Source organism: Myxococcus xanthus, assembly GCF_013116825.1.
Taxonomy (GTDB): Bacteria; Myxococcota; Myxococcia; order Myxococcales; family Myxococcaceae; genus Myxococcus; species Myxococcus xanthus_B.
The window spans coordinates 1-42,185 of sequence record NZ_JABFNS010000084.1 but is presented as its reverse complement, the minus strand read 5'-3'; the positions used below and the strand labels follow the sequence as shown (position 1 = coordinate 42,185).

Below are 42,185 nucleotides of genomic sequence, written 5' to 3'. Positions count from 1 at the left end.
CCCGCGCCCCCTCCCTGGCCCCCGGCGCGAGCGGCGCCGTTGGCCAGTCGACGTTTGGAAGAGACTTCCGTGGGGCTGGCTGTAAAAACGACCGATTACCGCCCTTATTCATGGGCCGGCTTGGATGCAAACCCCTGGATTCACTTGGAAACGATGGTGCCACCCCTTGGCACGTGGGTCGCAAAGGGCAACCCCCCGTAGCGTCATCGCGATCCCCCAACCAGATCTCTTTTTCCCCGAGAGACACCATGCAGGCTTCCAACTCCTTCACCTCCCCTGATTCGCTCTCCACCTACCTGTCGGAGATCAACCAGTACCCGCTGCTCACCCAGCCGCAGGAGCAGGAGCTGTCGAAGCGCTTCCGCGCGGGGGACCTGGCCGCGGGCCACCAGTTGGTGACGGCGAACCTCCGCTTCGTGGTGAAGGTGGCCTACGAGTACCGCTCCTACGGCCTGAAGATGTCGGACCTCATCCAGGAGGCGAACATCGGCCTGATGAAGGCCGTGCAGAAGTTCGACCCGGACAAGGGCATCCGCCTCATCTCCTACGCCGTCTGGTGGATTCGCGCGTACATCCAGAACTGCATCCTGAAGAACTGGAGCCTGGTGAAGTTGGGCACCACGCAGGCGCAGCGCCGCCTCTTCTTCAGCCTGGCCCGCACGCGCCGCGAGTTGGAGAAGATGGGCGCCGGCGACGCGAACGTGGTCAACGCCGAGGAGATTGCGCGCAAGCTGAACGTGAAGGCCTCCGAGGTGCGCGAGATGGAGCAGCGCATGGGCGGGCGGGACTTGTCCCTGGACGCGCCCATGGGCGAGGACGGCGACGCCACGCACCTGGACTTCGTGGAGTCCGAGTCCGTCTCCGCGGTGGACGAGGTCGCCGACCGGCAGCAGGCCAACCTCACCCGCGAGCTCGTGCAGCGCGCCCTGCGCCGCCTGGACCCGCGCGAGCGCTTCATCATCGAGCAGCGCGTCATGGGTGACGCGGAGATGACGCTCAGCGAGCTGGGCGAGCACTTCGGCTTCTCCCGCGAGCGCGCCCGTCAGCTGGAGATTCGGGCGAAGGACAAGCTCAAGCTCGCGCTGGCCACGCTGATGGCCGAGGCCGGCGTCGACGAGAGCACGCTCAACGCCTGAGCCTCACGCCTTCCAGGGGAAGACGACGGCGCTCCAGCCCGGCCCGGCTGGAGCGCCGCCTCCCCGCACCGGCTCGACAGGCGCGGGCTCACCCCACCCGCTCGAAGCGAATGTCGGCGTGCTGGACATCCGCGGCGGCGAAGGCGAGCAGCCGCCCGCCCTCGTCGGTCAGCGCGGCGCGGTCCTCACGCGACAGCCGCGCGAAGGGCGTGATGCACAAGGTCGCGGCGCCGCGCGCACGTTCAATGCGCCAGGTTCCTCGAACGAAGCCATCCACGAGGAGGGTGGCGCGCACGATGCCGTTGATGGTGAAGACGCGCTTGCGGGCGGCATCGGAGATGATGCGCGTGCGGTCCGCGTGGGCCAGCAGCACGCTGTCGAATTCGGACAGGAAGCGGACGGGCGCGGGCGTGTCCGGGTCGGGCCTCCGGGCATCCGGGATGTCGAACAGCTCGACGCCGTGCTCGTCACGATAGGCGCGCAGTCCGGGCCTCAACCGCTCCAGGACAGCGCCCATGCGGGGCAGGCCCGACCAGGCCTGCAGGTCCTTGGCGCTCGCGGGGCCAAACGCGGCGAGGTAGCGCATCACCAGCGCGTCTGGCGGCGCGGCGGGCTTGAAGCGCTGGCCGAGCCAGGACTCGGCGGTGGCGTACACCATCCGCTCGCCATGGCCCCACGTTCCACAGGGTGGCACCACAACGAGCGGCTCCAGGCTCGAGAAACCCAGGCTCAGGGCGCTCGCATCATGGCCGGGCCACTTCTCCTGGAGCCGCTGGCCCAGCTCGCCCCGGGGACTGGGACGTGCCTCCAGCAGCGCCCGTCCCTCCGCCACCAGCGCCTGGACCTCTACACCCGCCAGTTGCTTGCCATGGGAGGAGTGCTTCAGCCCCCTGTCCAGCGCGGGTTGCAGCACGGGACGCAGCGCGAGGCAGTCACGCGCGGTCACCAGGTGCAACGTCCCGCGCATCATCCCGGCGCGCACCACCTGGCGCTCCGTCATGAGCCGGGTCAGCGCCTCTTGCTGGAAGCCGTCCAGCCGCGTCCACAATGCGCCGTAGGGAGGATGGGTGGCCTGGGCTTGAAGCCCCACCAGATGCTCCAGCGCCTCCATCACGCCCGCCCGGGAGCGCTGCAACAGCCACTGACGCTGGAGCAGTGCCCGGTTGAGGGCCCGCTGCCCCAGGACCTGGGCTGGCAGCCTCCGCCGCCGCGAGGAGGCACGGACAGGCGGCGCGCTTCCTGGTTCCTTCATGGGTGAAGGCACGGGACTCAGCCCCCCTCCCCTCCGCGCCTTGCTGGAGCGTCCACGTTTGACACCCGCGGGGACGAGCATCGGCAACAACATCAAGAAGGGAATCATGTCGGGTGGCACCTGGGGTGGGATGCGAACGCCCCTGGGTCGGGAGAACCCAAGGGGCTTCGTGGACGCCATCCTGCGACCCGTCCCTGACAGTCCTATGTCAGGAATGTACAACCCGCCGGGCCCGGGCTCAGCGCCGCGACATGCCGTGGAGCGCCATCACGAGGTGCTCGAAGGTGCGCCCGGGCAGCAGGCGTTTCGACACCAGGCCGACGCGCTGCGACAGGCGACCCACGGAGTAGCGCACGTCCACGCGCTGCCGCTCCACCAGGGCCAGGAGCTTCCGGGCGACCTGCTCGGGAGGAACGCCCGCGCCTTCTCCTGACTCCACCAGGTTCATGACGCGCTCGAAGGCCTCCTGATAGGCGGACCCGGGACCGGACTGCCGGGCGCGCTGCCGGTACTCGCGCACGCGCGTGAGGACATCCCCAGGCTGCAGCAGCGTGGCCTCGATGCCGAAGGCGGCGACTTCCTGCCGGAGGCTCTCCGTCATTCCTTCCAGGGCGAACTTGCTGGCGCTGTAGAGCCCCTGGAAGGGAAGCCCGGCGGCGCCGCCCATGGAGCTGATGTTGACGATGAGGCCCGACCGCTGCGCGCGCATCGTGGGGAGCACCGCCCGGCAGACGCGCAGCACGCCGAAGAAGTTGGTGTCCATCTGCCGCAGGGCCTCTTCGACGGACACGTCCTCCACGGCGCCGGCCATCACGAAGCCCGCGCAGTTCACCACCACGTCGAGCCGGCCCTCCGCCGCGAGCACCGACGCCACCGCGCGCTGAACGGAATCCTCATCCGTGACGTCCAACACGGCCATCCGGTGGTGGGCACCATCCGCGCGGGGATGGCGGCTGGTACCATGAACGGCGTGGCCATGTGCCCCCAGGAGCTCCGCGCAGGCCTGACCGATGCCAGAGGATGCGCCAGTGATGAGGACCACCTTGCGTCGCGACTTGCTCATGCGTGTTCCTGCCCAGGCTCGTGACGAGCATCAACGTGGGAGCGCATAGTGAACCTCATCGAGCCCTGTGTCCTGGCGGGCGCGGTCATGGGCACCCTCACCGGCGCCGTCCTGGGATTTCCCCATGGCCTGCTGTGGGGGCTGGGCGGCATGGCGACAGGCTTTGTCGGCGGCGTGCTCGTGCTGCCCTTCGTCATCCTCTTCCTCGTCATGGCCGGAATGGCGCTGTTCTTCTGGCCGCGCCACCTGCTCAGGCGGCTCCGGAGCACGCGGCCCGGGGCGGATGACGCGCCGCGAGGACACGGCGAACACTGAGGCGTCTGTCTTTACGTCTCGCCGAGTCCTCGCTTAAGAGGCCGGCTCATATGATTTCCACAGGCAGTGTGCATTTCCGCCGTCGAGGTTCCTCCAATGTCATGGGCTTCCCATCGCCGCGCGTGAAGTCGCTCCTGGCGTTGATGCTCCTGTGCCTGGCCCCCGTCACCTGGGGCTGTGGTGGGTCGGAGCCGTCGCCCTCCCCCAGACCCGATGCGGGCACCCAGCGGCCGGACGCGGGGGCACCGACGAACGACGCGGGCACGGATGCCGGGACGGAGGACCCCGACGCGGGAGCGCCGCCTCCGGGCTTCACGCTCCAAACCGCGTCCGAAGTGACGCTCCGGTTCATCCCGGAGGCAAGCGCGGGGCTGAACGTCACCATCACCCGCGAGCCCACGTTCACCGATGCCGTGCACCTCTCCATCGAGGGGCTTCCCGAGCATGTGCACGTGACCACCGCCGTCATCCCCGACACGGAGTCCGAAGCCACGCTCTCGCTCGCCGCCCAGGAGTTCGCTCGCTACGGCAGTGTGCCCGTGACGCTGGTCGCGAGCGGCGGAGGGGCTCGCGTCGAGCATCCCCTCAACCTCGTCATCCGGCCCGGCCCGGCGGCGCTGGATTCATCGTTCGGCGGCAATGGCGTGGCGATGCCCGCCTTCGGCCACCCGGAGGTGCGCATCCATGCCCTGGCGTCGCAGCCGGACGGCAAGTGGATCCTGGCGGGCGCCACGGGCTCCACCGGCCTGCGCGACGTCCTGGTGGCGCGTCTGCTCCCGGACGGGACGTTGGACCCCGCCTTTGGCACCCAGGGCACCGTCACCCTGGACGTCTGTGGCGGCGATGACTACGTGGACGCCGTCACCGTGCTGTCCGACGGGCGAATCCTCGTCGCGGGGGGCGCCATCGCGGGTCCTGGGAGCTGCTCGGGGAGGCAGTACCAGAGCCTGCTCTTCGCCCGGTACACCTCGGCGGGCGACCTGGACACCTCCTTTGGCGACACGGGGGTGCGTACCTTCCAGATGTCCGCGGGCAACGCCGCGCTGCATGCCGTCACGGTGGATTCGAGGGGGCGCATCGTCGGTGCCGGCACCGTGCAGCACGATGACCTGGACTTCGTCATCATGCGCCTGACGCCCACGGGCGCCGCCGATACGACCTTCAGCTCGGATGGACTGGCCTGGGATGACCTGGGCCAGGACGAGGACGGCCTGGCCGTTGTCACCCTGGCCGACGACCGCATCGTGGTGGCGGGAACCACGAACGCCAGCCGCAACCACATGGCCTTGCGTCGCTACAACGTGAACGGCACGCCCGACTCGAGCTTCACGTACCGAAGCGCGTCGGATTGGCCTCGCCTCACCCCCCGGACCCTGCATCTGCTGGACGGGGGCAAGTTGCTGGTGGGCGGCAGCGCGCGGTGGAATGCGGGCACCGACTCCCCCAACAGCGGCGCGGTGACACGGGTCCATGCCAGCGGCAGCCCTGATACGAGCTTCGGCTGGGATGGCGATAGCGTCACCCACTTGTCCGCGCCAGGAACCCAGCAGGAGCGGCTGGTGGGCACAGGCATCCTGAATGACGGCGAACTGGTCCTGGCGGTGGCCAGCACCATCAATGGCGCCACGGATGGCATTGGACGCATCCACCTGTCCGCGGACGGGAAGACCGCCCTGCGAGCCCATCGCACCAACCTGCCGGGGACCGAGGCCGCGCTCACCGCCGCGTTCCATTCCGATGGCTCGATGTGCGTGGCGGGCCTCCGCGCCGACGAAGGCGCGTCCACCACGGCGCCCTTCGCGGCACGCTTCTGGCCCCACCGCTGAGCGGACCGCCAGGGGTCCCGAGCCCATTACGCTGGAGAATGGCGTCCACCTCCTCGCGGGTGGACGCCGCATGCGACACCTCCGGACCTCACTCTTGTCGCGCGCCCTTCCTGGCGCTGGCGCTGCCGCGCTCGGGCTTGCGGAGCTCCCGCTCCAGGGCATCCAACCGGTCATTCCAGAAGCGTTCGTAGAAACGCAGCCAGTCGGCCGCTCCGGCCAGCGGCGCCGGCGCGAGGCTGCACCGGTGCGTGCGCCCCTCCACCGACCTGTTCACCAACCCCGCGCGCTCCAGCGTCTTGACGTGCTTGGAAGCGCCCGCGAAGGACATGCTGAACGGCGCCGCCAGTTCGCCAATGCTCCTCGGTCCCGAGGACAGGCTGCGCAGCATCTCCCGCCGCGTCGGGTCGGAGAGCGCGTGGAAGACCGCGTCGAGCTGCTCGGAACGCTGCTGAACCATGGGGGTGACCATAACGACCTCCGCCCTAAATTAAACCACCCAGTTAAACAACATGCCAGAGGGGTGGGCAGGCGGGCAGCAGAAGGCGCTCGCGGACTACCCGCGCTTCGCGCGACGGCCGCGTCCCCGGGACCAGGCCAGAAGCACCAGCGGAATCAGGCCGGGGTTTCCGCCCCCTGCCGCCGCGCACCCGCCCTGCGCTGTTGCGTCCCGCGACACGGAGCAGGGCAGCCACAGCCGGCACGCGGAGCCCGCCTTCACACACGGATGCTCCCCCTGCGCGCCGGTGCAGGCAGGCCCGAAGTGGCCCGCCTCGAGCCCCGCCACCGCGCAACTCCGGGAGCCGTCCGCCCGCGCGACACACGCCATGCCCACGGGGCAGTCCGCATGCGCACGGCACCACTGCGCGCAGGCGTCCACGTCCGGGTCCACCGGCGTCCGGGCGGGCGCGCCTCGTGAGGCGTCCTCGATGGCGACCTGGATGAAGTCCGCGTGTACGTCGACGCGGCTGTTCGTCCCCGTGGTGCAGGTGCCGTCACCAAACGACGTCACACCGACCAGGCGCTCGAGGCCGTCCTGTTCGATGAACACCGGGCCACCGCTGTCCCCGCCGCACGACATCGCTGGCGCCGCTTCGATGGAGAAGGCGTCCGCTTCAACCGACGTGATTCGGGACAGGCCGCCGCGGCGCAGGCCCGAGCCGCCCTCCCCGTCCACGCCAAAGCCCACCACCCGCGCCAGCCGCCCCATGCCATCAGCGGGAAACGCCCGCCCCGCCCAGGCCAGCGGAGCGACCGGCGCCTCGCTGGCGAGAATCAACACGCCCAAATCACTCACGCCCGGGCGCCACGCGGGATGGAGCCGGCCCTCCACCACGCGGATGCGCTGCGCGGCGGAGGCACGGGCTGTCTCCGCGGCGAACACCACCGAGAACACCCGCGGAGCATCCGCGTTCTCCACGCAGTGCGCCGCCGTCAGCACCACCCGAGGCGCCACCAGCGTGCCCGTGCAGAGCACGCGAGCCGCCTCGTCAGGCTCCCCGCAGAAGGGCGAGACGGGGACGATGGCCGCCACCGCGGGGAAGCCCGGCTCGGGCGCGCCGCCCACCACGGCCCGCCGCGCCGGGGTGAGCATCTCCGGGGAGCCAGGGACGACAGAAGGACCGCACGCCCCCGCCGCCAGCAGGAGTCCCACGGCGGCGGACGTGACGTCACTCGCTGTCGAAGTCGCCCTGCGGAACGTCCGTGGCGGCGCCCGCGGCGTCCCAGTACTTCCACTCACCCGTCTTCTCCCCCTTCTCGTACTGGCCCTGCGCGGCCAGCGCGCCACCGGGGTGCCACTCCGAATAAGCGCCCTGCGAGCGATGCCCCGCCAGCGTCCCTTCCGCCCACTTCGAGCCGTCCGAGCGCCAGGCGGTCCACTTCACCGGGCCGGCGCCGGGTGAATGGAGCTCCTCGCGGTTCTTGTGGCCCTCCTCGTAGTAGAGGGTCCACAGGCCCTGCTTGAGCCCGGCACGATAGTCACCCTCGAACTGCTTCACGCCGTCCTCGAAGTAGCTGACCCAGCGGCCCTCCATCTTCCCGTCGACGTAGGTGCCCTCCGCCTTCAGCGCCCCGGTGGCGTGCCACTCCGCCCAACGGCCGTGCTTCTTCCCGTCGGGCCGGGCACACCACTGGAGGACCCCATCGGGCGGCGCGCGGCCCTGGAGCCGTGCGCCATCGGGACAAGGCCCGGAAGCCCCGTTGCAGCCCAGCGCCATCCCCGCGACGAGCACCCGCGCCGCACCTGTCAGCACGCGGTTCTTCAACTGCACGAACCCACGCCGCTGCAGCTGCAGTTGTTGCGCGCGAACGAGTAGTCATCCGACGCCGCCGCGAAGCTGCCCAGGCCGTAGTCGTGCTTGGCGCAGTCCTGCGTGTAGGCCGTGCTGCCCACGCAACGCGGCAGGCTGGTGACGCCGCAACCCTGCCCGCAGCGCCCCTTGCAGCCGTTGCCCGAGCCGCCGGTGCAGCCGCAGCCCATGCCCGCCGTGCGGTAGTAGCCGGAGCCGATGTACTGCCGTCCGCAGGAGCAGGAGATGTGCGTCCAGCCGCGCTCGGACACGTACTCGTACGCCGTGAGGACCTCGCCCACGGGGACGATCTGCATGAAGCTCGTCTGGCGCTCGGCGGCGTCCTCGACGCGGGTGCGGCCCTCTTCGGGGAGCGCGCGGGCAAGCCCCTCCATCAGCGACGCGAGCAGGTGCGAATGGGCCGCGTCGAGCGGGCTGCCTGACGGCATGAACTGGCCTACGCCCTGATTGAAGTCGATGTGGAACCCGACGACGGGGTCGCCAAAGTCGTACGTCACCTCGACGACGTTGGCCTGCGTCTCCACCGCGAGCATCCGCACCACGGCGCCCCCGGCGCCATACGTGGCCTCCAGCGTCGTCGCGTCGTGCTGGAGGACCTTGAAGCCCTCCTGCTCGATGGGCTGTTCACGCGGCGCGCCGGAACAGCCCACCACGACCGCCAGCGACACGGCACAGAGCAGCAGCCTTTTCATGTTTATCTCGATTCCAATGGCGTAAAAATTCTCAGCACCCGAGAATCTAGAAACATGCGCACATGGGCGTCAACGCGCTTACCCTGAAATCAATACCATCCCGGCTTAGGCTCGGCACCCCGGCGACGGACGCCGGTCTCAGGAGAGTCCCATGCCCCAGAACCGCGCAGCCCTGATGTGCATTGCCGCCCTGCTGATGGCCGGCTGTGGTGGTGCCATGGACGAAGCCACGGCGGAGCCTTCCACGACGGCGTCCACGTCCCAGGGGCTCTACCCGGAGTACGACCCGGACATCCACTGCCTGGTCTCGTCCCAGTACGTGTCCTGCGGCAGCGGTCCGACGATGTACGCCTACTACAGCCCGGACTGGGGCTACTACATCAACCGCGACGTCTGCGGCCGCAACGGGCCGGTCATCTGTCCGCTGTACTGATTCACAGGACGGGCATCCATCCCTGGCGCGGGCGGTGCTATCAAGCACCGCACCATGCCTGAAACGCCCCCTTCCCTGTTCGATGCGGTGCCCGCGGAGATGGACTTTCCTTCCGACGAGCGCCGCATCCAGGCCTTCTGGAAGGACCGCCGCATCTTCGAGCGCTCGCTCGAAACGCGTGAGGATGCCCCCAGCTTCGTCTTCTACGAGGGCCCGCCGACCGCCAACGGCCTGCCGCACAACGGCCACGTCCTCACGCGCGTCATCAAGGACCTGTTCCCCCGCTACAAGACGATGACGGGCCACTACGTCCCCCGCAAGGCCGGCTGGGACACCCACGGCCTGCCCGTGGAGGTGGAGGTCGAGAAGGAGCTGCGCATCCACGGCAAGGCGGAGATTGAACGCTACGGCGTGGAGCCCTTCACCGAGCGCTGCATCGAATCCGTCTTCCGCTACACCTCCGAGTGGGAGCGGCTCACCGAGCGCATCGGCTTCTGGGTGGACCTGAATCAGGCCTACGTCACCTACCACCGGCCGTTCGTGGAGAGCGTGTGGTGGGCGCTGGCGGAGCTGCACCGCAAGGGCCTGCTGTACCAGGGCCACAAGGTGGTGTGGTGGTGGCCGCAGGGCGGCACCGCGCTGAGCGCCGCGGAGGTGGGCCTGGGCTACAAGACGGTGGACGACCCGAGCGTCTACGTCGCCTTCCCGCTGCGCGACACGCCGGACACCGCCCTGGTGGTGTGGACGACGACGCCCTGGACGCTGCCGTCCAACATGTACGCGGCCGTCAACCCGGGCGTGGACTACGTCACCGTGGACGCGGGAGAGCGCAAGCTCATCGTCGCCGCGGCGCTGCGCGAGGCGCTGGCGAAGAAGCTCAAGATGGACCTGCCGGTGCTCGCCACGCAGAAGGGCAGCGACCTGGTGGGCCAGCGCTACCAGCCGCCCTTCGACCTCTACCACCAGCGCGCGGGCGACACGCGGCTGCCGCTGAAGGACGGCGGTGAGGACGTGCAGGCCTGGCGCGTGCTGGGCGCGGACTTCGTGACGCTCGACAGCGGCACGGGCATCGTCCACATCGCCCCGGCTTTTGGCGAGGACGACTACGAGGCCTTCCGCAAGGACAAGGCCCGCTTCGCCCAGCCGGAAGCGCTGGAGCTGTTCTGCGCGGTGAAGCCGGACGGCACCTTCTCCGACGACGTGCCGCTCGTCGCGGGGCGCTTCGTGAAGGAGGCGGACAAGGACATCCAGCGCCACCTGAAGGAGCGCGGGCTGGTCCTCTTCACGGAGCAGTACAAGCACGAGTACCCCTTCTGCTGGCGCGCTGACGACGACCCGCTCATCCAGTTCGCCCGGCCCGCCTGGTACATCCGCACCACGTCCGTGAAGGACGAGGCCATTGCCAACAACCGCGCCGTCAACTGGGTGCCCGAGCACATCAAGGAAGGCCGCTTCGGCGACTTCCTGGCCAACAACGTGGACTGGGCCCTGTCGCGCGAGCGCTACTGGGGCACGCCGCTGCCGCTCTGGGTGCACTCGGAGACGGGTGAGGTGGAGGCCATCCCCTCGCTCCAGGCGCTGCGTGAGAAGCCGGGCAACAACGTGGCCGCGGTGGAGGCGGAGCTGAACGCCTTCCTCGCGGGCAAGCCCCACGAGGCCAACGCCAGGCACCTCATCGTCCACAAGCCGTGGATCGACAAGGTGACGTTCGAGAAGCCCGGCACCCCGGGGCGCTTCCAGCGCGTGCCCGAGGTCGTCGACGTGTGGTTCGACTCCGGCTGCATGCCCTTCGCGCAGTGGGGCTTCCCGCACGCGCCGGGCTCGCGGGAGATCTTCAACCGCGCCTTCCCCGCGGACTTCATCTCCGAGGCCATCGACCAGACGCGTGGCTGGTTCTACTCGCTGCTGATGGTGAGCACGCTCCTCTTCGACGAGGAGACGCAGGCGCGCATGGGCCTGTCACCCCAGCGCGGCTGGCCGCAGCCGTACAAGAGCTGCATCGTGCTGGGCCACGTCTCCGACAAGGAGGGCCGCAAGGAGTCCAAGTCCAAGGGCAACTACACGCCGCCGGAGATCATCCTGGACGAGGTGCGCATGGACTTCGCCGTCCTCACGGCCGCGGAGGCCGGCGTTCCGGGTGAGCCGGGCGTGGCGCTCATCGCTCGCGAGGACCTGGAGGGCTTGGACATCCAGGAGGGCGCCAAGGTGCAGCTCTTCCGGCCAGACCGTCCGGACGCGGTCATCACCGCGACGGTGAAGGCACACAAGAAGCTCAAGCGCCGCGTGCTGCTGCTGGCGCCCGCTGACCTGCAGACGCTGGACGTGGCGCCCTCCGCGCGAGGCGCCAGCGTCATGCCGGTGGAGGTGCCCCGGTTGGCGCCCTCCGAGCGCGTGGTGCTGAAGGACCCCGCCGCCAAGGCGCCGGGCGCGGACGCGTTCCGCTGGTTCTTCTACGCGGCGAGCCCCACCTGGTCGAACACGCGGCACTCGCTGAGCAACGTGCGGCTGTTGCAGAAGGACTTCCAGGTCAAGCTGCGCAACGTCTACTCGTTCTTCACCATCTACGCGAACATCGACGGCTTCAACCCCGCGGCCGGCAACACGGACGCATCCGACTCGCCGTGGGAAGCCATCCGCCGCAGCCAGGGCTGGCGCGAGGTGAAGGCGCGGCCGGTGCTGGACCGCTGGATTCTGTCCGAGGTCCACCTCACCCTGCGCGACGTCACCCGCGCGCTGGACACCTACCAGGTCTACGACGCGGCCCAGCGGATGGTGGCGCTGGTGGACGCGCTGTCCAACTGGTACCTGCGCCGCAGCCGCTCGCGCTTCTGGGCGCCGGGCTTCGAACAGGACAAGCAGGACGCGTACTTCACGCTCTACGAGGCGCTCACCACCATTGCCTCGCTGTCCGCGCCCTTCATCCCCTTCTTCGCCGACGAGATGTGGGGCAACCTGGTGCGCAAGCCCTGGCCCACCACGCAGCCGGAGAGCGTCCACCTGGCGCGCTTCCCCTCCGTGGATGCGTCCCTCATCGACGAGGGGCTCGCGGCGGAGATGGGCGCTGTGCGGGATTTGGTCTCCCTGGGCCTCAAGGTGCGCACGGACAACCGCCTCAAGGTGCGCCAGCCGCTGTCGCGCGCGGACGTCATCCTGGCGCGCAAGGAGCTGACGGACCGCGTGGCGGCGTACCGCGACCTCATCGCGGACGAGCTGAACGTCCACGAGGTGCGCTTCGTGGAGCCGGGCAGCCCGGAGGCGGACGTGGTGCGCTTCCGCGTCCGGCCCAACCTGCGCGCGGTGGGCGGACGGCTGGGCCCCAAGCTGGCCCCGGTGCGCAAGGCCTTCGACACGGGTGACGGCGCCGCGCTGCACCGCGAGCTGCTCCAGACGGGCCGCGTGGCCATGACGGTGGCTGGCGAGGACCTGGTCTTCACCGCCGAGGAGCTGGAGACGCTGGTGGAGGCCAACCCTGGCTACGCCGCCGCGGGCATGGGCGTGGGCGTGGTGGTGCTCCACACCGAGCTGACCGAGTCCCTGGTGGATGAGGGCCTGGTGCGCGAGCTGCTCGCCCGCGTGCAGGGCGCGCGCAAGGACATGGAGCTGGGCTACACCGACCGCATCCAGCTCTGGGTGGACGGCGACGCGCGCGTGAAGCGCGTGACGGACGAAGCGCGGGAGCTGATCGCACGGGAGACGCTGGCCTCCAGCATCCTCGTGGGCCCCGAGGGACTCACCGGCAAGGAAGAAGAAGTCAGCATCAACGGCCTGCCCGCGCGCATCCGCGTGGAACGGGCCTGAGCCGCGAAAAAACACGGGCTGCCTCATCCCCGCGATGAGGCAGCCCGCAAGTCACGGCACCCCGGCGCTGCCCTTCCCACGTGAAAAAGAGCCGCGCCAGCCTTCACTCAGCTCGCGGTGAAGGTTGTGTCGTTCCGGTACAGCAACGTCTGGGACCCGTTGGACGTGTAGACGCGCGTGTCCACGCGGTACGTCCCGGCCGGCCGCGAGGTGGGAATCACCAACGTCGGCGTGAAGTAGACTTCGCCGCGATAGACGCCATGGATGGGCTGTGCATCCGCGCTCACCGCCATCAACACCGTGGCGATGGCACGGAACAGCTTTCCCGCTGCCCGCTTCATGACGTCACTCCCCGGCCTCAAGCATTTCCAGAATTTCAGTTTTTACTCGGCTACTAGACATAGGGCTGGCTGTCAATCCAGCCCCAGCCCCCTCTCCGCTACGACGCCCGGCCGCATGACTCCAGGGCCAGGCACCGGCCCGGCATGCCAATGCGTCAACTTGACGCACACCCCACTGCCATCGCCGGGATATGACGTGCGGGTGTCCACCGCGCCGCCCCACACCGAGGCGCCGTCACCTGACGTCCTGCCCTCGCCCACGCGCTCCGCCTTCCAACGCGCCACCGGGGACATGGCGGCGCGGTTGTCCTCCAGCGACATCGCGCTCGGGTGGCTGGTCCGCCTGCGCTGGCACGCCGTCGCCGGACAAGCGCTGACAGTGGGCGTCGCCGTCCGAGTGCTGGAGCTGGAGCTGCCCGTGGCGCCCCTGCTGGCCCTGGTGGCCACGACGGCGGTGTCCAACCTGCTCCTCACGCTCTGGCTCCGCCGCGAGCCCGAGGTCCGTCCCGGCCTGCTGGGCGCCGTGCTCGCGTTCGACACCGCGTTGCTGACGGGGCTGCTCGCGCTGTCCGGTGGCCCGGCCAACCCGTTCTCCATGCTGTATCTCGTCCATGTGACGCTGGCGGCCATCGTGCTGGGCCCCCGCTGGACGGCGCTCATCGCGATGCTGTCGGTGCTGGGCTCGACCAGCCTCTTCGCCTGCCACGTCCCACTGCCCGACACGGTGAACCCGCCGGACAGCCACGGCCTGGACTCGCTCCACGTCGTGGGCATGTGGGTCGCCTTCACGCTGACGGCGCTCATCATCGGCTTCGTCGTCGCCCGCGTGGCCGCCGCGCTGAGAGACCGGCATGCCGCGCTGGCGCGCACGCAGCGGCTGGCGGCGCGCGCGGAGAAGCTGGCGTCGCTGTCCACGCTGGCGGCCGGCGCGGCACACGAGCTGGGCACGCCGCTGGGCACCATCGCCATCGCGGCCAACGAACTGGACGCGCTCATCCTGGAGGCGCCCCAGGAAGCGCTGGAGGACGCCCGCCTCATCCGGGACGAGGTGGAGCGCTGCCGGGACATCCTTGAGCGCATGAGCGCCCGCGCGGGCCAGACGCTGGGCGAGGTCCCCGAACGGACGACGCCGAGCGACGTGCTCGCCCGCCTCCGGGAACAACTGAGCACCGCCGACCAGGCGCGCCTCCAACTCGAGCCCGGCCCGGACGTGCCCTTCTGGTGCCCCGTGCGAGGACTGGTGCAGGTCCTGACGAACCTGGTGCGCAACGGGCTGCATGCCAGCGAGGCCACCGGAGCGAACGTCGTGGTGTCCGCGCACCGCGAGGAGGACCGCCTGCGCTTCATCGTGGAGGACCGGGGCACCGGCATCCCGCGCGCGCTGTTGCCCCGGCTGGGCGAGCCCTTCTTCACCACCAAGCCCGCGGGCCAGGGCATGGGGCTGGGCCTGTTCCTCACCCAGACGTACGCCGAGCTGTGTGGAGGCCGCCTGGAGCTCGACTCCGAGGAGGGACAGGGGACGCGCGTGACGCTGGAGCTGCCCTTGAGGAAGGAGTCGTCCGATGCCCCCCGGTGAAGCCCCCGCCACGGTGCTCGTCACCGACGACGACGAGCGATTCCGAGAGCGGCTGGTGCGCGCCTTCGCGCGGCACGGCTTCCAGGCCCACGGCGCGGCCAGCACGCAAGCGGCGCGCGAGGCCGCGCGGGCGTTGCGTCCGGGTTACGCCGTCGTCGACCTCCGCCTGCCCGACGGTTCCGGCCTGGAGTTGGTGCGCGAGCTGAAGGCCCTGGACGCGAGCACCACCATCGTGGTGCTGACGGGCTACGGCAGCATCGCCACGGCGGTGGAGGCCGTCCGGCGAGGCGCCACGCACTACCTGGCCAAGCCCGCGGACGTGGACGACATCCTGCTGGCCTTCGCCGGCGCCACCCTCCCCTCCGGGCAGGATGCCGCGCTCACCCACGAGGTGCCCTCCCTGGCGCGCGCGGAATGGGAGCACATCCAGCGCGTGCTCGCCGACTGTGGGGGCAACATCTCCCAGGCCGCCCGGCTGCTGCGCATCCAGCGGCGGAGCCTGCAACGCAAGCTGTCCAAGTACCCCGTCCCCAAGTGAGACCCGGGGTGCGTCAGCAAGACGCACGAAACGCGGCGCCCGAGCCGTTAGGGTGGAAGGTGTCAGGAGGCCCGATGTCCCCGCCACGCGCGAGTGCCCTGCTGCTCACCCTCATCGTGTCCACTGGAGGCTGCACCAAGACGCCCGCCGAGGAGGGCTCGAAGGAGGCCGACGGCGGCATCCCGTGCCAGACGCTCCAGCACCTGGCCTGCACGGGACTCTACGGCGAGGGCGGCGCCGGGTGGGCGACCCGGGCGATTCCCCCCGAGGTGCGCCCCTACGAGCCCGGCCTCCAGCTCTGGAGCGACGGCCTGGACAAGACGCGCTTCATCTACCTGCCGCCCGGCACGAAGGTGGACACGTCCAAGAGCGACGAGTGGCGCTTCCCCGTGGGCACGAAGCTCTGGAAGGAGTTCAGTTGGAAGGGGCGCCCCATCGAGACACGCTTCCTCTGGAAGCGCCCGGATGGGAGCTGGCTGCGGACCACCTACCGCTGGAGCGACGACGGGAAGACGGCGCTCGAGTTGACCCGCGGCGAGAAGGACGTGCCCGGCACGGAGGGCTACGAAATCCCCAGCCAGCAGGACTGCCAGTCCTGCCACCGAGGGCGCGGCGACGAGGTGCTCGGCTTCGAGGCCGTCGCGTTGGCCCACTACGGCGCGCGCGGCCTCACGTTGGCGAAGCTGGTGGAGGAGGAACGCCTGAGCCACCCGCCCGCGCAGGTGCCCCGCATTCCTGGCACGCCGGTGGAGCAGGCCGCCCTGGGCTACCTGCACATGAACTGCGGCGTGTCGTGCCACAGCGCCAACCGCATGGCGCTGGGCAGCGGCTCCGGCCTGCACCTGCGCCTGGAAGCGGGCGAGCTCGGCTCCGTGCAGGAGACGGACACCTGGCGCACGTCCGTGAATGTGAAGGCGCTCATCCAGACGTCGGGCATGTTCGGGAAGAGCTCGCAGCGCGTCGCGCCGGGTGACGTCCAGCACAGCTCGCTGCTCTACCGGATGGGCCAGCGCGGGGACTTCATGCAAATGCCCCCCCTGGGCACCCGCGTGGTGGATGAACAGGGCCAGGCGCTCATCCAGCGCTGGATTGAAGCGATGCCCGCGAAGAAGGGGGGGTAGGCGCCCGCTCAATCCAGGCACCGCACCTGGGCAGCGGGGCTCCTGCTGGCCATGCTGTTCGCCGCACTGGCCATTCCCTGGCCCGGCTTGTCCCACGGACGGCCCCTGCTCCGGGACTTCCAGCCAGACAAAACCGTTAGAGTGCCGCGCATGCGCGGACACAGAAACTGGGCAGGCACGTCAGTGATTGCGGTGACGCTTTGGCTCGCCTGCGGCGTGGCGATGAGCGGCTGTGGACGAGGCAAGGAGCGCGCGGCGCTCGCCACGAAGCTGGAGCAGCGCATCCGCTCCGCCGCGGAGACAGGAGACACCTTCCACCTGTCGGAGGTAACGGACTTCGACTGGGACACCCTTCACGTCTTCACGCCCTACGTGGTCGCGGAGGAAGTCCGCCAATCGCTCGGCAACGACTGGTCCGGCGCGAGAGACATCTATGAATCGGAATGTCTGCTCGTCTTCGTGAAGGAAGGACGGGTCGTCATGGACCTCGAATACCCTCGGATGAAGGGGGACTTCTCGGCCATGAAGAAGTACCGCTTCTCGCGCGACGAGGCCCGGTTCGCCGCGCCCAAGAATGGCCGGCCCCTGACGCACGCCGCGGATTCGCCCTGAGCCACCGCGCGCAGCGGCGTGCCTCGGCCCTCGAGGAGAGGCACGTCCGCGGGCACCGCTAGGCTTTCACCCATCTGCTCTGGAGCGCGTCCCAGCACATCTCCTTGCCATGGGCCGGCTCGGCCTGGTTGCTCGCGAAGCTGCCCGTCGCCTGCACGTTCTTGCACCCAATGGCCGTCAGATAGGCGAGACAGTCCGTGGTGAACTGAACCGCCTGGCTGTGGTTGTGGGCCCCCATGGCGCCATACATCTTCGAGCTGCCAGGACCGTCGTAAGTGAAGTTCTGCACGTAGTACAAAGGCACGTCAGTCGCTCCCCTGAAGGCGTTGGTTGCCTTCACGACTATCGCACTTTCCGCCCCTCCTGTGAAAGTGAACCTGGAGGCGGAAATCCCGCACCTGCGGCGACCGCCGGTCGGAGCGCTTCCACCGAGGTGACACGGGCGAAGCTGGACCGCGCTATGCCTTCAGCGCGGACACCAAATCGCCCGCGGCCAGCCGTGAAACGGACTCCGCGGAGGTGTGGAGGAAGCGCAGCGCATAGCCCTCGCTGCCGGCCGGGAGCGAGGAGGGGTCCGTCATCCCCGCGAAGAACGTGGGCGCCGAGCCAGGCGTGAAGGCGTGGGTGGTGGCATCCACTTCAAGGCCACGCAGCCTGCGCAGGAAGGTGGCGGTGTCCTCATCCGGGCCCCGCTTCAGGACGGACACCGTTCCATCCCGGCGCCGGACCTGCACCGTGCGGCTGCGCGCGGCGGCGTGAAGGCAGGCCAACTCCCAGAGCGTGGGGCGGGCGCCGGTTCCGAAATAGGCCAGGGTGTCCTTTCCAAGGTTCGCGAGCTCGCCTCGCGAGCGGTGCACACTCTGGAAGCCATCCTCGGGAGGGACCTTCACATCCACCCAACGGAGCTGCTTCTCGACGAGGTCGATGACGAGCGGCACGGAGATCTTCCCGCTCCCCTGCAGGTCGAAGCGCTGCGCCACCGCGCGCGCATCGAAGTGGGGCCCTCCCTCCCCGTCCCGGACCATGAAGCCCGCGAACGCGTCCTCCATGCGGTCGAACGAGACGCTGTTGTAGGAGAACACCACCGGAATGGCGTAGCGAACGCCCCGCGCCAGCAGTCGCGGAGCATGGACATCCAGGAACTCGGCGCCTCCCGTCGGCAGGGGCCCGGAGGTGACATCCCCCGAATGCACCGCGGCGCCATCCGCCAGCCGCAGGTTCGTGAAGTCACACAGGTCCACCAACCACCAATCCTTGTCGTAGAAGGCCACCGACAAGTCCAGGTCCACCCGCGTCCCCTTGGGCTCCGTCCAGTGGACGAAGAAGCGCAAGGTCTTCCCTTCCGGCAACGGCAGCAGGCTTCCACGCGGAACCGCCACCAACGCCCGGGAGGCCGTCTTCTCCGCCAGCGGAACCATCAGGTCGGCCAGGGCCTCGTCGAGCATCGCTTGAGGGAAGGCCGGCAGGGCCTCCGCCCGGCGCAGCAGCTCCCGCTCCAGCGGCGCCACCAGTTGGCCAATGGCGTCGCCAGGGAGCAAGGGGCGCCTGTCCTCCATGCCCCAGGCGTGGGTGGCCTCCCCCTTGGGAAAGAACACGCGTTTGGCGAACGGCTTGTGCCGCTGACGCAGGTGCGCCGCCGCGGTGAGCAGCAGCCCAGGCGCGCCCCGAGGCAGCACCGCCTCGAGCACCGCGAGCAGCTCCGGGTCGAGCGCGGCGGAGCTCGACTGGGCCACCGACAGGCGGCTCACATGGTCCAACCGGCGCAGCAGCTCACCAGGCCGCTGCCGCAGCAGCCGCAGCGCGCCGCGGACATCGCGAGCGTCCAGCGCCGCTTCGACGTGCGAGGCAAAGGAGCGGAAGCCAACGCGGACGCCTCCGTCGGCCTCCAGCCTGTGAAAGACCGCCGGATGCTCGCGGGCCACACTCAGCACGGATGCTCCGAACGGTGTCTCCGGCACCAACACCGTCTCGCGCAAGACAGCGAACGCGAGCGCGACCTTCGGATGACGCTGCCACTCCTCGAAGACATGCAGGAGCTTCGCCTGGGCCTTCCACAAGCCGGGGTGGCGCCGGAGGTCCTCGGTGAGGTTCAGCACGGAGAAGCCTTCCAGCATCCGCAGGACGGCGCGCCGTACCGGACGCGGAGGGCTCTTCAGCGGAATCTTGACGGTGAGGTCGGGGTTGCCGCCCGCCCACGCGACGAGCATCCGGAGCACATCCGTGGCGGTCTTCACGTATGCCGCGGCGCTGGCCAGCACGTCTCCCGCCGTGCGGGCATCCTGAAGCAGCAGGCCCATGACCTGCGCCAGCGTCTCCTTCACCGGGATGCTCGGAGGGAGCCACCCCAGGATGCGCACCCCCGTGGCGGAGACGAGCATCTTCAGCAACATCACCTCGGAGGGGCGCAGCACCGTGGACCGGGACACCAGGCGCCGCATGACCTCCCTCCCCGTGGCATCCGGGTCGGACCCCAAGGACAGCCGCGTCAGCCGGTTGGCGGCCAGTGCATACACGCGCTCGGCGGCCTTGAGTGCCGTGGGCTTGAGGAACGGCTCGGACGGAGACAAGCGACGGTGACAGATGGGACACGCGCTGTAGTCGCTTCCGTCGTAACACCGCTCGCAGACCAGGTGTGCGCACGGCGACAGCGCACGCACCGCGCCCTGCGCACCGCAGTGGATGCACGGCTGCTCCGGCGACTGGAACAACCAGCCCAGCATCCGCTGCACGTACAACTGCCGGGTGTCGTGCGGCACGCTCTCGGGGAAGTTCCGGAACAATGGAACGAAGGGCCGGTTGGCCCCCCGGAGCGCCGCGCAGTTGTCGTAGATGAAGCGGCCGGAAGCCGCCATGACCTCGGTGGGCAGCGCCAGCAGCGCCCCCCGGAGCGCGCCGTCCAGCGTGTAGCCCACCCCCGCGAGGTCTGCCTCCAGGGCCTCCATGCCCTGCTCCCGCGCCTGCGCGTCACCACTGGGAGCAAGTCCCGAGGGGAGGAAGACAAGCCCCGTGGTCCTGAGCAGCAGCGCGGCGGTATCGCCCATCACGTCGAGCGAAGGGGCGCCCATGGTGACTCCAGGCGAGAGGGAAAAACGGGGCGGAGAGCGGATCCGCTACCTCAGGAGTGAGAAGGAAGCACACCCAGGGCCGCCCCGTGGGGAACCCTACCAGGGCCCGGCGGGGTGCCGCTACCGTTGGAGCACGCGGTTGGCCCTCTGCGGCGTCAATCACCAAGGTGACGCCGTTGAGCTCGCGCCGGACGCGGTCTCCAGGTTGACGGTTCAGTGGCGCAGGCGCGGCGCCACCACGGGCCTGCCCTCGCGATTCAGCGCGCCCGCGGGCCGGAGCCGGGCGGACGCTCCGCCTACAAACTTCCCGGTGCACTTCACCCGCGTCCTTGAGGAGCGCCACGCCTCGTGGACCTGGACCGGACGGAGCCGTCAGACTGCGAGACATGAACCTCTCGCGAGCCGCCCTTCTCGTCCTGCTCCAGCCGCTGGCCGTCCAGGCCGCGGAGTACCGCGTGGGCCCCGACCAGCAGTACACCCGTCTGGGTGACGTGCCCTGGGAGTCACTCGAACCCGGGGACACCGTCTTCGTCCACGCACGGCCCACGCCCTACGCGGAGAAGTGGGTCCTGGGCCGCAGGGGCACGGCCGCCGCGCCCATCACCGTGCGCGGCGTGAAGGACGCGCAGGGCAACCTGCCCGTCATCGTCGGAGAGAGCGCCACCACGCGCTCGCAGCTCAACTATTGGGGTGAGGAGCGCGGCATCCTGAAGATTGGTGGCTCCAACCGGCCCGCGGACACGATGCCCGCGCACCTGGTGGTGGAGAACCTCCACCTGCGCCGGGCACGCGGCGCCTTCACCGGCCGCAATGGCGCGTCCACCTACCTGGACAACGCCGCCGCCATCTTCATCGAGAAGGGCGAGCACATCACCATCCGGGGCTGCGTGCTCGAGGACAGCGGCAACGGCCTGTTCATCGCCAACCAGGCATCGAATGTCACCGTCGAGCACAGCCACATCCTGGGCAACGGCAACACCGGCAGCATCCTCGAGCACAACGCGTACACCGAAGCGCTGGGCATCACCTACCAGTTCAACCGCTTCGGTCCGCTCTGCACCGGCTGTCTGGGCAACAACCTGAAGGACCGCTCGGCGGGCAGTCTCATCCGGTACAACTGGATTGAGGGAGGCAACCGGCAGCTCGACCTGGTGGACTCGTCCAGCGGCGCGCTGCGCGCGGCGCCGTCGTATGCGCGGACCTTCGTCTACGGCAACGTCCTGCTGGAGCCCGAGGGCGCGGGCAACCGGCAAATCGTCCACTTTGGCGGCGACTCCGGCAACACGGCCAACTACCGGGGCACGCTCTACTTCTTCCACAACACCGTGGTGTCCAGCCGCACGGACCGGACCACGCTGTTGCGGCTGTCGCACCAGAACCAGACGGCGCACGTGACGAACAACGTCGTGCTGGTGGCCGCGGCCCATGGCAACACGCTGTCCCTCACGGACGAGGCGGGCACGCTCCGGCATGGTGGCAACTGGTACAAGCCTGGCTACGTCAGCACCTTCGGCACGCTCACGGGCGCCGTGGTGGATGCGGGAGGGAATCTCACCGGCACCGACCCGGGGTTCATCAACCTCGCCGGACAGGACTTCCGCCTGACCACCGGCTCCGCCCTGCGGAGTCAGGCGGTGGCGCTCCCCGCCGAGACCCACGGCGAGCCAGTCACCTTGCAGTACGTGAAGCACACGGCAAGTGAGCCGCGAGCCCAGGTGAGCCCGCCCCACATCGGCGCGTTTGGGGATGCCTCCTCGCCTGGGACAGAGACGCCGGACGCAGGCCCGGGCACGCCGACCGACGCGGGCACGCCCCCCCTGCAGCCGGATGACGACGAGGGCGCTGGTGGCTGCGCCGCATCCGGAGCAAGCCTCGCGGGCCCCCTGATGCTCGCGCTCCTCGGCGTCCTGGGGCTCAGGCGGTCCGCGCCGAGCCCACGGGTTCCGCGCGGCCGCCGCCGCCCTCCCCTGGGAACTCCGCGGCAGGGCTACAGTGCGCGGCCATGACAACCCGCGCTTGCCTGCGTTCCCTTTCCCTGAGCCTGGCGCTGCTCCTGGCCGGGCCAGCGGGAAGTGTCTCCGCCGCCCCGAAGGCCACCGCCCCGAAGGTGACCATCAGCGACATCCAGGCCCAGGTCTACGACCGGCAGCAGGGCGCCATCGTCGCGACGGATGCAGCCTCCGACCCCTACGGGATGAACGTGGACGCCTTCATCGTCGTGAAGCTCCAGGGAACCTACGAGGGCGATGCGCCGTTGAAGCTGACGCTGTTGGTCAGCGCGCCCAAGGAATCCTCCGAAGCGGCGGGTGACCGGCCGGCGTGGAAAGCGACGCAGATGCGCGAGCTGGTGGCGCTCGCGGAGAACGGCGTCACGCAGGTGCCCTTCATCCTCCCGTACCACTGCGCGTCCAAGGTCAAGGTGACGGCCATCCTGACGGGCAGTGGACTCAAGGCCAGCAAGACGCTCAACACATCCTTCCCCTGCGCCGAGTAGCCCGTATGCTCGGGGCGTGAGGTGGATGCGCCAGGCAGGACAAGAGTGGGGCCCTGAGCCCTGGAACATGGCACTCGCCAACTCCCCCCGGTGGCAACTGAAGGCGCCTTCACGAGCGAGGCAGCGCCACAGGCGTGTCGTGGCCCTGGCGCGCGTCTCCCGGGCCTTCGAGCATCCGCGAACGATTCTGCACGTCGCCCGCTCCGCCAGCGGCCCCATCATCGTCAGCGAGGACGACGAGGGCCGCCGCTACCTCCAGTTCGGTTGGATTGGCGCCTTCCAGAGCACGGCGTGGCCGGGCTTCCCGCTGCGGCTGGAGTTGGACTACACGCGGGCGGTGGCGGCGACACTGGCCTTCGCGCCCGCCCCCAAGCGCCTGCTCGTCGTGGGACTGGGAGGCGGCAGCATCCCCACCTTCCTCCGCGCGGTGCTCCCGCACGCGCACATCGACGCGGTGGAAATCCAGCCCCAGGTGCTGGACATGGCCCGGCGCTACTTCGACTTCCACGAGGACGAAGCCCTGCACGCCCATCTCACGGACGGACGGCGTTTCATCGAATCCCCCGGGGCGCCGTATGACGTCATCATCCTGGATGCATACGGCACGCGAAGCATCCCGCCGGCGCTGGCGACGCAGGAGTTCCTGCGGGCCACGCAGGCGAGACTGACGCCGGACGGGGTGGTGGTGGGCAACGTGCTCCGGAAGTCAGGCCGGCCCGGCTCGCTGATGGACCCGCTGTGGCAGGCCAGCTTCCCGCAGCTCTACGCCTTCGACGTGCAGGCGTCGGACAACCGCATCCTCGTGGGGCTGCCCCATGCGCGCAGGCTCCTCCGTTCGGAGTTGCTGGCACGCGCCGGGCAGCTCGCGCGCGAATGGAGCGTGCCCTTCAACCTCCGCGCACGGGTGGCCCGCCGAGTGAGCGTCAGCCGCCGCCCTGCGCACAGCCGCGGCTGACGCGCAGGTGTCGACTGACATCGAGGACGCCATATCGACCCGACCGACATCAATCGGTACGCGGCATACACCAAGAAGGTCAACTCACTGAAAGAGCAGAACGGGCTCCGCATCACGCTCGGAAAGACCGAGAAGCACCGGGGCCACAGCCACAAGAACAGCTGGACCTTCGACGGGAACGTGGCGGTCGGCCAGAGCACGTACTCGTACGATATGAAGGCCGGCAGCGTCCTGGGCCACGCCAGGGTTGGCTGCAACTGGCACGGACAGGGGGCGGCACCACCCTGCCGTCGGGCAACCTACGGGTCCGCACCGTCGTACGCGCGCTGCAAGCCCTGGATGTCGAGCTTCACCATGCCCAGCATGGCCTCCATCACCCGGCGCGCCTTCTCCGGGTCCTTGTCATTCAGCATCTTCCCCAGCACGGACGGGACGATTTGCCAGGACAGGCCGAAGCGGTCCTTGAGCCAGCCACACTGTTGCGTCTGGCCTCCTCCGTCCAGGAGCTTCGACCACAGCTCATCCACCTCTTCCTGCGTCTGACAGTCCACGAACAGGGAGATGGCCTCGGTGAACTTGTAGTGAGGCCCTCCGTTCAGCGCCATGAACTGCTGTCCGTGAAGCTGGAATGTGCCAGAGACGACCGGCGCGGTGTCCGAGCCCCCCGCGCGGTTGAGGCTGAGAATCTTCGCGTCCTTCTTGAAGACGGACACGTAGAACTTCATGGCTTCTTCCGCGTTGCCGTCGAACCACAGGAAGGGTGTGATCTTCTGCATGGTGCGTTTTCCTCTGTTCAGGATGCGCCCGGCGTCAGGCGCGCTTGACCTGCCTGGACTTTGATGTGGCCTTCACCCGCCTGACGCACGGTGGCGCTGGACAGCGCCAGCTCCTGGGACAGCATGCCCACCCTACAGGTCAGCATCCCACCGTGCCGTATTGAATCCACACGCACCCCGTCAAGCGACAGGGGGAACGGAAGCTTCCAGCGCCGTGAGCCAGGAGAGGCCCAGAACGCACAACGGAGACACGGTCGACATTGCCCATCCGCCCCCGCAGCGGATAAGCCGTTGAAAATGACTCACAGCGTCGGGTTCACGGCTCGAGCCATCCCGCCGCTCCTTTCGAACCGGAGTTCCTGGATGCAGTCACATCGCGCGGTCTGGAGCAGGCGCCTGATACTCGTGGGGAGCGTCATCCTCCTGTCATGCGGAAAGGAGGGATTGACGCCTCCGGGTGAGGACGCGCTGGCCGCCGCACGAGGCCAGGCCCTGTCCCAATGGAAGCAGGCCCCTTCCGCCACCACCGCGCTGGCGCTGGCGCTGGCCTACTTCCCCGACCTCGAAACGGGTCCGGCCCCTTCAGCGCCCTCGGCCCGGCAGCTCGAGGCCCAGCTCGGGAATGACGGCGGGCTGACCCTGACGACGCGTGGACTGACCTTCCAGGTCCAGCCGGCGGCCTCCCCCTCGGGCACGCTCCACCGCGAGCGCTTCGCCGCGTTCCAGGGCGAGCGGCACCTCTGGTGGCCCGCGGGAGGCACGCAGACCACCCCACAGGGCTGGCGCACCTCGCGGGTCGAGGAGGCGTGGATCCTGGACGAGGTACCGGAGGCGCGCGGTGGCAAGCCAACGCACCGCGCCGAGTACACCGTCACGTTGCCGGCCTCCGTCCGGCGCATCCAGGACACGGGCGACTACCTCCAGTTCCTGGATGAAAGCGCGCGCCCCGTGCTCCGCTTCCATCCCGCCGTGGTGCGAGACGCCAACGGCCACTCACGCGCGGGCAGCACGCGGCTCGCGGGTGGACGCATGAATCCGCGCACCCAGGTGTTCGACGTGGACGGCGCGCAGGTCCGCATCACGACCGAGGTCTCCCTCGCCGGGCTCACCGCGCCGCTCGTCGTCGACCCTGGCTGGTCCTCCACCGCCACCATGGCGACAGCCCGCGCTCAGCACGCGGGCCTCCTGCTCGGCACCGGCCAGTTGCTGGTCGTCGGTGGCGTCAACCGCCTGGGCTTCGTGGCTTCGTCCGAACGCTACGACCCCGACACCGACACCTGGAGCGCGGCGGCCGCCGCCGGCATTTCAGGCAACATCACCATTTCCGCGCGCCTCTCGGATGGGCGGGCGCTCGTGCTCGCGGATGGCTCCACGACGGGGCGCATCTACGACCCCGCGACGGACACCTGGTCGGCCACGGGCCCCATGGCCGCGCCCCGCGCCCTGGCCACCCTCACGCGGCTCGACTCCGGTCAACTCCTCATCGCGGGCGGCAGCAATCTCGCGACCGCCGAACTGTACGACCCCGCGAGCAACACGTTCCTCCCCACCGGCAACCTCCTGAGGGCCCGGCGCTCGCACACCGCCACGCTGCTGCCCGACGGCCGGGTGCTCGCGGTGAGCGGCTTCAACAACGAGGACGACGAAGTCCCGGGCGCCGACCTCTACGCCCCGGTGGCGGGAACATGGACCGCCGCCGCGGCGCCCCTGGTCCCAAGGCACTACGCCACCGCCACCCTGCTCCCCGATGGCCGCGTGCTGCTCGTGGGTGGATTCACCGCGAGCGGTGTCACCACGCATGCGGAGCTCTACGACCCGGCGGCCAACACGTGGACGGCCACGGGCGCCCTGAACTTCCCGCGCAACGGCCACACCGCAACGCTGCTGCCCGACGGCCGGGTGCTCGTCGTGGGCGGCTCCAACGCCGCGCGAGATGCACAGCCGGAATCCGAACTCTACGACCCCGCCACCGGCACGTGGACCCTCGCGGGCTCCATGGCGATTGGCCGGGAGAACAGCACGACGACCCTGCTCCCCTCCGGCAAGGTGCTCACCGCCGGAGGCTTCCACTCCAATCCGTCACTCACGTTCTACGCGGACACGGAGGTCTATGACCCTGGCGTCCAGGGCTGGGCCGCGGCGGGAACCCTGGGCGGTCCTCGCGTTGACCCGCTGATGGCGCTGCTGCCCACGAACCGCGTCCTCGTGGCGGGTGGCCGTGACGGAGCGGGCACCGCGCTGGCGTCCGCCTCGCTGTATGACCGGGCGACGAACGCCTGGTCCGCGGCCGCGGGCCTCTCCACCGCGCGAGCGGATGCCACTGCGACGACGCTGGCCTCGGGCGAGCTGCTCGTCGTGGGTGGCACGAACGCAGGCGGCACGCTGAACTCGGCAGAGCGCTATACGCCGACCACGAACACCTGGAGCTCCGCGGCGTCACTCACCCGCGCGAGACACCTGCACACCGCGACGCGCCTGCCGGATGGACGGGTGCTCGTCGTCGGTGGCCAGGACGGCGCGGACGTGCTCGCCTCCGCGGAGCTGTACGACCCGGGCACCCAGACGTGGACCGCCGCGGCGTCCGCGGCCGGGGCGCGCACCGCGCACGCCGCCGCCCTACTGCCTGATGGACGGGTGCTCATCGCGGGAGGACGTGACGCGGGTGGAGCCGCCCTCGCGTCGGCGGAGGTGTACGACCCCGCCACCAACACCTGGGCGCCCATCGCCGGCCTCGCCCAGGGACGCGAGCGCTTCACGCTGACGCTGCTGCCCTCCGGAGAACTCCTGGCGGCGGGCGGCGCCGCGGGAGGCGTGGCGCTCGCCACCACGGAGCGGTACTCCGCCACCGCGAACACCTGGACGCCGGACAGCCCGCTGACGCAAGCGCGCTGGCGCCACACCGCCACCCTGATGCCGTCCGGTACGCTCCTGGTCGCCGGAGGCCTGAGCGCGCCAGACACCTACGTGGCCTCGGCCGAAACCTACGGCGCCCCCTCGCGGACCTGGACACCGGTCATCGCGCCCGACGTGCGGGGTGGGGCCGCCGCCGTTGCCTTGCCCACGGGCGAGGTCCTGCTCGCGGGAGGCACGGCCGCCACCACGGCGCAGCGCTACGAGGACGTCCTCGCGCCTGCCGCCTGGCGTCCGGTCGTCACCGCGCCGGAGACGCTCTACCAAGCCTGCCCCACCGTCATCGAAGGCCAGGGCTTCCGGGGCATCTCGGGCGCGTCCAGCGGCAGCTACCTGGACTCGCCAACGGACTTCCCCCTGGTGCGCCTGCGCGCCGCCGAGGGAGGGCGGCTCTGGACGCTCCTCGCCACGGACATGTCCACCACGCGCGCGACGGTGCGGGTACCCGCGGAGACGCCGCCGGGCCCGTATGCCCTGTCTGTCTTCGCCAACGCCATTCCGGGTGGACGCATGGTGATGGTGCGCGCCAACACCGCGCCCACCGCGGACGCCGTGCGCATCGCCACGATGACCGGCGTCCCGCTGGACATCACGCTCACCGCGACCGACCCGGACGCGGACCAGACGCTGACGTGGACCATCGTCACCCCGCCCCAGCATGGAACGCTGAGCGGCACGCCGCCGAACCTCCAGTACACGCCCAACCCGGGCTACGTGGGCGCCGACAGCTTCACCTACCGCGTCAGTGACTGTGGCCTGGACAGCAACGAGCCCTCGGTGGACATCGCGGTGGAGGCCACCCACCCCCTGGCCATCACCTGCCCCGAGGACACCGTCATCGAGGCAACAGGGCCTGACGGCGCTCCAGGCAACTGGCCCCCCGCCACCGTGACGCCCGGCGCGGGCGGACCCGCCACGCTCACCTATTCACCGGCGGAGGGCAGCACGCTGCCGCTGGGGACCACCACCGTCACCGCCACCGCGGAGGACGCCTCCGGCACGCGAGTCACGTGCACCTTCCAGGTCGAGGTGCGGGACACCACCCCGCCCACGCTGACGTGCCCCGCCGACATCCGGACGACCTCCGATGATGCGTCGGGAACGACGGTGACCTTCGAGTTGCCCGAGGCCACGGACGGCGTCTCGACGCCCACCGTCACGTCCTCGCCGGCGTCGGGGAGCACCTTCCGGCACGGCAACAACACCGTCACCGTCACCGCCACGGACGCCGCGGGCAATGAAGCCCGCTGCACGTTCCAGGTCACCGTCCAGGCAACGGTCGTCTCCATCGCCGGAGGCGGCTGCCAGGCCTCTGGCGGTGGCGCGGCCTCGTCGCTGGCCCTCCTGGTGGTTCTGGCATCGTGGAGCGGACTGCGTCGCCGCTCGCGTCACGCCTCGCACTGACCCGTACGTCACCCTCTTTCGCGAATGGACTTCACCTTGCGTACACAGGCTCGGAGCTGGGCGCTGGCCGCGCTCATCTCCTCAATCGCGCCCAATGCCCTGGCACAAAGCACCACGGGCGCGCTCGTCCCCATCGACCTGGAGCGGCTTCGCTTCACCCCCGCCGCCACGGACTCGATGCTCGTGGACACAGGCCACGTGCTCCCCCAGGGCGCCTACCGGCTGATGCTCATGGCCGGGTATGAGCGCGGCATCCTCCTGCTCAAGGGCAGTGATGGCCAGGAGCGCTCCATCCTCGACTACCGCGTCTCCGGTTGGCTCGCGGGCGCCTGGTCTCCCACCGACCGACTGGAGCTGTCCGCGCGGTTGCCCGTCATCATCCACCAGGGCGGCCAGGGCGCGGACACGCTGGTCGGCGTCTCCGCGCCGGACGCCTTCGGCCTCGGCACGCCGGAGCTGGGCGCCCGCTTCGCGCTGCTGCGGCGCGAGGACGGCGCCCCCGTCTTCCTCAGCCTGGGCCTGGACGTGGGCACGCCCGGTGGCACCGCGGATGCCTTTGGCCGGCAACAGGGCTGGGCGGGCCTCCAGGTCGCGCCTCGGGTCGCGGTGAGCCGGGAGCTGGGCCCCGTCGTGCTCGGCGCCAGCGCGGGCGTGCGCATCCGCTCCACGGAGAACGAGCCCGGACGCGACTTCGGCACCGAGTTGGAGCAGGGCATCGTCGTGTCCACGCGCGGCAAGGGCCTGCGCGGCGAAATCGCACTGCAAGCCGCGGAGTCACTGGTGGAGCCGGACCTCGCGCTGGAGCTGCTGGGCGGCGTGCGGCTGCCCGTGGGCGGCGGCTTCGAGGCCTTCGCCATCGCCGGACATGGCTTCACGGACATCCCAGGCACGCCGTCCATCCGCGCGGCCGCGGGCATCGCCTGGGCCCATCAGCCGCCCGCCCGGGAGGACGTGTGCCGAAGCGGCCGGAGTCACACGCCGGAGCAGTGCCCCGCGCTGGATGACGACGGCGACACGGTTCCCAACGGACAGGACCGGTGCCCGCTCGAAGCCGGCGCACCAGAGAACGACGGCTGCCCGGACACCGACGCGGATGGCGACGGCGTCGTGGACCGCGAGGACGCATGCCCGAACGAGGCGGGCGTCGCCGCCCACCGTGGCTGCCCCGAACCCAAGCAGGAGCCCACGCCACCGCCGCCCGCTCCCGAGCCCCCCCAGGCGCCCGCTCCCGAGCCCCAGGCGCCCACCACCGAAGCGCCGGCGCGGCTGCCGACCGAGCACCACGTTCAGTTCCCGGTGGGTCAGTCGACGCTCTCCGACCCGGAGCGTCGGAACCTGGACGCCATCGCGGACTACCTGAAGGCCAACCCGGGCGTGTCCCTGCGCATCGAAGGACACACGGACAACACCGGCCCCGAGGAGCTCAATCGCACACTGAGCCAGGAGCGCGCGGACGCAGTGCGGCAACATCTCATCCAGCAAGGTATTGAGAGTTCGCGTCTGACGGCGAAGGGCTACGGCCCCACCCAACCCATTGCGTCCAATGATACGCCCGAGGGACGGAGCGCCAACCGCCGCGTGGAGTTCGTCACCAGCACTACTGGTGAATGAAAACACGACTTATCGCGGAAGCAATACGGCGCACGGATGGAGCTAAATCCGTGCGCCAGCACGCAAATCGCGACTTCACCTGAGAATCTTTTATGCAAGAAACACTTGGATAAGTGTTCAGTGCCTAACTATAACGCCCCCCTGAGTTCAACGAGGGGCGTCCATGAGTACGGCGAAAAACAAGCAGCCATTCGAACTGCCAGACTTCTACGTTCCCTGGCCGGCGCGCTTGAATCCGAACCTCGAAGGCGCCCGGGTGCATTCGAAGGCCTGGGCACGCGAGCTGGGAATCATTGGCCGCCCGAAGGATGGCAGCGCTCCGGAAATCTGGAGCGAGGCGAAGTTCGATGCCATGGACTACGCCCTGCTCTGTGCCTACACGCATCCGGAGGCACCGGGCCCGGAGCTGGACCTCGTCACCGACTGGTACGTCTGGGTCTTCTACTTCGATGACCACTTCCTGGAGCTCTACAAGCGCTCCCAGGACCAGGTCGGCGCGAAGGCCTACCTGGACCGTCTGCCATTGTTCATGCCGGTCGACCCGGCGGCCACGCCTCCGCCGCCGACCAACCCGGTAGAGGCCGGGCTGCTGGATTTGTGGAACCGGACCGTCCCCAGCCGCTCCATGGCGTGGCGGCGGCGGTTCTTCGAGAGCACCAAGCACCTGCTGGACGAGTCGAGCTGGGAGCTGTCCAACATCAGCGACCGCCGCGTCTCCAACCCCATCGAGTACATCGAGATGCGCCGCAAGGTCGGCGGTGCGCCCTGGTCCGCGAACCTGGTGGAGCACGCCGTCTTCGCCGAAGTCCCGGACCGGGTCGCGGCCAGCCGCCCGATGCGGGTGCTGAAGGACACGTTCTCCGACGCGGTCCACCTGCGCAACGACCTGTTCTCCTACGAGCGGGAGATTCTGGAGGAAGGCGAGCTCTCCAACGGCGTCCTGGTGATGGAGAAGTTCCTGAACATCTCCCCGCCCAGCGCCGCGCACCTCGTCAACGAGGTCCTCACCTCGCGCCTCCAGCAGTTCGAGAACACCGTCCTCACGGAGCTGCCGTCCCTGTTCGTCGAGTTCGGCCTGAACCCGGTGGAGCAGGCCCAGGTGCTCACCTACGTCCGAGGGCTCCAGGACTGGCAGTCCGGCGGGCACGAGTGGCACATGCGCTCCAGCCGCTACATGAACAAGGGCTCCGGCGGCGCGGGCGGCTTCTTCCTGGGGCCCAACGGCCTGGGCACCTCCGCGGCGCGGCTGCCGCAGTCGCCCACGGCCCTGGGGCTCACCCGCCTCAAGAACTTCTCCCACGTGCCGTACCAGCCCGTGGGCCCGGTGAAGCTGCCGAAGTTCTACATGCCGTATTCCACGAAGCCGAGCCCCCACCTGGACGCCGCGCGGCGCGACTCCAAGGCGTGGGCCCGGCGCATGGGCATGCTGGACGTGCTCCCCGGAGTCCCCGGCGGCTACATCTGGGATGACCACAAGTTCGACGTGGCGGACGTGGCGCTCTGCGGCGCGTTGATTCATCCCCACGCCACCCTCGCGCAGCTCAACCTGTCCTCCTGCTGGCTCGTCTGGGGTACCTACGCGGACGACTACTTCCCGGCCTTCTACGGTCACACCAAGGACATGGCCGGCGCCAAGGTGTTCAACGCCCGGCTGGCGCTGTTCATGCCGGAGGACGCCGGCGCGGTGGCTCCGCCCCCCACCAACCCGGTGGAGCGCGGGCTGGCAGACCTGTGGGCCCGCACCACGGAAGGCGTGACGCCCGCCTCACGGAGCCTGTTCCGCAAGGCCATCCTGGACATGACGGAGAGCTGGCTGTGGGAGCTGGCCAACCAAATCCAGAACCGCATCCCGGACCCCATCGACTACGTGGAGATGCGGCGCCAGACGTTCGGCTCGGACCTCACCATGAGCCTGTCCCGCCTGGCCCATGGTGACGCGCTGCCGCCCGAGGTCTTCCACACCCGGCCCATCCGCAGCCTGGAGAACTCCGCGGCGGATTACGCCTGCCTCGTCAACGACGTCTTCTCCTACCAGAAGGAGATTGAGTTCGAAGGCGAGCTCAACAACGGCGTGTTGGTCGTCCAGCGCTTCCTTGACCTGGACCCGGCGCGAGCCGTCTCCGTCGTCAACGACTTGATGACCGCGCGGATGCAGCAGTTCGAATACATCATCGCCAATGAACTGGAGCCGCTGGCGCGCAACTTCAACCTGGACGGCAAGGCCCAGGACAAGCTGAAGCAGTACGTCCAGAAGCTGCAGTGGTGGATGAGCGGTGTGCTCATCTGGCACCAGACGGTGGACCGCTACAAGGAGTTCGAGCTGCGCGCGTCCCGCAAGCTGGCGCCGCGGCTCTCGTCGGGCCCCACCGGCCTGGGCACCTCCGCCGCACGCATCACATCCCTGTTCGCCAACCTGCGCTCCGGCGCCTGATCTTCCATCACACTCGAAAGGCCCATCATGTCGAACATCATCAAGCCGGGCAGTGACGCCGAGAAGTCCCAGTTGAGCTTGGGCACGGCCGCCGCGCGCCAGCTGGCCACGACGACCAAGTCCGTCCCGCAGATGCAGGGCATCTCCTCCCGGTGGCTGCTCAAGCTGCTGCCCTGGGTGCAGGTGTCCGGTGGCACGTACCGCGTCAACCGCCGGCTGAGCTACGCGGTGGGAGATGGCCGCGTGACGTTCACCACCACCGGCGCCAAGGTGCAGGTCATCCCGCAGGAGCTGTGCGAGCTGCCCCTGCTGCGCAGCTACGACGACGTCGAGGTGCTGACGGCGCTGGCCAACCGCTTCGAGCAGAAGACGTACAAGGCCGGCGATGTCATCACCGAGGTGGGCAAGGAAGCGGACTGCATCGTCCTCATCGCCCACGGCAAGGTGAACATGATTGGCGCCGGCAAGTACGGTGACGCCACCGTGCTCGGCGTGCTGGCGGACGGCGACCACTACAGCTACGAGGCGCTGCTGGAGTCGCAGGACTACTGGAAGTTCACGGCCAAGGCCGTCACGGCGACCACCGTGCTGGTGCTTCAGCAGTCCGACTTCGAGGCCGTGGTGGCCCAGTCGCCCTCGCTGCAAAAGCACGTCGAGGGGTTCAAGGCGCGCTCGAAGAAGAAGCAGGACACCACGGGCCAGGCCGAAATCGAGCTGGCCGCGGGCCACACCGGCGAGCCGGTGCTGCCGGGCACCTACGTGGACTACGAGACGTCGCCCCGCGAGTACGAGCTGAGCGTGGCGCAGACGGTGCTCCAGATTCACACCCGCGTGGCGGACCTCTTCAACGAGCCCATGAACCAGACGGAGCAGCAGCTCCGGCTGACCATCGAGGCGCTGAAGGAGCGCAAGGAGCACGAGCTCATCAACAACCGCGAGTTCGGCCTGCTGCACAACGCCGGCCTCAAGCAGCGCATCCACACCCGCCACGGCCCGCCCACGCCCGACGACATGGACGAGCTGCTGGCCACCGTGTGGAAGGAGCCGTCCTTCTTCCTGGCCCACCCGCGCGCCATCGCCGCCTTCGGCCAGGAGTGCAGCCGCAAGGGCATCTACCCCACCAGCGTGGACTTCAACGGCAACATGGTGCCCGCCTGGCGCGGCGTCCCCATCTTCCCGTGCAGCAAGATTCCCGTCAGCGACTCGCGCACCACGTCCATCATGCTGATGCGCGCGGGTGAGAAGAACCAGGGTGTCATCGGCCTGCACCCGGGCACCATCCCCGACGAAGTCGAGCCCGGCCTCAACGTCCGGTTCATGGGCATCAACGAGAAGGCCATCATCAACTACCTGGTCACCAGCTACTTCTCCGCGGCCGTCCTCGTGCCCGACGCGCTGGGCATCCTGGAGAGCGTCGAAATCGGCCGCGGCGACTAGCCCTCCTCCCGCTCGGATGACGTGAGGAAATCCACATGGCGAATTTCGTGAAGACAGGTGGCGACGACACCCCACGGCTGAGCCTGGGCACGGCCGCGGCGCGCCAGCTGGCGACGACGACGAAGACCGTCCCGCAGATGCAGGGCATCACCCCCCGGTGGCTGCTGCGCATGCTGCCCTGGGTGGAGGTGACGGGCGGCACGTACCGGGTCAACCGCCGGCTGAGCTACGCGGTGACGGATGACCGCCTCGTGTTCAGCAACATCGGCGCGAAGGTGCAGATCATCCCGCAGGAGCTGCTCAAGCTGCCGCTGCTGCGGGGCCTGAGCGGCGACGACGAGGTGATTTCCGCCCTGGCCAGCCGGTTCACCCAGGCGGAGTACAAGGCGGGCGACGTCATCGTCGAGGCGGGCACTCCCGCCGAGCACGTGTTCCTGCTGGCCCACGGCAAGGCGCGCAAGCTCCGCGCAGGCCCGTATGGCGCGCCCGTCATCCTGGATGTGCTGGCGGACGGCGACCACTTCGGCGACCAGGCGGTGGCGGAGTCGGATGACGTCTGGACCTTCACCGTCAAGGCCACCACGCCCTGCACGGTGCTGTCCCTGCCGCAGCGGGTGTTCGAGGACCTGATTGCCCGGTCCGCCACGCTGCGCGCCCAGGTGGAGCGGTACCGGGAGCGCCTGAAGAAGCCCCAGGACAAGCTGGGGCAGGCCGCCATCCCCCTGGCCGCCGGCCACTCCGGTGAGCCGGACATCCAGGGCGGCTACGTGGACTACGAGCTCACGCCCCGCGAGTACGAGCTGAGCGTGGCCCAGACGGTGCTCCGGGTCCACACGCGCGTCGCCGACGTGTTCAGCGACCCCATGGACCAGACGGAGCAGCAGCTTCGGCTGACCATCGAAGCGCTGCGGGAGCGGCAGGAGCACGAGCTCATCAACAACCGGGACTTCGGCCTGCTCCACAACGCCGACCTCAAGCAGCGCGTCCACACCCGCAACGGGCCGCCCACGCCCGATGACCTGGACGAGCTGCTCAGCCGGCGCCGCAAGTCGCGCTTCTTCCTGGCGCACCCGCGCACCATCGCGGCGTTCGGCAGGGAGTGCACCCGCCGGGGCATCTATCCGACGCCCGTCGAGGTCCAGGGCACCCCGTGCATGGCCTGGCGCGGAGTCCCCCTGCTGCCGTGTGACAAGATTCCCATCACCGAGCAGCGCACCAGCTCCATCCTCGTGCTGCGCACCGGCCAGGAGGACCAGGGCGTCATCGGCCTGCGCCGCACCGGCCTGCCGGATGAAGTCGAGCCCGGCCTCTCCGTGCGCCGCATGGATGTGACGGACAAGGCCATCACGAACTACCTGGTCAGCACCTACTTCTCCGCGGCGCTGCTCATCCCCGATGCGCTGGGCGTGCTGGAGAACGTGGAGCTCGGCGGCTGACGTTCCAGAAAGTGACACGGCGGGTCCAGGCCCAATGCCTGGCCCCGCGGTGCCGCCTGAAACGCTCGCGTGCCGCATCCGTCAACCGGCGGGCCGGGTTGATTCGCTTTGCGTGACGGAGCATCGTCCGCGGCCATGAGTTCGAGCGAACAAACCCAGACAGTCATGGCCCTGGCCGAAATCTTCGTCCCGCTGGCCGTGGGCATCATCCAGGGCATCCTGGTGATGAAGTTCGTCAGGCCGCTGCTCATGGAACGGCTGGGCGGGCTCGCCGGCCTGGTGCGCTCCCGGGCCAACACCTTCCTGGGCATCGTCCAGATGTTCCTGCTCCTGGGCGTGGTGGCTGCCTGCAACGCCGCCTACGCGCCGCAGACGCTCGCCTGGCTCCAGGAACGCGACATCCTCCCTTTCGAGCCCACGCTGCTCGTGCTGCGCATCTCCGTCATCGTGGCCGCCTACCTGAGCGGCACCCACCTGGTCCATGTGGCCTCGGCCCTGTCGGACGACACGGAGTCGAACACGCTGAAGCCGCTGCCACTCAACGGCCGGCGCCAGCGGTGACGCGCTCGATGAGCGCGAGCATCGCCTCGCGGTAGGCCTTCGCGTCGCCGCCGGTGCTGATGGCCAGGGCCGCGCGGTCGAAGGCGGCGGACAGCAGGCTGGCGAGCGCCGGCACCAGCGGTCCGTCCCCCAGCAAGGCGGCGAGCCCTTCTCGCAACGAGCCCGCGGCGGAGGCCTCGTCGAGTGCCATCATCTCCGCATGGCCGAACACCGCCGGCCCATCCACGAGGAGCAGGCGCGTGCGGCCCGGGACGGCCATCGCGTCGAGGTAGGCCAGGCTTCCAGCGATGAGCGCCTCCCGCGCGCCCAAAGCCGGCGGCGTCGCCTGGTCGATGGCCCTGCGCAACTCGGCGAATTCCCGCTCGAGCACCGCCCGCAGCAGCGCCTGCTTGTCCTCGAAGTGGTGGTAGAGCGCCCCGCGCGTCACCGCGGCGGCGGCCACCACCTCCGGCGTCGACGTCTGCGCGTACCCCTTCTCCACGAACAGCGCCCGGCTCGCGCTCACGAGCGCCTGCCGCGTCGTCGCGCTGCGCTCATCGTTGCTTCTTCGTGCCCTCGATTGCATACATGCAGCCTGTATGCTACCTCACTGAAAGACAAGCCCGAAGGAGAGCGGGAGCCCATGAAAATCACCAGTTACTACCCGGTCATCATGACGAACGACGTCGCGGGGACGGCGGCGTTCTACACGGCGCACTTTGGATTCAGTCCGCGCTTCACCAGCGACTGGTACGTCCACCTCCAGTCGGACGACGCAGAGCATGTCGCGCTGGCCATCCTGGACGGCCGGCACGAAACGGTGCCGGCGGTGGCCCGGGGCACGGTGGCGGGGACCATCCTGAACTTCGAGGTGGAAGACCCGGACGCCGTCTACCGGGACGTGCAGGCCGCCGGCCTGCCCATCCACCTCCCGCTGAGGGACGAGGCGTTTGGCCAGCGGCACTTCATCACCTCGGACCCCAACGGGGTGCTCATCGACGTCATCAAGCCCATTCCGCCGAGCGAGGACTTCGCGAAGCAGTACGAGGCCAGCGCGCTTCCCGTCGGGTGACGGGCTCAGTGCGTGATGATCTTGGGCGCGATTCCACGCATCGGCCCTGGCAGCGAATCCAACATGCCGCCCAGCGCGGGCAGCGAGTGGCGCCCCTGGTACACCGACGCCAGACGGGGGCGCCAGTAGGGGTTGAAGAAGTTGGGCTGCTCCGCCCAGTTGCCCGGCCGGTGGTAGTAGGACTGCCCGCGGGAGATGACGTTGAGTCCCTCGACCATGCCGAGGAACTTCTTGCGGTTGTTCATCATCTCCAGGCCCTCGCTCTCCGGTGAGAAGGCGAAGGTCACCTTGCCCTGGTTGTTGAGCAGCGCGGGCGCGTTGGAGCCTGCGCCGTCCGCGTTCTGGCGGTTGATGAGCTCGTCCGGCGACTTGTTCATCGCCACCCAGGTGGAGGGCTGATTGAAGTCAACCAGACGCGTCGCCGCTTCCTCCATGTTGGCGTTGGCCGTCGGGTTGCACACCGACCCGAACTGGCCGGGCTCGAAGTGCATGAAGGGCACGAGCCCCGCCCAACGGTGATTGCCATCCTGCACGGGCCGGACGTTCGCCGTGTAGACATTCGTCTTCAGCAAGCAGGTCCCCAACCTCACCACGCAAATCTCCGTCTCATGGATGCCGAATCGGCCCTCGCGCCCGGCGGGCCGCACATGGCCGCCCCAGGACCGGCCATGGTCCGAGTAGTTGACCCGCCAATGGAGCCCTCCTCGCCGGCTTCCACTGTCCACGTCGTTGAGCGCCCAGATGCTCGTCTTCATCATGTGCCTGTACGGCAACTGGGCGCGGTTGTTGTCGTTCTTGCGCCGGCGGTTGTCACCAAAGCACTTCCAGTAGTCGTCGTCCTTGGTGCAGGCCAGGGGATTGTCAATCTTGAAGGGACCGCGCCCCAGCTCGGCGGGGCCGATGTTGATCCAGTACGGGTCATCCGAGCCGATGTTGTCGCCCTGCGCCATCATGCCCCACGGCTGCAGGTTGTCATTCCAGTCCCGGATGAAGTTCCGCCCATCATTGCCAGGCCCTCGCCCCTCCCTGAGACTCCCCACGTTGGGATGGTTCGAGGAGAGCATGCGAGTCTGGCCCATCTTGCCGAACTGCATGACCCCAGCGACGTCGATCCCCTCGTTGAGGAAGTCCTTCAGGAAGCCGAGCATGTTTGGTATCGGCAGCAGCCCTCCCAGGCCGCGATTTCCGACGAAGCCTTCCGGGCACTCCATGACGCCACCGGACGAAGCGGTATCGCAGGGATACCGAGTGGCATTGGTGATGCCTCCCATGGCGCGCTTGGCGCGCGCGACAGGGTCATTCGCGGCTCGCCTGGTCACGTCCAGAGCGCCGAAGGGGTTCTTCAATGACAGCGGCCCTCCGCCCGCGTGGGTGTTGTGCGCCTGGCCGAACAGGCATTGGCTGTAGGCTCCCGTGGCCAGCTGGCTCATCATCGAATCGACGTTGCTGTCGTTCGCGTCAATGACGGACTGACTGGACTGCACCACGTGAGTGGATGCCGAGACCATCACCGCCTGGGATGCGAAGAACATCACACCATTCAAGACCCGATGCGCGGGGATGACGAGCCGTCCGATGATGGCGTCCGGGTTGACGGTTTGAAGAGTCGTCTGGACCAGCCGCAAGAAGGTATCCCGGTAGAGCGTCATGATGCGGCTGACCGCCCGCAGGATGGGCCCGACGATGGGGACGAGTTGCAGGACCGGACAGATGAACATCCAGTAGCCGGAAGGTGACCCCGCGCAGGGGTTCAGCGTCTTCATGAGCCCATAGAGGTCCGTCAGGAACGCCTCGATGGAGTAGACGAGCGACAGCAACGACTGCCACATCATCGCCGACACGTAGTGCGACACCTGCGTGCGATTGGCGTATGCGTAGAAATTGAAGGCCCGGGCCTCCATGGCCGCCATGGAGTACGCCGCCGCGTCCGCTGTGTTCTGGAGACGAATGCGCTCATGCACCGTATGGCCGATGTTGACGGTGGCCAGCACGGCCAGGGACATGATCAGCACCATCAGCGCCATGAGCACCAGCGCCTGGCCCTCCTGGCGGCGGAAACTCTGACGAAGGCTCCGGGTCAGCATGAGGCGGCTCTCCTCGCGCGGGGGCGCAATCCCAGAGGAGCTTTGGCATGGTGGACACAACCGGCGCGTAAAGCCTTGCGCACTCACCAGCCCCCCCCGGGAAACCTGGACCCTATGTCAATGAATGGCACCACGCAAGGCACGCCCCCACCATTCATTTCCATTCATGGGTGCATGGGAATGGCGCACCGCGCAACTCCTGCGGCACCGCCCCTGCGCGAAAGCCAGGCGTCAGCGCGCCAGGGCCCCGCCGCTCCCGCGCGGGACTGCGCGCGCCCCCAAGCATGTTCGCGGAGGCAGGAGCGGCCGGGTTCGCCTTGACGAGTCACGCGACCCGCCGGGTACACACCAACGCGGCGGCGCCAGCCCCACCCGGTGCGCGTGCGACCACGCTCCCACGGCCCGCGGCAGCCGCTTCGACCCGGCGCTCACCGCCCGCATCGGCGCTGGCCTGGACACCGCGCGCGGCGGATGGCGCCGTGTCACCTGATGCCCTCGCCACCCCATCCACCCGCCAAGGCCCGGCGCCGTCCGGAGAATGCGCTCCGCCATGCCGCAGGCACGACAGACACGGAAAGGCGGTGTTTCACACAACCTCATCCAATGACCTCTCACGGCTTGAGAACACCGATTGTTTCTTGAATTCGCCGCGCCTGAACAACCCTGGAACATCACACGGAGTATGAGACACCGGTAAAATGCGTCCCTCTGACTTCACCCTGAGCACAGTGGCGAATCTCATCGAAAATACACATGCGATTGTTTATAGGTGCGTGTACTTTTCGATACGGCTCTGGAGGCTTCACTGAAGCGCTCGCACACCCGGGAATTCCCCACGCACGTCCTGTCCTGGCTCGCCGCTGGCTTCGCCCTGATTTATTTGGTGGCCGCGGCGTTTCTCTCGTTCGGCAAGATCTACCTGCTCCCTCAGGACTTCATCAAAGGGATGTTCCGCTACAACTCCGCGCCAATCGTCCTGCTGGCGGGCATCCCGTGCGGCCTCTATTTCATCTTCTGGCGGGCCGGCGACTTGTTCGCATGGCTGGCCGCGCCGCCGAAGCTGGTGGTGGATGAGGAGTGCCTGCGCGCGGGTGACACGCGCATCGCCTGGCGGAACGTGAGCGCCATCATCGCGGTGCAGAACCACGACCGGCTCATCCTGCGCCACCGCGGGGGCACCTACCGGCTGAGGCTGAACCTGTGGAGCGACGCGGACGAGCTGTACGCCCACGTAACGGACCATGTCGTCGATGCGCTGATTGACGGCGTGCACCGGCAGGTCAACGCCGGCAAGGCGGTGCAGTTCGGCCCCCTCACGCTCAGTGGCGCCGGGCTGACACACAAGAAGCGGCTGATGCGCTGGGACGACATCGAGAGCATCCGCTTCCAGAACGAGTTCGAAGACGGCGTCTCCACCCGCGAGCTGATCATCGCCGCCCAGGGCAAGCCGCTCAAGATTGACGAGGCCCGCATCGTCAACGCGCCCGTCCTCATGGCCTACCTGTCGCAACGCCTGGCCAGCTGACTCCCTTTCCCCTCACAGGTCGCACGTCATGGAAATCTACAGTTCCTCGCAGAACAAGCAAAAGACGCTGAAGCCGCGCGAGGTCTACTACTCGCGCACGAAGCTCATCATCGGAGTGGTCATCTGGACGGTGGCCTCGGGCCTCTGTGGCATCCTCACCTTCCGGCTGGCGAACAGTCCCGGCGTGATGGCGCTCTGCGGGGCGGTCAACCTCTGCATGGTCTGGATGCTCTACAACTGCATCAGGCCGCTGGGCAACCTGGACAAGCCCGCGCTGATTATCGGTCGGGATGGCATCCGCTTCGAGGATGGCCTGCTGATTGAGTGGGCCGACATGACCGAGAATGTGTATTACAGCCAGTCCTACATGGGCATCCCCACGGTCAAGATGATTCAAATCAAGACCACGCTGGACAAGCCCAAGACGAAGAAGATGCGGGTGGCGGCGCTCGACATCGACAGCGACGAATACCTGGAGCTCTGCGACACCTATAGCAAACGCGCGGCGCAGGCCCCCGCACGGGCGTAGCGAAGAACCTGGCACCGCGCCGGGAAGCACTCCAGGGCGGCGTCAAGAATCGCCGTCCGGCGCAACGCATCACGCGCTTCGCGCGTGGTGCCCGCCATGCGGAACGAATTGACAAAACAACCTATCTCGTCAATTCGTCACCCCATCACGACGAGCGCGGGTGGACGGCATGACGTGGCGCAGGAGGCTGGCGTATTCGGCCATGGGAATGGCGGCGCTGCTGGCCCTGCAGCTGACGGTGGTCGCCATCCAGGCCTGGCCGGCGCTGGGTCAGGCCGCGGACGGCGCGCGGCGGGCACGCATGGAGCGCTCGCCCCAATGGAAGGACGGGCACTTCGACAACCCGCAGCCCCTGCGCAACGACACCTGGGGCTCCATCGCGAGCATCTTCAGCGCCAGTCCTGACGTGAGCCCTGCCCAGGGCGCGCTGCCCTCGGTGACACTGGACGGGAGCGCGTTCGACGCGCCACCCGCCACCGGCCTTCGCGTCACGTGGTTCGGGCACTCGACGTCGCTCGTGGAGCTGGACGGTCAGCGGATTCTCGTCGACCCGGTGTGGAGTGAGCGCGCGTCGCCCCTGAGCTGGATAGGGCCGCGCCGCTGGTACGCCCCGCCCCTGGCGCTGACGCAGCTGCCCGCCGTCGACGCGGTCGCCATCTCCCATGACCACTACGACCACCTGGACCATCAAACGCTGCTGGCGATGAAGGACTGGGACACCTCCTTCATCGTGCCGCTCGGCGTCGGCGCACACCTGGTGGGCTGGGGCATCCCCGAGTCGCGCATCATCGAGCTCGACTGGTGGGAGCGTGCGCGCGTGGGCGCGCTGGAGGTCGTCTGCACCCCCGCTCGGCATGCCTCGGGCCGGACGGGCATCGACAAGGACGCGACGCTGTGGGCGGGC

The 42,185-nt window shown here is 69.0% G+C and carries 35 protein-coding genes; 22 read left to right on the top strand and 13 right to left on the bottom strand.

The window, feature by feature from the left end; all coding sequences use genetic code 11:
• Positions 1-248 precede the first annotated feature (248 nt).
• The gene (locus tag HNV26_RS23300) at positions 249-1,136 is read left to right on the top strand and encodes an RNA polymerase factor sigma-32 (RefSeq protein WP_171441927.1); all 888 of its coding nucleotides are present in this window, start codon (positions 249-251) and stop codon (positions 1,134-1,136) included.
• Positions 1,137-1,224: 88 nt separating this feature from the next.
• On the opposite strand, the gene HNV26_RS23295 is transcribed toward HNV26_RS23300, so the two are convergent.
• The gene (locus tag HNV26_RS23295; protein WP_253816941.1) at positions 1,225-2,388 is read right to left on the bottom strand and encodes a winged helix DNA-binding domain-containing protein; all 1,164 of its coding nucleotides are present in this window, start codon (positions 2,386-2,388) and stop codon (positions 1,225-1,227) included.
• Positions 2,389-2,626: 238 nt separating this feature from the next.
• Positions 2,627-3,451, bottom strand: coding sequence for an SDR family oxidoreductase (locus HNV26_RS23290; protein WP_171441929.1), 825 nt, complete (start codon positions 3,449-3,451; stop codon positions 2,627-2,629).
• A 48-nt stretch (positions 3,452-3,499) separates the two neighbouring features.
• Here HNV26_RS23290 and HNV26_RS23285 point away from each other — a divergent pair, with 48 nt between their 5' ends.
• Entirely contained in the window at positions 3,500-3,766 is a 267-nt protein-coding gene (locus tag HNV26_RS23285) for a hypothetical protein (protein WP_171441930.1), read from the top strand.
• Between the two features lie 101 nt (positions 3,767-3,867).
• Positions 3,868-5,592 carry a hypothetical protein gene (locus HNV26_RS23280; RefSeq protein WP_253816940.1) on the top strand — a complete coding sequence of 575 codons (1,725 nt, stop codon included), beginning with the start codon at positions 3,868-3,870 and terminating at the stop codon, positions 5,590-5,592.
• Positions 5,593-5,680: 88 nt separating this feature from the next.
• Here HNV26_RS23280 and HNV26_RS23275 read toward each other — a convergent pair whose 3' ends face one another.
• The 4 genes from HNV26_RS23275 to HNV26_RS23260 all read right to left on the bottom strand — a co-directional run bounded on the left by HNV26_RS23275 (position 5,681) and on the right by HNV26_RS23260 (position 8,593).
• Positions 5,681-6,061, bottom strand: a complete 381-nt coding sequence (locus tag HNV26_RS23275) for an ArsR/SmtB family transcription factor (protein ID WP_171441932.1) — start codon at positions 6,059-6,061, stop codon at positions 5,681-5,683.
• Between the two features lie 84 nt (positions 6,062-6,145).
• A complete protein-coding gene (locus tag HNV26_RS23270) occupies positions 6,146-7,243 on the bottom strand; it encodes a S1 family peptidase (protein ID WP_171441933.1) in 1,098 nt (365 codons plus the stop codon).
• Positions 7,244-7,259: 16 nt separating this feature from the next.
• Complete coding sequence (locus HNV26_RS23265) at positions 7,260-7,862, bottom strand: toxin-antitoxin system YwqK family antitoxin (RefSeq protein WP_171441934.1); 603 nt, start codon at positions 7,860-7,862, stop codon at positions 7,260-7,262.
• Complete coding sequence (locus HNV26_RS23260) at positions 7,853-8,593, bottom strand: hypothetical protein (RefSeq protein WP_171441935.1); 741 nt, start codon at positions 8,591-8,593, stop codon at positions 7,853-7,855. Before HNV26_RS23260 ends, HNV26_RS23265 begins: the two co-directional genes overlap by 10 nt.
• 151 nt (positions 8,594-8,744) lie before the next feature.
• Between HNV26_RS23260 and HNV26_RS23255 the strand changes: the two genes are divergently transcribed.
• A complete protein-coding gene (locus HNV26_RS23255; protein WP_171441936.1) occupies positions 8,745-9,026 on the top strand; it encodes a hypothetical protein in 282 nt (93 codons plus the stop codon).
• 54 nt (positions 9,027-9,080) lie between these two features.
• Positions 9,081-12,824, top strand: coding sequence for an isoleucine--tRNA ligase (gene ileS / locus HNV26_RS23250; RefSeq protein ID WP_171441937.1), 3,744 nt, complete (start codon positions 9,081-9,083; stop codon positions 12,822-12,824).
• A gap of 107 nt (positions 12,825-12,931) precedes the next feature.
• On the opposite strand, the gene HNV26_RS23245 is transcribed toward ileS, so the two are convergent.
• On the bottom strand, positions 12,932-13,165 hold the full coding sequence (locus HNV26_RS23245) for a hypothetical protein (RefSeq protein WP_171441926.1): 234 nt from the start codon (positions 13,163-13,165) through the stop codon (positions 12,932-12,934).
• Between the two features lie 202 nt (positions 13,166-13,367).
• On the opposite strand from HNV26_RS23245, the gene HNV26_RS23240 reads away from it, so the two are divergent.
• The 4 genes from HNV26_RS23240 (at position 13,368) to HNV26_RS23225 (ending at position 17,012) form a co-directional block, all read left to right on the top strand.
• Complete coding sequence (locus tag HNV26_RS23240; RefSeq protein WP_171441971.1) at positions 13,368-14,741, top strand: ATP-binding protein; 1,374 nt, start codon at positions 13,368-13,370, stop codon at positions 14,739-14,741.
• A complete protein-coding gene (locus HNV26_RS23235) occupies positions 14,728-15,279 on the top strand; it encodes a response regulator transcription factor (protein WP_171441938.1) in 552 nt (183 codons plus the stop codon). Before HNV26_RS23240 ends, HNV26_RS23235 begins: the two co-directional genes overlap by 14 nt.
• A 74-nt stretch (positions 15,280-15,353) precedes the next feature.
• Complete coding sequence (locus HNV26_RS23230) at positions 15,354-16,400, top strand: hypothetical protein (protein WP_216612640.1); 1,047 nt, start codon at positions 15,354-15,356, stop codon at positions 16,398-16,400.
• Between the two features lie 150 nt (positions 16,401-16,550).
• Positions 16,551-17,012, top strand: coding sequence for a hypothetical protein (locus HNV26_RS23225; RefSeq protein ID WP_253816938.1), 462 nt, complete (start codon positions 16,551-16,553; stop codon positions 17,010-17,012).
• Positions 17,013-17,070: 58 nt separating this feature from the next.
• On the opposite strand, the gene HNV26_RS23220 is transcribed toward HNV26_RS23225, so the two are convergent.
• Together HNV26_RS23220 and HNV26_RS23215 are read right to left on the bottom strand one after the other, a co-directional pair.
• Positions 17,071-17,316, bottom strand: a complete 246-nt coding sequence (locus tag HNV26_RS23220) for a hypothetical protein (RefSeq protein ID WP_171441940.1) — start codon at positions 17,314-17,316, stop codon at positions 17,071-17,073.
• A gap of 154 nt (positions 17,317-17,470) precedes the next feature.
• Positions 17,471-20,077 carry an MXAN_6230/SCO0854 family RING domain-containing protein gene (locus tag HNV26_RS23215; RefSeq protein ID WP_171441941.1) on the bottom strand — a complete coding sequence of 869 codons (2,607 nt, stop codon included), beginning with the start codon at positions 20,075-20,077 and terminating at the stop codon, positions 17,471-17,473.
• A gap of 386 nt (positions 20,078-20,463) precedes the next feature.
• On the opposite strand from HNV26_RS23215, the gene HNV26_RS23210 reads away from it, so the two are divergent.
• The 3 genes from HNV26_RS23210 to HNV26_RS23200 all read left to right on the top strand — a co-directional run bounded on the left by HNV26_RS23210 (position 20,464) and on the right by HNV26_RS23200 (position 23,526).
• Complete coding sequence (locus HNV26_RS23210) at positions 20,464-22,083, top strand: right-handed parallel beta-helix repeat-containing protein (protein WP_253816937.1); 1,620 nt, start codon at positions 20,464-20,466, stop codon at positions 22,081-22,083.
• Positions 22,080-22,571, top strand: a complete 492-nt coding sequence (locus HNV26_RS23205; RefSeq protein WP_171441942.1) for a hypothetical protein — start codon at positions 22,080-22,082, stop codon at positions 22,569-22,571. The genes HNV26_RS23210 and HNV26_RS23205 overlap by 4 nt, the downstream gene beginning before the upstream one ends.
• A gap of 67 nt (positions 22,572-22,638) precedes the next feature.
• The gene (locus tag HNV26_RS23200) at positions 22,639-23,526 is read left to right on the top strand and encodes a spermidine synthase (RefSeq protein ID WP_171441943.1); all 888 of its coding nucleotides are present in this window, start codon (positions 22,639-22,641) and stop codon (positions 23,524-23,526) included.
• 299 nt (positions 23,527-23,825) lie between these two features.
• Here HNV26_RS23200 and HNV26_RS23195 read toward each other — a convergent pair whose 3' ends face one another.
• Both HNV26_RS23195 and HNV26_RS39030 read right to left on the bottom strand, forming a co-directional pair.
• Entirely contained in the window at positions 23,826-24,302 is a 477-nt protein-coding gene (locus HNV26_RS23195; RefSeq protein ID WP_171441944.1) for a VOC family protein, read from the bottom strand.
• A gap of 17 nt (positions 24,303-24,319) precedes the next feature.
• Entirely contained in the window at positions 24,320-24,448 is a 129-nt protein-coding gene (locus HNV26_RS39030) for a hypothetical protein (protein WP_301338472.1), read from the bottom strand.
• 298 nt (positions 24,449-24,746) lie between these two features.
• Here HNV26_RS39030 and HNV26_RS23190 point away from each other — a divergent pair, with 298 nt between their 5' ends.
• The 6 genes from HNV26_RS23190 to HNV26_RS23170 all read left to right on the top strand — a co-directional run bounded on the left by HNV26_RS23190 (position 24,747) and on the right by HNV26_RS23170 (position 36,092).
• Complete coding sequence (locus HNV26_RS23190; protein WP_171441945.1) at positions 24,747-28,616, top strand: Kelch repeat-containing protein; 3,870 nt, start codon at positions 24,747-24,749, stop codon at positions 28,614-28,616.
• 36 nt (positions 28,617-28,652) lie between these two features.
• Positions 28,653-30,227, top strand: coding sequence for an OmpA family protein (locus HNV26_RS38565; RefSeq protein WP_253816936.1), 1,575 nt, complete (start codon positions 28,653-28,655; stop codon positions 30,225-30,227).
• Positions 30,228-30,390: 163 nt separating this feature from the next.
• On the top strand, positions 30,391-32,658 hold the full coding sequence (locus HNV26_RS23185) for a family 2 encapsulin nanocompartment cargo protein terpene cyclase (RefSeq protein WP_171441947.1): 2,268 nt from the start codon (positions 30,391-30,393) through the stop codon (positions 32,656-32,658).
• A gap of 27 nt (positions 32,659-32,685) precedes the next feature.
• Entirely contained in the window at positions 32,686-34,095 is a 1,410-nt protein-coding gene (locus HNV26_RS23180; protein WP_171441948.1) for a family 2B encapsulin nanocompartment shell protein, read from the top strand.
• Positions 34,096-34,130: 35 nt separating this feature from the next.
• The gene (locus tag HNV26_RS23175) at positions 34,131-35,531 is read left to right on the top strand and encodes a family 2B encapsulin nanocompartment shell protein (RefSeq protein WP_171441949.1); all 1,401 of its coding nucleotides are present in this window, start codon (positions 34,131-34,133) and stop codon (positions 35,529-35,531) included.
• A gap of 135 nt (positions 35,532-35,666) precedes the next feature.
• A complete protein-coding gene (locus tag HNV26_RS23170) occupies positions 35,667-36,092 on the top strand; it encodes a hypothetical protein (protein WP_253816935.1) in 426 nt (141 codons plus the stop codon).
• Here HNV26_RS23170 and HNV26_RS23165 read toward each other — a convergent pair.
• Entirely contained in the window at positions 36,070-36,657 is a 588-nt protein-coding gene (locus HNV26_RS23165) for a TetR/AcrR family transcriptional regulator (protein ID WP_171441950.1), read from the bottom strand. The two genes, HNV26_RS23170 and HNV26_RS23165, sit on opposite strands and share 23 nt — an antisense overlap.
• Before the next feature lie 57 nt (positions 36,658-36,714).
• Here HNV26_RS23165 and HNV26_RS23160 point away from each other — a divergent pair, with 57 nt between their 5' ends.
• Positions 36,715-37,143 (top strand): VOC family protein, encoded by a 429-nt coding sequence (locus HNV26_RS23160; protein ID WP_171441951.1) that lies wholly within the window; start codon positions 36,715-36,717, stop codon positions 37,141-37,143.
• A 5-nt stretch (positions 37,144-37,148) separates the two neighbouring features.
• On the opposite strand, the gene HNV26_RS23155 is transcribed toward HNV26_RS23160, so the two are convergent.
• Positions 37,149-39,227: a TadE/TadG family type IV pilus assembly protein gene (locus tag HNV26_RS23155; protein WP_171441952.1), complete on the bottom strand. Its 2,079-nt coding sequence runs from the start codon at positions 39,225-39,227 to the stop codon at positions 37,149-37,151.
• Between the two features lie 769 nt (positions 39,228-39,996).
• Here HNV26_RS23155 and HNV26_RS23150 point away from each other — a divergent pair.
• From HNV26_RS23150 to HNV26_RS23140, 3 genes are all read left to right on the top strand, one after another.
• Positions 39,997-40,752, top strand: a complete 756-nt coding sequence (locus HNV26_RS23150) for a DUF6585 family protein (RefSeq protein WP_171441953.1) — start codon at positions 39,997-39,999, stop codon at positions 40,750-40,752.
• Positions 40,753-40,780: 28 nt separating this feature from the next.
• The gene (locus HNV26_RS23145; protein WP_171441954.1) at positions 40,781-41,281 is read left to right on the top strand and encodes a hypothetical protein; all 501 of its coding nucleotides are present in this window, start codon (positions 40,781-40,783) and stop codon (positions 41,279-41,281) included.
• Positions 41,282-41,450: 169 nt separating this feature from the next.
• On the top strand, positions 41,451-42,185 hold a 735-nt coding region (locus HNV26_RS23140; protein WP_171452870.1), incomplete at its 3' end, for an MBL fold metallo-hydrolase.

Coding starts and splice junctions, on each gene's coding strand:
- HNV26_RS23185 (WP_171441947.1), top strand. CDS start 30,391: ATGAGTACGGCGAAAAACAAGCAGCCATTCGAACTGCCAGACTTCTAC.
- HNV26_RS23210 (WP_253816937.1), top strand. CDS start 20,464: ATGAACCTCTCGCGAGCCGCCCTTCTCGTCCTGCTCCAGCCGCTGGCC.
- HNV26_RS23295 (WP_253816941.1), bottom strand. CDS start 2,388: ATGAAGGAACCAGGAAGCGCGCCGCCTGTCCGTGCCTCCTCGCGGCGG.
- HNV26_RS23275 (WP_171441932.1), bottom strand. CDS start 6,061: ATGGTCACCCCCATGGTTCAGCAGCGTTCCGAGCAGCTCGACGCGGTC.
- HNV26_RS23280 (WP_253816940.1), top strand. CDS start 3,868: ATGGGCTTCCCATCGCCGCGCGTGAAGTCGCTCCTGGCGTTGATGCTC.
- HNV26_RS23245 (WP_171441926.1), bottom strand. CDS start 13,165: ATGAAGCGGGCAGCGGGAAAGCTGTTCCGTGCCATCGCCACGGTGTTG.
- HNV26_RS23155 (WP_171441952.1), bottom strand. CDS start 39,227: ATGCTGACCCGGAGCCTTCGTCAGAGTTTCCGCCGCCAGGAGGGCCAG.
- HNV26_RS23195 (WP_171441944.1), bottom strand. CDS start 24,302: ATGCAGAAGATCACACCCTTCCTGTGGTTCGACGGCAACGCGGAAGAA.
- HNV26_RS23165 (WP_171441950.1), bottom strand. CDS start 36,657: ATGCAATCGAGGGCACGAAGAAGCAACGATGAGCGCAGCGCGACGACG.
- HNV26_RS23215 (WP_171441941.1), bottom strand. CDS start 20,077: ATGGGCGCCCCTTCGCTCGACGTGATGGGCGATACCGCCGCGCTGCTG.
- HNV26_RS23255 (WP_171441936.1), top strand. CDS start 8,745: ATGCCCCAGAACCGCGCAGCCCTGATGTGCATTGCCGCCCTGCTGATG.
- HNV26_RS23235 (WP_171441938.1), top strand. CDS start 14,728: ATGCCCCCCGGTGAAGCCCCCGCCACGGTGCTCGTCACCGACGACGAC.
- HNV26_RS23205 (WP_171441942.1), top strand. CDS start 22,080: ATGACAACCCGCGCTTGCCTGCGTTCCCTTTCCCTGAGCCTGGCGCTG.
- ileS (WP_171441937.1), top strand. CDS start 9,081: ATGCCTGAAACGCCCCCTTCCCTGTTCGATGCGGTGCCCGCGGAGATG.
- HNV26_RS23160 (WP_171441951.1), top strand. CDS start 36,715: ATGAAAATCACCAGTTACTACCCGGTCATCATGACGAACGACGTCGCG.
- HNV26_RS23170 (WP_253816935.1), top strand. CDS start 35,667: ATGAGTTCGAGCGAACAAACCCAGACAGTCATGGCCCTGGCCGAAATC.
- HNV26_RS39030 (WP_301338472.1), bottom strand. CDS start 24,448: ATGCTGACCTGTAGGGTGGGCATGCTGTCCCAGGAGCTGGCGCTGTCC.
- HNV26_RS23200 (WP_171441943.1), top strand. CDS start 22,639: ATGGCACTCGCCAACTCCCCCCGGTGGCAACTGAAGGCGCCTTCACGA.
- HNV26_RS23300 (WP_171441927.1), top strand. CDS start 249: ATGCAGGCTTCCAACTCCTTCACCTCCCCTGATTCGCTCTCCACCTAC.
- HNV26_RS23175 (WP_171441949.1), top strand. CDS start 34,131: ATGGCGAATTTCGTGAAGACAGGTGGCGACGACACCCCACGGCTGAGC.
- HNV26_RS23180 (WP_171441948.1), top strand. CDS start 32,686: ATGTCGAACATCATCAAGCCGGGCAGTGACGCCGAGAAGTCCCAGTTG.
- HNV26_RS23225 (WP_253816938.1), top strand. CDS start 16,551: ATGCGCGGACACAGAAACTGGGCAGGCACGTCAGTGATTGCGGTGACG.
- HNV26_RS23290 (WP_171441929.1), bottom strand. CDS start 3,451: ATGAGCAAGTCGCGACGCAAGGTGGTCCTCATCACTGGCGCATCCTCT.
- HNV26_RS23145 (WP_171441954.1), top strand. CDS start 40,781: ATGGAAATCTACAGTTCCTCGCAGAACAAGCAAAAGACGCTGAAGCCG.
- HNV26_RS23230 (WP_216612640.1), top strand. CDS start 15,354: ATGTCCCCGCCACGCGCGAGTGCCCTGCTGCTCACCCTCATCGTGTCC.
- HNV26_RS23260 (WP_171441935.1), bottom strand. CDS start 8,593: ATGAAAAGGCTGCTGCTCTGTGCCGTGTCGCTGGCGGTCGTGGTGGGC.